The sequence below is a fragment of the Stappia sp. G46H5W genome (assembly GCF_058448995.1).
In genome coordinates, this window is record NZ_JBZFLL010000004.1 from 113890 (window position 1) to 169128 (window position 55239).

A 55239-nucleotide genomic window follows, 5' to 3' on the forward strand; every position below is an offset into this window, starting at 1 on the left:
TTCGCGCGCCAGACCCGCTCCTGCCGCTATCTGGAGATCGCCGGCGCGCGCCACGAGCTGCTGATGGAAGACGACTTCCACCGCGACCAGTTCCTGGCGGCCTTCGACGCCTTCATCGCCGATGGCGAGCCGGCGCTCGCGCCCGGCTGGGGCGGCTGAGCCGACCCCGGCACAAGACGTCTCACACGGCGGCGCGGGCGAGGATTTCCAGCGCTTTTGCGTGAAGGGACGGATCGCCGGCAGCGACGATCTGCCCGCCATTGGCTGGCGAACCCCCGCTCCAGTTGGTCACGACACCGCCGGCGCCCTCGATGATCGGGGCCAGCGCGACGATGTCGTAGGGCTGCAGGCCGGTCTCGATGACGAGGTCGACCTGGCCGCTGGCGATCATCGCATAGCCGTAGCAATCGGTGCCGTAGCGGGCGGTGCGCACGGTGCCCTCGATCTGCCGGTAGACCTCTCCTTCGGCGCCCTGGAAGAGGCCGGGATGGGTGGTGCACATGATGGCCTGTGACAGGTCCGCGCAGGGGCGGGTCGACAGCGGCCGGGTGCCCGAACGGCTGACCAGCCAGGCCTTGTCGCAGTCGCCGACGAACCGCTCCTCGACATAGGGCTGGTCCATGATGCCGAAGACCGGCTTGCCGCCGCGTGTCAGGCCGATCAGCGTGCCCCAGGTCGGCAGGCCGCAGATGAAGGCGCGGGTGCCGTCGATGGGATCGAGCACCCAGACATGCTCGGCATCGAGACGGACATTGCCGTGCTCCTCGCCGAGGATACCGTGCTCGGGATAGCGCGCCTCGATGAGCGCCCGCAGGGCCTCCTCGCCGGCCCGGTCCGCGACCGTCACCGGGTCGAAGCCCTCGGCCAGCTTGTTCTCCACCGACAGGGCTGCCCGGAAATGCGGAAGGATCGCGGCGGAGGAGGCCTGGCACAGCTCGGCCGAGAAGGCGGCGAGATCGTCGGAGGTGGGCATGAACGGTTCCTTCCGGAGCAAGAAGCGGGAGAGGCGGGCGGCGTGAAAAAATCCCTGCCCGCAATAGCGCGGGAACGGCCTGCGGGCAATCTTCGCGGGACGCGGCCGTCCGGTGCCGGCGTGACGTGTCGCGGCTGGTGCGGCGCAAAAGACGCGGAACGCGGTATCTGATCAAAATATAGGCAATTTCGTTCCTGGCGCTATTTTAAGCGACCTGGAGCGGCGGATCCGGGGCTTTCGGCGAATTATTCAAGAAGATTTATCAAACATTATATCATTGAAATAATTGATAAATATGGATTTTAGCGGCGCTTTTTGAGAGAAAAATCGCGATGCCGTATTGACTTTTGTGCGCCGCGATGGAAACTTGTTGCAGTGCGATATGGCTTGCCATGTCGCGCCGCCCTCCTTGGGCGTTTCCTCCCTAGACTCGGGCCGCCTCGCAAGAGAGCGGCCCTTTTTTCTGGCCGCATCGCGCAGCTCTGCGTTCACGGATTTGCCGGCGACGGGACAGGGAAAAGGGAAGGCGAGGGGGAGCCTACTCGGCCGCCAGCGCGTCCGGGGCGAGATCGGCATGGGCGCCGGCCACCAGTTCCTCGCAGAAGCGGCGCATGTCGCGGGACAGCTCGGCGAAGCCGGAGCTGCGGTCCGTGCGCGCCTCGTCCATGTAGAGGCTGCGGTTGATTTCCACCTGCAGGGCATGAAGGCCCTTGGCCGGACGGCCGTAATGCTCGGTGATGAAGCCGCCGGCATAGGGCTTGTTGCGCGCGACCGTGTAGCCCATGCCGCGCAGGATCTCCGTCGCCTGGTCGATCACCGAGCGGGCGCAGCTGGTGCCGTAGCGGTCGCCCAGGATGAAATCCGGCCGCGCGCCGTTGTCGCTGCTGCGGATCGTCGAGGGCATGGAATGGCAGTCGACCAACACCGCATGGCCGAAGGCGACATGGGTGTGGGCGAGCAGGCGGCGCAGGGTCTGGTGATAGGGCTTGTAGATGGTCTCGATGCGATCGAGCGCCTCGCGCACGGTGAGACGGCCGCGATAGATCTCCTGCGCCTCGCCGACGACGCGGGCGATGGTGCCAAGCCCGCCGGCAACGCGGATCGAGCGGCTGTTGGCGTAAGGCGGCAGCCGGTCCTCGTACATCTTCGGATCGAGCTCGTAGGGCTCGCGGTTGACGTCGAGATAGGCGCGCGGGAAGCGGGCGCACAGGAGCGGGGCGCCGAGTTCGACGACGCCGGCAAAGAGCTCGTCGACAAACGCGTCCTCCGAGCGGCGGATCGCCAGGGCATCGAGCCGCGAGGACTGCAAGAAGGCAAGCGGGTAGTGCCGCCCGGAATGGGGCGAGTTGAACACGAAGGGCGTGGTTTGCTCGACCGGATGCAGGACGTCGAAAGGTTTCGTGTCCTCGAACCCGCTCACGACCTGCATATGCACGCTCTCCGCCTGTCGGCCACCCCGTTGAATTTCCCTATTAGCCCCCGAATCGGCGTTAATGTCCACACGGGCGGTGGGTAACCGAGCCGGCCGGATGGCGGAACACCGCTTTCACTGGATGTTTACCGCCATTCGGCCTTATAACGATCCGAAAGATGTGCCAAAACGGGACCTTCGGGCGCATGATGCAGCGGCCGGCGCCCGGAATGCGAAACGGCCAGCGGATTCGCCGAGCGAAGCGGGACGAAGCAACGAATGACACGGATCCTACTTGCGGAAGACGACAACGACATGCGGCGCTTCCTTGCCAAGGCGCTGCAAAAGGCCGGTTACGATGTCGTCTCCTTCGACAATGGCAAGAGCGCCTATGAGCGGCTGCGGGAAGAACCCTTTTCCCTGCTGCTGACCGACATCGTCATGCCGGAAATGGACGGCATCGAGCTGGCTCGCCGCGCGACGCAGCTCGACCCGGACCTGAAGGTGATGTTCATCACCGGCTTTGCCGCGGTGGCGCTGAACCCGGACTCCCAGGCCCCCAAGGATGCCAAGGTGCTGTCCAAGCCCTTCCACCTGAAGGATCTGGTGCTGGAAGTGGAGCGCATGCTGGCCGCCTGAGCGGTTCGCCCCGCCGGCCCCTCAACAGGTTTTCCACCGCGCACCGAGCGGGCGCGGGAAAGGGCGATTTAGTTTGCGAGAAGGGCTTGCACCGAAAATCGAAGCCCGCTATATCGCATCCCACCGCGCCGTCCCGTCGGCGTCGGCTTTCCGGCAACTTGCCGGATCGAAGAGTTTCGGGCGTGTAGCTCAGCGGGAGAGCACTACGTTGACATCGTAGGGGTCACAGGTTCAATCCCTGTCACGCCCACCATCTTCGCCAGACTGCCAAGACGACGAGGCAGTTGGCAAAGCCCGGCAAACGGCCGCCAAGGTCAGCTGCTTCCCAGCATCTGCCTCAAGCGGATCGGGCACCGCCCCCGGCGCGCGGTTCTTATCGGACCAGCGCGAGGAGGTGGAGCCGGCGGGCAGGACGACACGGGTCCTCACCGGTCTCGATCGTCCGAAAGCAGACAGCCGGCCCGCAAAGGCGCGGCGCAACATGAGGATGCCGCCGCCAACGTGGCACCGTTGACGGAGACGAGACGATGAAGATCAAGAATTCGCTCAAGGCGCTGATGGGCCGTCATCGCGACAACCGCATGGTTCGCCGCAAGGGACGCGTCTACATCATCAACAAGAAGGCTCCGCGCTTCAAGGCCCGCCAGGGCTGAGGCACGGCGGCAGGCCCCGCGCGCCTGCCCGACGCTTTCAAATTTTGCCTATGGCATTGACGATTGCATCCGGGGCGACATACTCCCCGGATGCGATCGTTTTTGGCGTTTCCCCTCCTGATGTGCCTTTCCGTCTCCGCGCTGGCGCAGGAGGGAAGGCCCGACGTGCTTCCTCCCGAAGCGCTGCCCCCCTCGCTCGACGATTTCGATGCGCCGACCACCGAGGTCGAGCCACCGTCCGGTCCTGCTCCCGCGGTGACCGAAAACGAGACCCCCAAGAGCGAACTCGACGGGCTGTTTGCCGAGCTCGCCAAGGTGGCGAGCGACGAGGAGGCGCGCCCGCTCGTCAGCCGAATCCAGCGCATCTGGTCGCGCTCGGGCAGCGCCACGGTCGATCTCCTGATGATGCGGGCGGCCGCTGCCATGCAGGCCAAGGACTATCCGCTGGCGCTCGACCTGCTCGACGTGACGGTGCGGCTGGCTCCTGAGTTTCCCGAGGCCTGGAACCGGCGCGCGACGGTGAATTACCTGCGCGAGGATTTCGGTCGCTCGATGGTCGATATCGAGCGCGTGCTGGCGCTGGAGCCGCGCCACTGGGGCGCGATGTCCGGTCTCGGCATCATCCTGCGGCGGATCGGGCGCGACGACGAGGCGCTGGAAACCTTCCGCCAGGTGCTGAAGATACATCCGGTCAGCGAAAACGCGCGTAAGGCGGTAGAGGACATGGAAAAGGCGGCGGCCGGCTCGCCGATCTGAGGCCCCTCCCGAGATCCGCCGAGGCCGCAGGGGCGATCCGCTGCAGACGGCGCAAGACGCCCTTCGCGGCCCCGCCTTTCGTCCCGCCGCCCGTTCCTCGTAAAGCTGGACCCGCCCGCCCATGCCCACCCTTGCCATCTATCTGCTGTCCGCGCTGGCGCTGCTGCTCTCCGGCCTTGCCGTGCTGGCGGAGCTGCGCGGCCGCGGCGCCGAGGCGCGCTATCCGCCGATCGGGGCCTTTGCCGAGATCGACGGCGTGCGGCTGCACTATGTCGACATGCGGCCCGAGGGCTGGCGCGAGGGCGATCCGGCGCTGGTCTTCGTGCACGGGGCGAGCGCCAACCTGCGCGACCCGCATATGGCGCTGGCAGGGCCTCTGGCGGCGCGGGCGGAGAGGGGGAGGCCCGCGCGGCTCGTCTTCGTCGACCGGCCCGGCCACGGGTATTCGGAGCGCGGCGACGACGGCATGTACCGTCCGGCGGCGCAGGCGGCGCTGATCGCCGGACTGATCGACAGTCTCGGCATCACGCGGGCCGTTGCGGTCGGGCATTCCTGGGGCGGGGCGGTGGCGGCGCAGCTGGCGCTTGAGCGGGCGGACCTTTTCGGCGGGCTGGTGTTCCTGGCGCCGGCAACCCATCCCTGGCCGGGCGGGGTCAACTGGTATTACGACGCGGCGGCCCTTCCGGTGGTCGGCACCGTGTTCTCCCACACGCTGGCCCCGTTCGGGGCGGCGCTGCTCGCCCCCAGGGCCATCGGCGGCATCTTCCTCCCGGCGATGGCGCCGGACGACTATGCCGAGCGGCTGGGCCTGTCGCTGCTGTTCCGCCCGCAGACCTTCCGGGCGAATGCGCGGGACGTTTCCTACCTGAAGGAAGAGGTGGAGGCGGCATCTCTGCGATACGGCGAGATCACGCAGCCGGCGGCGGTGATCACCGGCGAGACGGACGGCGTCGTCTACCCGCATATCCATTCGCACGGCCTGGCGCGGGACCTGCCCAATGCCTGGCTGGTGACGCTGGAGGGGGCCGGCCACATGCCGCAGCACACGCGCACGGACGCGGTGCTGGAGGAAATCGCCAAGGTGGTGGCGATGGTCTTCCCGGAGGCGGGATGGGGCATGCAGGGCCGGAAACGAAACGAGACGGCCGAAGCCGTCTCGTCGAAAGTGTCCGCGAGCGAGTGAGGCTCAGAGACCGCCGCGACCGTCGCTGCCGATGAAGGCGATGCGCAGCATGTTGGTCGAGCCGGGGGTGCCGAAGGGCACGCCGGCCGTGGTGATGATGCGCTGGCCGGGCTTTGCCAGTTCCTCCTGGAAGGAGATCTGGCAGGCGCGGTCGACCATGTCGTTCTCGTCGCGGGCGTCGTCCGAGACCACGCAGTGGAGGCCCCAGGCCAGCGACAGGCGGCGGGCGGTCGACAGGACCGGCGAGATGACGATGACCGGCACGGAGGGACGCTCGCGCGAGGCGCGCAGGCCGGTGGCGCCGGAGGTCGTGTAGCAGACCACGGCGGCAAGGTTCAGCGTCTCGGCGATCTGGCGCGCGGCAGCGGCGATGGCATCGGCGCCGGTCGGCTCCGGCTCCTGCCGCTGGGCGTGGATGATGCCGCGATAGTTGGGGTCGCGCTCCACCTGGCGGGCGATGCGGTCCATGGTGGCGACCGCCTCGACCGGGAACTGGCCGGCGGCCGATTCGGCGGAGAGCATCACCGCGTCGGCGCCCTCGAACACGGCGGTGGCGACGTCGGACACCTCGGCGCGGGTCGGCACCGGGGCTGTGATCATCGATTCCAGCATCTGGGTGGCGACGACCACCGGCTTGCCGGCGCGGCGGCAGGCGCGGACGATCTGCTTCTGCAGGCCCGGGACCTGTTCCAGCGGCATCTCGACGCCGAGATCGCCGCGGGCGACCATCAGCGCGTCGGAGAGGTCGATGATCTCGCTCAGCCGTTCGATGGCCTGGGGCTTTTCGATCTTGGCGAGGATGCCGGCGCGGCCGCGCGTCACCTTGCGCACGTCGGCAAGGTCGTCGGGGCGCTGGATGAAGGACAGCGCGATCCAGTCGACGCCGGCTTCCAGCGCGGCATCGAGGTCCTTGCGGTCCTTGTCGGTGAGCGCGCCGACCGGGATCTCCGTGTCGGGAACGCTGACGCCCTTGCGGTTGGACAACTTGCCGCCGACCTCGACCACCGTGTCGGCGCTGGTCTTGGTGCAGGAGGTCACGCGCAGGCGGATCTTGCCGTCGTCGAGCAGCAGGCGGTGGCCCGGCTCGAGCGCCTGGAGGATCTCGCGATGGGGGAGGTGGACGCGCGAGGCGCTGCCCGGCGTCTTGTCGCTGTCGAGGGTGAAGCTGGCGCCGTTCTCAAGCATCACCGCGTCGCCCTCGAAGGTGCCCACACGCAGCTTGGGACCCTGGAGGTCGGCAAGGATGCCGATCGGCCGGCCGATCTTCGTCTCGATCTCGCGAATCATCGCCACCAGCGCATGCAGGCGCGGGTGGTCGGTGTGACTCATGTTGATGCGGAAGACGTCGGCACCGGCGGTGTAGAGCTTCTCGATCGTTTGCGGATCCGAGGAGGAGGGTCCGAGTGTCGCTAGAATCTTGACCCGCCTGTCACGCTTCATTGTCCGCCTGTCCCCCCTTGCACGGGCTCTGTCAGCTGGACCGTCCAGCTGGCTTGCTCGCCCGTATCGATTTCGAAGAATCCGGTCCGTTCGAAGCCGCGGGCGACGCAGTCCTCGATACCCCGGATGGTGAATTCCTTCTCGCGGGTACACATGAAGGCGCGGCCGCCCCATTCCCCGAACTGATCGTAATCCACCGCATAGATATAATAGAAACGTGACACGAGCGAGCCCGCGACCAACGTTTCACAGGAATTTGCCGGCAGGTTCCACCAACCCTCGGTGACCCAGTCGGCCTGCTCGCGATAGCCGATGGCAACGCCGACCTGACTTTCGGTCTTGTTGCACAGGCGCAGCTCGGCCTTGGCCGGTGTCGCTCCGAGAACGCTGAAAGCCGTCAGGGCGAGCGCCATCGCGCCGCAGGATGCGAGGCCCAGCCGGATCGTTCTGACTGCCGTGGTTTGCCGCTGCCTCTCGGCCTTTTTCATCATTCGATTACTCGTGCCACGACCATGCGCGTCATCTTATGACCGACGGGCTTCCGCCTTGTCAATGAGGACGGCCCGGAAGTCGTTGACGTTGGTATAGGTTGGTCCGGGTCTCAGCAGATCCCCGAGATGATCGAAGAAACCGGTGCTGTCGTTTCTCTCCAGAAATGCGGCGGCATCATGACCTGAGCTTGCGGCGCGCGCGAGAGTCGTTTCGTCGACCAAGGCGCCCGCCGGATCATCTGCCGATCCTGCGCCGCCATCCGTGCCGTCCGTATCACCTGCAACTGCGGCAATTCCGCGAGCACCGTCCAGCTCCAGGGCAAGGGCGAGTGCGTATTCCTGGTTGGGGCCGCCGCGCCCGTCGCCTCGGATCGTCACGGTCAGCTCGCCGCCCGACAGCAGCACGGCCCGCCGACCCGCCTCGGCGATCCCACGTGCCATGCGGGCATGCTCGGCTGCGACTTCACGCGCCTCGCCCTCCAGACTGTCGCCGAGCAGGACCGGCTCGTAGCCCTTTTCCCGGGCGATCGCCGCGGCGCGCTCCAGCGACAGGGCAGGGCGGGCGACGATCTCGAACCGGGTTCCGGAAAACAGCGGATCGCCGGGCTTGGGCGTCTCGTTGGCGGGGTCGGCCAGCGCGCGGTGGACGCTTTCAGGCGCGTCCGGGGCATAGCGGGCGACGAGCGCGCGGGCATCGGCGAGCGTCGTGGGATCGGCGACGGTGGGGCCGGAGGCGATGGCGATGGGTTCGTCGCGCGGCACGTCGGAGACGGCGAGCGTCGTCATTGGCACGCCGTGCGGCCGGGCGGCGGCAAGGCGCCCGCCCTTGATGCGCGACAGGTGGCGGCGGACGGTGTTGATCTGCTCTATGGTGGCGCCTGAGCGCAGCAGGGCGCGGGTCAGCGCCTGCTTGTCGGCCAGCGACAGGCCCTCGACCGGGGCGATCCAGTTGGCCGAGCCGCCGCCGGACAGGAGCACGACAATGTGATCGCCGGGGCGGGCGGCGGCCGCCATCGCCAAGGTACGGCGGGTGGCGTCGATGCCGGCCTGGTCGGGGACGGGATGGCCGGCCTCGACCATTTCGATCAGCTGCGTTTCCTGGCCGTAGCCATGGCGGGTGACGCCGAGGCCGACGAGACGGTCGGGGCCAAGGCCGTGCGTCTCGCGATAGTGGTTTTCCGCCACCTTCATCATTGCGCCGGCGGCCTTGCCGGCACCGAGCAGCACGATGCGGCCGGTTTCGGCGGGGGCGGGAAGGTGCGGCGGCAGGCAGGTCTCGGCGCGGGCAGCATCGACGGCGGCGGCGAACAGGTCCTGCAGCAGGGCGCGCATGGCGGTCGTGTCGGTCATTCGGCCTCGCGGGTCGGGAGGGGAGCGGTGGCGGGGGCAACGGCCACGGGCGCGGCCCGCGGGCGGGCGATGTAGATGCCGGCAAGGATGACGGCGCCGCCGAGCGCCTGGGCCGGGCCGATGCTCTCGCCGAGGAAGAGATAGCCGACGGCGGCGGCGGCAACCGCCTCCAGGAAGATGACGAGCGCGGAAAAGCCGGCCGACAGGGAGCCGAGGGCGAAGGCGAGCAGGCCCTGACCGAGCGCGTGGGCGACGACGCCGAGCGCAATCAGCATGGCAACGCCGGTCAGCGTGCTGGGCAGGATCGTCTCCTCCAGCATCAGGGCAACGACGAGAAGCACGGCGGCGGTGACGAGCGAGCTGCGATAGACCAGCAGGCCCGGCGTCATGCCGGTGCTGCCGCGCCGGGCAAAGCGCATGGCGATGAAATAGGCGCCGAAGAAGACCGAGGTGACGACGCCGTAGAGATCGCCGGTCAGGCGCTCCGGCGCAAAGGCGAAGCTGCTGCCGATGAGCAGGGCCGCGCCGAGAAGGCAGGCGGCAAGGCCGAGGGCCATGGCGCGGGTGACCGGCTCCTTGAGCAGGGCGCCGGAGGCCAGCATCACCCAGAGCGGGGCAAGGGTCGCCAGCAGCGTCGCGTTGGCCGCCGTGGTGTTCATGATCGCCAGGTGCCAGAAGAACAGGTCGCCGGCGAACAGCACGCCGGCGGCGAGTGTCGCCGGGGTCCAGCGCGGGGCGGCGGCACCTTTCGGGCGCTCGAGCCGCGCCCACACGGCAAGCAGCGGCAGGGCGAGGGCCGCGCGCCAGAAGGCGCTGGCGAAGGGACCGACATCGGCATGGCGCACGAAGGCCGGCGAGACGCCCATTGCGATGGCCCCGGCGAGCAGCGCCACGAAGGCGACCAGAAGACGCTGGTCGGGAGCGGCGCTGAGCGGGGCGGGGGTGGTGGTCATGCCGTACGGTCTTTCGGGAAAGCGTTCGGAGGGGCCGGGCAAACGGATCGAGCGGAGATTAGGCATCCGGTGCCGGCCTGTCTCGCCAGAAATCGCTGATAGCTCTTATCGGCCGGCAAGGGCGAAAATGCGGTTGAAAGAGGACGCCGGATATGGTGCACAGCGGGACCTGAATCCTGCAAGCCCCCTGCGCCCCTTGCCGGTCCCGCCGCCCGGCGGCGAGCTGCACGAGGGCGGCGATGCCAAACGGAGCCGAGATGGCCGAGAGCCGGTTTCCTGCCCCGAAATCCCCCGACGAGGCGCCGTTCGAGAAGGTCGAGGGCGACCGCTCGCGCGGGCTCCTGCTGCTGTGCGACCATGCCAGCAACGGACTGCCGGCGCGTTACGGCTCGCTCGGCCTGCCGCCGTCCGAGTTTTCGCGTCACATCGCCTATGACATCGGCGTGCGCGAGCTGACGCTGGGACTGGCGCAGGCCTTCGGCGTGCCGGCCCTGATGACCACCTATTCGCGGCTGCTGATCGACCCGAACCGCGGCGAGGACGACCCGACGCTGGTGATGCGCCTGTCGGACGGTTCGGTGGTTCCGGGCAATGCGCAACACGACGCGGCCGAGCGCGAACACCGGCTCGTGACCTATCACCGCCCCTATCACGAGGCGGTTGCGGCCGAGATCGACGCGGCGATCGCGGAAGGCCATCCCCCGGCGATCCTGTCGATCCACAGCTATACGCCGGTGTGGCGCGGCGTGCCGCGGCCCTGGCATGCGGGCATCCTGTGGGACAGCGACCCGCGTTTCGCGCTGCCGCTGCTTGACGCATTGCGATCCGATCCCGATCTGGTGGTGGGCGACAACGAGCCCTATGACGGGGCCTTGAAGAACGACTGCATGTACCGGCATGGTACGGCGCGAGGGCTGGCGCATGTGCTGCTTGAGGTCCGCCAGGACCTGATTGGCGATGCGGCCGGCATCGAGGCCTGGACGCAGCGGCTGGTGCCGCTGGTCGCGAAGGTCCTGCAGCAAGCGCCGGACCTCGACACGATCCGCCACTACGGATCGCGCTGCGACTGAGCGGCCAGATCCTGCGAGAGACCGGGCGGCTGCGAGAGATGGAGAAGGACATGGCCGAAATCGACGAGGCAACGCGCACCGAACTGGAGGCGGCCGCATTCCGCCGTCTGGTCTCGCATCTGCGCAACCGCACCGACGTGCAGAACATCGACATGATGAATCTTGCCGGCTTCTGCCGGAACTGCCTGTCCAACTGGTATCTGGACGCGGCGAACGAGAAGGGCGTCGCGCTCGACAAGGACGGCGCGCGCGAGATCGTCTACGGCATGCCGTATTCGCAGTGGAAGGATCTCTACCAGAACGAGGCGAGCGCCGAGCAGCAGGCTGCCTTCGAAAAGGCCCGCCCGCACGAGTAAGACGCTGCGCCACGCCCATGTGAATATCGTTCCGTTTTCGTTCCCCGGTCTTGCATCCGCCCGATTTTCCGCGCATGCAGATCGGCATCACGGGAGGCATTTTGCCTCCCGGCCCCGTTTGATCACCCCGATCCGCAGGCCTTACGGCCCGCACCCATGAAGGAGACGAGTACCCATGTCCGATCCAGGCGGCGTCGCCGGCGACCAGCTGCGTGCATTTGTCGAGCGCATCGAGCGTCTCGAGGAAGAGAAGAAGGTGATCTCGGACGACATCAAGGATGTCTACGCGGAAGCCAAGGGCACCGGCTTCGACGTCAAGATCCTGCGCAAGGTGATCTCCCTGCGCAAGAAGCAGCCGCATGAGCGCGAGGAGGAGGATGCGATCCTCGACCTCTACATGCATGCGCTGGGCATGAACGGACCGGCGAACGACGCCTGATCCGAAAGTCATGCGGCCTTGCGGCCGCAGCACCAGACCCGATGAAACCCGGCATGCGAGCCCCGCGTGCCGGGTTTTTTCGTGGCGGCGACGTGCCTGCCGTGCCGCTACTTGTTGCAGCCGATCTCCCGCAGGATCGCCTCGACCTGGCGCCGCGAGGAGCACACATTCTCACAAGGGATGCCGTCGCCGTCGCCATCGGCGCGGCCATAGCCGGAGCACCACAGGATCACCGCCGAGCGGCAATCGGGCATCTGCTTGCAGGTGAGCCCGCGTCGCGCCTGGACGAGCGTGGCGGCGGGCGGATCGACGGGCGTATAGGGCCCGGCCGGCCCGAGCGCGCCCATCAGGCAAAGTGCTTTGAGTATCATCGTGGGAGCCCCCCGCGCCCATCAAAGCGCGCGGTGCAAAGGGAAGCCACCAACCGGCCGCAACCGGAAATTGACCGCAAGCCGGGCGATGGAAAAGAGCAGAGAGAAAGCGGCGCGCCCCCCGGAGGCGCGCCGCTCGCCCTGCATTGAGGGCGAATCGCATTTGCCGCATTCCGGGCACCGCGATGCGACCCCGGCCTTCCCGCTCTGCTGCGCGTTGAATCCTGCGAAAAGTGCGGAGAGGTTAAGCTTGCCTTCACGGCGGCGGGCTATGGTCCGCCATAGGCAGATAAAGGCGTCGTGCAAGATGGATTAGGTCTTCCTGGACGACTGCCGGATGGAGGACCGCATGCCCCTGGCACGGATGTTCGCAGCTCTTCTGGGTGTCGCTGTTTTTCTCGCAGGACCGTTGACGGCGCAGGCGGCGGGTCTGTCGCCTTCCGATCGGGTGACGGCGGCCGGGACCATCCTGTTGAGGCATGGCGGCGTGACGAGGGACCTGTCCCTCGACGAGATCGAGCGCCTGCCGATGGTCGAGATCCGTGGCCGCGCCAGCCCCGACGAGTCGCTGATCGACTTTCGTGGGGTTCTCCTGTCCGAACTCGTCCGCATGATCGGCGCCAGCGAGGCCGAGGGCCTGGTGGTGCGCGCCTCCGATGGCTATTCGGCCGACATCCCGCGCCAGGACTGGGAACGGTGGCCCATCGTCATCGCGACCCGCGCCGGCCAGGAGCGGCTGACCCCGCGCCAACGCGGCCCGGCACGGATCATCTATCCGGTCGGCCAGTATCCGGAACTGGATACACGCACCTATGCCGACCGCAGCGTCTGGCTGATCGTCGAGATCGAGTGGTGAACGGCCTCAGACGGATCCTTGCGCAATCTGCGCTGCTCCGTCCGGTGCAGCCGTGGCTGGTCGGCGGCGCGGTGGCTTGCGCCTGCCTGGTGGCGACGCTGGTGGCGCTGCGCGGTGTCGCCACGCTGAACCAGCCGGAGCCCGATGCCGGGCAGCACATGGTGCGCCACATGCGCTACACCTTCGCCGAGGTGGCGCGGGTGGACGGCATGCTGCAGGCGCTGAGCCTCGATGCCGCCTCGCCGGAAGCGCGGGGGCTGGTCTCCAATGCTGCCGACCACTTCCACATCCGTTTGGAGGTCCTGGGCGGTCTGACCCGGGGCCCGCTGGTCGAGCCCGATTCCGGTGTGGCACCCATCGCCTGGGCGCTGCTCGACGGCCTCGACCGGCTTGCCTCGGGAGAAACCCCCATCAATCAGACGACGCTCACCGACCTGCGCCGCACCAGTTTCGAACTGACGCGCGAGATCGGCGACTACATGCGCGGTGTCGAGGCGGATATCGACGAGGCGCTGAAGCAGCGGGCCGAGAATTCTGCCGGTGCCTGGTTCGAGGTCATCGCCAGTGTGACCATGCTGCTGGTGCTGTCCTTCATCTCGCTGGCCCTGCGCTGGCGCAACAGGCGGATGGTCACCGAGCTGAAGCTGGTCAGCGGCATCGACAGCCTGACCGGTCTCGCCAACCGTCGCGGCTTCACCGAATGGGCCACGGCGACGACGGCGGCCGGGCCGGCGCCAAGGCAGGCCCTGCTCATCTTCGATCTCGACCGGTTCAAGGCGGTCAACGACCGGCACGGCCACCTGGCGGGCGACGAGCTGCTGAAGACGGCGGCCGACTGGCTGGTGGAGCGGTTCGGCGATCGCGGCATCGTTGCGCGCTGGGGCGGCGACGAGTTCGTCGCAACGCTGTCCTTGCCGCAGGACGAGGCCGGCGATCTCGCCGCGCTGATCGCCGAGCGCATGTCCTCGCCGCCGGAGCTGGTCTTCAAGGGCGAGACGATCCCGCTGCATTTCAGTTGCGGCATTGCGGTCTGGCCGGACGACGGCCCGACGATCGACGCGACGATCGTGGCGGCGGACGCCGCCCTTTATGAGGCCAAGGCCCGCGGACGCGGGCGCCAGGTGTTCTTCGAGGCGGGCATCTCGGATCGCCGCGACCGCGCCGAGGCGCTGCGCACGTCGCTGCCGCAGGCGCTGGCGGCCGGGCAGCTGTTTCTCGAATTCCAGCCGCAGGTTCATATCGGCTGCGGCACGGTGACCGGTGTCGAGGCGCTGGTGCGCTGGCGCGACACCGCCACCGGCGAGATCATCCCGCCGGCGCTGTTCATCCCGATCCTCGAGGAAGGCGACCAGATCGCCGAGCTGGACCGGTTCGTGATCGACGAGGCCTGCCGCACCGCGGCCTCCTGGGCCGAGGCGGGACGGCGGCTGCGGGTGTCGGTCAACCTGTCGCCGCGCACCTTCCAGACCCCGGGTCTTGCGGAGCTGGTGGCGGCAGCGCTCGGTCGCCACGGCCTGACGGCGCGCCAGCTCGAGATCGAGATCACCGAAGGGGTGCTGCTGATCGACGATGTCCAGGTGGAAGCCAACCTGGCCGCCCTTGCCGAGCTCGGCGTCCGGCTGGCGCTCGACGATTTCGGCTCCGGCTATTCCAACATCGCCTACCTGATGCGGCTGAAGCCGGACGTGCTGAAGATCGACCGCTCCTTCGTGCTGGAGGGCGACGAGCACATCCGCGCCAGCATCGTGCAGGGCATCCTGCAGCTGGCCGAGACGCTCGGCGCCGAAACGCTGATCGAGGGCATCGAGACGGCGGACCAACTGCGCTTCGTCCACGAAACCGGCTGCCAGATCGTGCAGGGCTTCCTGTTCGCCCGGCCGATGGCCGCAAGCGCCATCCCGGCCTTCTGCGTGGGCTTCGAGGCGCAGCACCAGCTGGCCCAGGGAACGCTCCTGCTGCAGCACCGCGCCTGAGCCCGCCCGGCCTGAGCCTGCTTGACAGGTATCCGGTTCGCCTCCTGCAAGAACGCAAACGGCGCGCCCCCCGGGGGAGGCGCGCCGCGACTTGCGTGCGTTGTAAGGACGAGCGCGGGGCTCAGAGCGCCTTGACGATGCCCTCGGTCATCTTCTTGGCGTCGCCGAACAGCATCATCGTCTTGTCCAGGAAGAACAGCTCGTTCTGGATGCCGGCATAGCCGGAGCCCATGCCGCGCTTGACGAAGAGCACCGTACCGGCCTTGTCGACGTCGAGGATCGGCATGCCGTAGATCGGCGAGGACGGATCGTCGCGCGCTGCCGGGTTGGTGACGTCGTTGGCGCCGATGACGTAGACGACGTCGGCCTGGGCGAACTCGGAGTTGATGTCCTCCAGCTCGAAGACCTCGTCATACGGCACGTTGGCCTCTGCCAGCAGCACGTTCATGTGACCGGGCATGCGGCCCGCCACCGGGTGGATGGCGTACTTGACCTCGACGCCCTCCTCCTTGAGCGTGTCGGCGAGCTCGCGCAGGGCGTGCTGCGCCTGGGCAACCGCCATGCCGTAGCCCGGCACGATGATGACCTTGGCGGCATTCTTCATGATGAAGGCCGCGTCCTCGGCAGAGCCCTGCTTGACCGGACGGTCGTCCGCCCCGCCACCGCCGGCCGCAGCGGTCTCGCCGCCGAAGCCGCCGAGAATGACGGAGATGAAGGAGCGGTTCATGCCCTTGCACATGATGTAGGACAGGATGGCGCCCGACGAGCCGACCAGCGCGCCGACGACGATCAGCGCCATGTTGCCCAGCGTGAAGCCGATGCCGGCGGCCGCCCAGCCCGAATAGGAGTTGAGCATGGACACAACGACCGGCATGTCCGCGCCGCCGATCGGGATGATGATCAGGCCGCCGAAGATCAGCGACAGGACGACGATCATCCAGAAGACGGTGTGGCTCTCGGTCGCGACGAAGACGATGACCATGAGGACGATCAGCGCCGCCAGGCCGCCATTGATGAGGTGGCGTGCGGGCAGCATGATCGGCGCGCCGGACATGCGCCCGTCGAGCTTGGCGAAGGCGATGACCGAACCGGTGAAGGTGATCGCGCCGATGGCGACGCCGAGCGACATCTCCACGAGGCTCGCCCCGTGGATGGTGCCGACCGTGCCGATGCCGAAGGCCTGGGGCGCATAGAGCGCACCGGCGGCCACCAGCACCGCGGCCATGCCGACCAGCGAGTGGAAGGCGGCGACCAGCTGCGGCATGGCGGTCATCGGCACGCGCTTGGCGATCACCGCACCGACGCCGCCGCCGATGGCGAGGCCGCCAACGATGAGCGCCAGGCCGCTGAAGCCGGGTGCGGCGGTCAGCAGGGTCGTGACGATGGCGATGGCCATGCCGACCATGCCGAACATGTTGCCCTGGCGCGATGTCTCGGGGCTGGACAGCCCGCGCAGCGCCAGGATGAAGAGAACAGCCGAAATCACATAGAGGACGGCCGTGACATTGGCGGAAAGCATCGTGTCCGGCCCCCTATCTCTGCTTCTTCTTGTACATGGCGAGCATGCGCTGCGTGACCAGGAAGCCGCCGAAGATGTTGACGCTGGCCATGATCAGCGCAAGGAAGCCGAAGCCCCGCGCGTAAGCTGCGCCATCGGCGGCAAGGTCGACGCCCACGGCCAGCAGCGCGCCGACCACGATCACGCTCGAAATGGCGTTCGTGACCGACATCAGCGGCGTGTGCAGGGCCGGCGTCACCGACCAGACCACGTAGTAGCCGACGAAGATCGCAAGCACGAAGATGGTGAACTGGAAGACGAAGGGATCGATCGCGCCGCCCGTGAGGGCGGAGGCGGCATGAGCGATCGAGTCGCTCGCCCCGCCGGCGATCTGGTCCGCATAGCCGCGGGCCGCATCGGCCGCCGCCTGGGCGGTTTCAGCCGCCTCGCGTGCGGCTTCCGCAGCGGCGCGGGCGCGCTCCAGCGTTTCGTTGGCGTTGAGTTCCGACATGCGTCCCCCCTTTATCCGGCTGCCGGCGCGAAGGCCGGGTGAACCACCTTGCCGTCGCGGGTGAGGACGGTCGCCTTGACCAACTCGTCCTCCCAGTTCACGGCAATGGCCTTGGCCTCCTTGTCGACGAGAGTCTCGGCGAAGGCGACCAGGTTCTTGGCGTAGAGCGCCGAGGCGGAAGCGGCGAGACGGCCGGGCACGTTGAGATGGCCGACGATCTTCACCTCGCCCACCTGGGCGACCTTACCGGGCACAGCGCCCTCGACATTGCCGCCGCGCTCGACGGCGAGGTCGACGATCACCGAGCCGGGCTTCATCGAGGCGACCATCTCCTTGGTGATCAGGCGCGGCGCGGGCCGGCCGGGGATCAGGGCGGTGGTGACGACGATGTCCTGCTTGGCGATGTGCGAAGCGACCAGCTCGGCCTGCTTCTTCTTGTATTCGTCCGACATTTCCTTGGCGTAGCCGCCGGCCGTCTCCGCCTGGCGGAACTCGTCGTCCTCCACGGCGATGAACTTGGCACCGAGCGACTCGACCTGCTCCTTGGCGGCCGGACGCACGTCGGTGGCGCTGACCACCGCGCCGAGGCGGCGGGCGGTGGCGATCGCCTGGAGACCGGCGACGCCGGCACCCATGACGAACACGCGCGCGGCCGGGACCGTGCCGGCCGCAGTCATCATCATCGGCATGGCGCGGTCGTATTCCGCGGCGCCGTCGATGACAGCCTGGTAGCCGGCCAGGTTGGCCTGGGAAGACAGGACGTCCATGACCTGTGCGCGGGTGATGCGCGGCATGAACTCCATGGCGAAGGCGGAGATGCCGGCCTCGGCCATCGCCTTGACGGCGTCCTCATGGCCGTAAGGGTCCATCGTCGCGATGACGATGGCGCCCTTTTTCATCAGGCCGAGTTCGGCCGCGCTGGGGCGGCGAACCTTGAGAACCAGGTCGGCGCCCTCGAGCGTCGCCTTGGCGTCCTTGGCGATGGTGGCACCGGCGGCCTGATAGTCGGCATCGACCACACGCGACAACGTGCCTGCGCCTGTTTCGACACTGACTTCGAAGCCGAGCGAGACGAACCGCTTCACGGTATCGGGCGTCGCGGCGACACGCGTTTCTCCTGCCTCGCTCTCGCGGGGCACAGCGAGTTTCATCGGTTGTCTCCTCCCAGTGTACGAAAATCGGCCAGTATGCGAAAAATCTGCGATCGGCGAAAAGCCGCTCAGGCGGCGGTCACGATCGCGATCAGGCCGGTGACCAGAAACACGATGGCCGACGGGATCCAGCCCTTGGCGCCGGTGGCAAGACCGACGGCCGCAGCGACGAGCGTCGCGATCAGCGCGATCCAGCCGAAGAACGTGCCGGCGCCGCCGCCGAACGTGAAGAGGATGAGGCACAGCATCACGTTCAGGGAGGCGATGGTGCCGACCTTGGAGAAGTTGATGAAGCCGTTGTAGGTGCGCTCGTGCTCTGCGTAGTCCATCGACGGAGCGTTGTGGTCTGCCATGGATCCCTCTCGTAGCTAGGGTGGATGTTTGGCGTACTTATAGCAGACAGCTTCCCTTGGGCAACGCGCAGTTTGCGCTGCGAGACAGGCAGTCGCGCAGCGACCTGAAGGCCGGTCGCGGCCATATCAGAGCAGGTTCCGGACGTGCCGGATCAGCCGGCGACCGACGGCGTGAGGCCCACCCCCTCCAGCAGCGCCGACTGGCGGGCGGCGACGGTGTCCTGCTCGAAGTCCTCGATCTGTTCGTTGAACAGGCGGAAGAAGTTTAGCTCGGCCTTCAGATGCAGGAACACGCCGCCGAGGCCGATGGCCGCCCGGTCCATGAAGACGAACTCGCGCGGCACCGTCACCGGGCCCTTCTCCTTCAGCGCCTGATGGACGCGGAAGGCCTCCTTGCGCCCGTACTCGGCCGGCTTGATGCCGTCGGCGATGGAGCGGACCCGGTCGGTGAGCAGCGGGCCGTAGATGAAGCGGGCCCAGATATTGAGAATGTCGATCAGCTCGCGGGTGAGGCCGCGGAAGCCCCAGCGCTCGTAGGCGGAGACGACGAGATCGTCGTCGCCATGCAGCAATCCGCGATAGAGATCGACGACGCCGCGCACGAAGCCGGGCGGGAAGATGCGGATGCAGCCGTAGTCGAGCAGGTTGATGCCGGCGGGCGCTTCGCCCTCGGTAAAGACCGTGTAGTTGCCCAGATGCGGGTCGCCATGGATCAGCCCGTGATGGCTGAATGGATGCCACCAGGCGCGGAACATGACCTCGGCGAGGCGGTTGCGGTCCTCCAGCGGACGATCCTTGAAGCTCAGCAGCGGCCGGCCGTCGAGCCAGGACATGGTGAGCAGGCGACCCGTCGACAGCTCCTGCCGCACCTGCGGCACGCGGATGCGCGGCTCGGCCTCGAAGATCTGGGCATAGGCGGCCATGTGGCGGGCCTCGCGCCGGTAATCCAGCTCCTCGCGCACCCGGTCGCCGATCTCGCGGGCGATCTCGCTGGTGTCGATGGCCGGACCCATGCGGCGATGGAGGGAAAACAGCAGCGACAGCTGGCGCAGGTCCGCCTCCACCGTGGAGGCCATGTCCGGATATTGCAGCTTGCAGGCAAGGTCCGCGCCGTCCTGCGCCCGCGCCCGGTGCACCTGGCCGAGCGAGGCGGCAGCCGACGGCTCGCGGTCGAAGCTGGCGAAACGCGACTGCCAGTCGCGGCCGAGCTCGGCCGACATGCGCCGCTTGACGAAGGCCCAGCCCATCGGCGGGGCATCGGACTGCAGCTGCGCCAGTTCGGCCGCATATTCGGGCGGCACCGCGTCGGGAATGGTGGAGATCAGCTGGGCGACCTTCATCAACGGGCCCTTCAGCCCGCCGAGGGCGGCGGCCAGCTCCGCCGCCTGCTTCTCGTTGTCGATGGTGTAGCCGAAGACGCGCGCACCGGCGATCTTCGCGGCAAGGCCGCTCATGTTGGCGCCGACGCGGGCATAGCGGCCGACACGGGCGCTCAGGCGGTTCTGCTCGCGGTCGCGGGGTGGTAGGGTGCTCATTCTTGCCTCGGCCGGTTGCGGGACGGTAGGTCCGGAACTGCTGCTACGTCCCGACAGATATAGTGGATCGATCCGGCCGGGGCAGTGGCGGCCTTATTCGGGTGCGAGCGAAGCGGCGAGCCGGGCAAGGGCTTCCGCGATGGCGTCGCGGTCGGCGGCCAGCCCCTTGTAGGCGGTCTGCTCCGTGTCGAGCTCCTGCAATTGCCGGCGCAGGCCGAGCGCCAGCCGGCCCCCGAGGGGATGGCGCGCGAAGGCGGCGACCGGGTCGTGGTGGATGCGGATGGTGAAGAGGATGTCGCCGCTTTTGGGCAGGCGGCGCAGGGTCTGGCGCTCGACCCGCACATGCAGGCCGCCGGCCTCGTCCCGCGCCAGCCGGTGCGGATCGGTGCCGTCCGCGGCGATCCGCTTGGGGAAGGGGCGGTGCAGCGCGGGGCCGGTATAGAGCGACCAGTTGAGCCGCCAGCTGGGTCGGTCGACGGTAAGATTGTCGAAGATGCGTGCGACCATCGGCCCCATGCGCCCGTCGTTGAAGCCGGGCACCGTCTCGTGGATCGCGGTCATCGGCTGGGCGAACTTGTCGGCGAGCGACCAGGACGAGGGAAAGCAGAGTGCGCCGGCGGCAAGGCGATACCCCTGCGGCGAGGCGCGCATGAGGATCAGGTCTTCCTGCACCAGCCGGGCGGCGCGGCCGAGCGGGATGTCGTCGCTGCCCGAAAGCGCGACCGTGCGCCCCGCGGGCAGGATGCGGATCGCCTCGCCCTCGCGGCGATAGAGATCGGGGAAACGGTGCGGCAGGTGCGCAGCCAGGAGGTCGAGCACTTCCTGCTGGGCGTCTTGCGTGTCGTCCTCGGCGAGCAGGACGGGGGCTTCGCCGCCGCCGGCGAGGAGCCGCTCCTTCTCGTCCAGCTGTTCGGCGAGCCGCGCGTCGGGCTCGATCCAGTCGGCAAGGTCGAGCGGCTGCAGGCCGACGCTGAAGGGCCGGGTCGAGCCGTCATAGGGCGTGTGGGAAAAGGGCGGGCCGGCGGGGGCGGGGCGATCCCGCCCCCCGCCGTCGATGCCGCTCATGCGTCGAGCCGTTCCAGTTCGTCGATGAAGCCGGCGATGACCGACAGGCCCTTGCGCCAGAAGGCGGGGTCGGTGGCATCCAGGCCGAACGGGGCGAGCAGCTCCGAATGGTGCTTGGTGCCGCCGGCCGACAGCATGGCGAAATACTTGTCCTGGAAGCCGGCTTCCGCGTCCTCGTAGACCGCGTAGAGCGAGTTCACCAGGCAATCGCCGAAGGCATAGGCGTAGACGTAGAAGGGCGAGTGGATGAAGTGCGGGATGTAGGTCCAGTAGGTCTCGTATCCCTCGCTGAGGCGGATTGCCGGGCCAAGGCTCTCCGTCTGCACCGACATCCACAACTCGCACAGGTCGGCCGAAGTCAGCTCGCCCTCGCGGCGGGCCGCATGGACCTTGCGCTCGAACGTGTAGAAGGCGATCTGCCGGACCACGGTGTTGATCATGTCCTCGACCTTGCCGGCCAGCAGGATCTTGCGCTTTTCCGGCGTCTCTGCCTGGGCGAGCAGCGCCTTGAAGGTCAGCATCTCGCCGAAGACGCTCGCCGTCTCGGCCAGCGTCAGGGGCGTCGGCGCCATCAGGGCGCCGTTCGGGGCGGCCAGCACCTGGTGGACGCCGTGGCCGAGCTCATGGGCCAGGGTCATGACGTCGCGAGTGCGGCCCTGATAGTTGAGCAGCACGTAAGGATGGGCGCTGGGCACGGTCGGATGGGCGAAGGCGCCCGGTGCCTTGCCGGTGCGCGCCGGCGCGTCGATCCAGCCCTTGTCGAAGAAGTCGCGGGCGATGTCCGCCATCTTCGGCGAGAAGCGGCCATAGGCGCCGAGCACGGTCTCGCGCGCCTCGTCCCAGGGGATGCGACGGTTGTCGGCGGAGGGGAGCGGCGCGTTGCGGTCCCAGAAATCGAGCACGTCGCGGCCGAGCCAGCCGGCCTTCATCGCGTAGTAGCGGTGGGAGAGGGCCGGATAGGCCTCGCGCACGGCCTCGACCAGGGCGTCGACCACCTCGCGCTCGACCCGGTTGGCCAGGTGCCGGCTGTCGGCGATGTCCGTGAAGCCGCGCCAGCGGTCGGAGATCTCCTTGTCCTTGGCCAGCGTGTTGGTGATCAGCGTGAAGACCGGCAGGTTCTGGCGGAAGGTCTTGCTGAGCGCCTTGGCGGCGGTCTCGCGCCGGCTGCCGTCCGCATCCTGCAGCAGGTTGAGGGTCGGCTCCAGCGACAGCTCGGTGCCGTCGACATCGAAGCGCAGGCCCGCCATCGTCTCGTCGAACAGGCGGTTCCAGGCGCTGGCGCCGGTCACCGACTTCTCGTGGAAGAGCTGCTCGATGCGGTCTTCCAGCTGGTGCGGGCGGGCCTTGCGGATATCGTCGAGCCACGGGCGGTAATGCCCGAGCTCGGGATCGCGGGCGGCCTCGTCGAGCACGGCGTCGTCGATGCGGTTCAGCTCCAGCGTGAAGAAGATCAGCGCGGTGCTGGCCGCGGTCAGCTTCTCCTGCACATCGCCGTAGAACTTCTGCCGCACAGGATCGGTGGTGTTGCCCGAATAGAAGAGGCCGGCATAGGAGGCGAGGCGGCCCATCAGGTCGTCGAGGGCCTCCATCTCGCGGATGGCGCCGGCGAGCTCGGCACCGGAGCGGCGGGCCATCTCGTTGAGCCTGCCCTTGTAGCGCTCTTCGAAGGCGCTCGCGTCGCGGGCAGCTTGGGCGAGATCGGTCGCGACCTGCGGGGAATCATGGGCGGGATAGAGATCGGCAAGGTTCCACTCCGGCAGGGTGCCGAGCTCGCTTGCCGCGCTGCCGCCTTCCGCCGCCGAGCGGGCGCCCTGTGCGAGTGCGCCCCGTGCCTGTGTCCAGCCTGTCGCGTGCGTCATGAGGTCTCCGCTCTCGTGTCCTGGCGCGAGGGGACGCGCCGTATCGTTCTGTCCCTTGGATATTGTGGATTGTCGGTTGAGGGCAACGGCTAAAGGCGGCGCGAAGAGGGCACCCGCCGGCAAATGTGGACATTTTGTTTACCGGTGCGCGGCTAGCCTGACCCGAATTGAGACAGTTCCGAAAAGGCAGGCGAACGCATGATCCCCACAGGCGGACGCATCCTCATCGCCGACGACGATCCCGTGCAGCGGCGCCTGCTGGAAGAGGCGGTCAAGCGCTTCGGCTACCGGGCGCGCAGTGTCGAGAACGGCGCCGAGGCCGTGGCGATGATGGCTTCGGCGGAGGGCGGCGATGTCGACCTCGTCATCCTCGACCTGGTGATGCCCGAGCTCGACGGCATGGGCGTGATCGCGCGCTTGCGCGAGATGAAGAAGACCGTGCCGATCATCGTGCAGACGGCGCATGCCGGCATCGATGCGGCGGTCAACGCGATCCGCGCCGGGGCGCAGGACTTCGTGGTCAAGCCCGTGTCGCCCGAGCGGCTGGAGGTGGCGATCCGCACCTTCATGCGCATGTCGGCGCTGGAAGGCGAGATCACCCGCATCCACAAGCAGGCAAGCGGCACCTTCTCCTTCGACGACATCGTCACGCGGTCGGACGCGATGGAGCGGGTGATCCGCGTCGGGCGGCGGGCCGCCACCTCGCATATCCCGGTGCTGATCGAGGGCGAATCGGGCGTCGGCAAGGAGCTGATCGCCCGCGCGATCCAGGGCTCCAGCGAGCGGCGGGCCAAGCCCTTCATCACCGTGAATTGCGGCGCGATCCCCGAGCACCTGGTGGAATCGATCCTGTTCGGCCACGAGAAGGGCGCCTTCACCGGGGCGGTCGACAAGCATGTCGGCAAGTTCCAGGAAGCCCATGGCGGCACGCTGTTCCTCGACGAGGTCGGCGAATTGTCGCTCGACATCCAGGTGAAGCTGCTGCGCGCGCTGCAGGAAGGCGAGATCGATCCGATCGGCTCGCGGCGGCCGGTGAAGGTCGATTTCCGGCTGATCTCGGCGACCAACCGGCGGCTGATCGACCTGGTGAAGGACGGCCAGTTCCGCGAGGACCTCTACTACCGGCTCAACGTCTTTCCGCTGTGGCTGCCGCCGCTGCGGGACCGGCCGGAGGACATTCCCGACCTGGTGCGGCACTTCCTGGCGCGTTTCGCCGCCGAGGAGGGGCGCCCGCATATCTCCACCGCTGCGCCGAATGCGGTCGCCATGCTTCAGGCCTACGACTGGCCGGGCAACATCCGCCAGCTGGAGAACGCGGTGTTCCGCGCCGTGGTGCTGTGCGAGGGCGACCATCTGGTCGCGGACGACTTCCCGCAGGTGCAGGCAAGCGTCGGCAGCCTGCCGGCCGCATCGCGGAGCGCCATCGCCCGGCCCCCCGTTTCTCACGAGGCAGCTCCGGCATCGCAGGGCGAGGGCGAGCCGGGAGGCGAGACGATGGCCAGCCAGGCACCGCAGACCGCCGGTGTCGCCCTCGGCGATGGCGGGGGCGGGCCGGCGACGCCCTTCGGCTATGTGCGCTCGCTCGACGATCACGGCCATGTCCGCAAGCTGGAAGACGTGGAGGCGGAGATGATCCGCACCGCCATCGACCACTATGGCGGGCGCATGACCGAAGTCGCGCGCAGGTTGTCGATAGGGCGCTCTACCCTCTACCGCAAGTTGAAGGACTATGGCCTCGATGCAACACCCGATGCGGAGGCGGCCGAGTAGGACCGCCCGTGACGCAACGTGACTTGCATTGACGGAACCCTGGCGGCTTGTTGGGACTTCACAAAAGAGAATCACCTCGGCACGGGCGCGGTTCGCCCGTGCGGGACAACCGGAAGAGCTTCATGGCCCGCAGCATCCGTTTTCGCCCGGCCGGCATCGCCGCAGCCACCCTTGCCGGCCTGATGCTGACGAGCGCGTTGCCGGCGCTGGCAACGACGGGGGCAATCACCGGTGCGGCCACGGACGCCGAGACGCCGGCCGTTATTGCCGCGCCGCTGCCCGAACCGGCGCTCGCCGTCCTGCTAGAGACGGGGGCCGGCTTTTCCGAAACCGACAATGCGCTGCCCTTCATGAGCGCGGAGCGGCGCAAGCAGCTGGAAGAGTTCTACGCCGCGCGCGGCTACGAGCCGCTGTGGATCGCCGATGGCGTGCCGACGGTCGAGGCGCGGCGGCTGGTCGCGCGTCTGGGGCAGGCGGACCGCGACGGGCTGAAGGTCTCCGACTACGCCTTGCCGGGCGAACTGGCCCGCTCCGCCGGACGCATGGACGAGGCGCGGGCCGCGCGGTTCGAGGCGCTGCTGTCGGCCGCGGCCCTTGCCTATGCCGATCATGCGCAGGCCGGCCGCGTGCAGCCGGTGTCCCTGTCGAAGAACGTGACGCTGGACCCGGTGCATCCCGAGCCGCAGGAGGTGCTGGCCGCGCTTGCCGCCTCCGCCGATCCGGCGGCGACGCTCGAGGGCTACAATCCGCCGCAGCCGGGCTTTGCCGCGCTGCGCGAGAAGCTGGCCGAGATCCGTGCGCGCGGCAGGGACGAGACGCCGCCGATGGTGCCGGAAGGTGCGACGCTGAAGGAAGGCATGCGCGATGCGCGCGTTGCGGTGCTACGGGCCCGGCTCGGGCTGGCGGTGCAAACCGCCGCCGAGGCGCCGGCAGAGGCCGAGGCGGCTGCCGATGCTGTTGCGGACGCGGTGTCTGCTGAGGATGCTGTTGCAGATGCGGTGTCCGCCGAGGACGCTGTTGCGGACGCGTCCGTGGCAGATGCAGCCGTGGCAGATGCGACCGTTGCCGGAGAGAGCGCGGCGAGCGAGGCCGCCGGGAGCGAAGTCCTGGCGGAAGAGCTGTTCGATGCGCGGGTGAAGGAGGCGGTGCTCGCCTTCCAGCGCAAGAACGGGCTGCATGCCGACGGCGTCGTCGGCCCGCGCACGCTGCTGGCCTTGAACGCTGTCTCCGACGACGGCATGGCCGAGAGCGACATCCTCGCCAACATGGAGCGCTGGCGCTGGATGCCGCGCGACCTCGGCGCCTTCCATATCTTCGTGAACATCCCGGAGTTCAAGGCGCGGCTGTTCCGCGACGGGGCGCAGGTCTACGAGACCCGCGTCGTCGTCGGCAAGCCGTCGAACCAGACGCCTGTCTTCTCCGACGTGATGGACCACGTCATCGTCAATCCCTACTGGAACGTGCCCTATTCCATCGCCTCGGAAGAGCTGCTGCCGTCGATCATGTCGAATGCCAGCTATCTGTCGCAGCGCAATTACGAGGTGCTGGCCGGCGGGCGCGTGGTCGATCCGTCCTCGATCGACTGGGCGGGCGTGAACCTCAACAAGGTGCGCATCCGCCAGCGGCCGGGCGGCGGCAACGCGCTGGGCCAGATCAAGTTCATGTTCCCCAACCGGCATGCGGTCTACCTGCATGACACGCCGTCCAAGAGCCTGTTCTCCCGCTCTGCCCGCGCCTTCTCGCATGGCTGCGTGCGCGTGCAGGATCCGTTCGATTTCGCCGATGCGCTGCTGCAGCTGGACGGCCAGTGGACCGCGGCGCGGCTGAAGTCGATGATCGGCGGACAGGAGAAGCGGGCGGACCTGACTCGGCCGGTGCCGGTGCATCTGGCCTATTTCACCGCCTTCGTCGACGAGAACGGCAATCTGCAGCGCCGTCCGGACATCTATGGCCACAACGCCACGCTGACCAAGGCGCTGGAGATCGACGGCTGGGAGGGCTGGCAGCGCTATGCGGTGGCCGCTCCGGTGAAGCGGGCACGCCCCCCGGTGGCGCAGACCGAGCCGGCGAAGAAGCAGAAGGTGGTCGACCTTGCCGCCGAGCGCCAGCGCATGTTCATGCGCCGCCAGCGGGCAAGCTCCGACTACTGAGATCTGAAAAAATCGTGCAGGCGAGTCGTTCCGGCGGCACCGGAATCGTCCGATGATCGTCCCTTGCGTGCCGGTCGAGCGGGCGCGCAGGGGCTTGCCGCCCTTGACGGCGGGGCCACACATGAGAGAAAAGGCCGCTTATCGGCATTTTTTTCGGTAATGATGCGCAATTGCCACGATTTGCGCTCATTTCGGAATACGGTAAAGGCTTCTTAACCTCGGTCCCTTACATCAGTCCGACGGGGGGCGATGTTCGGCGGAACCGCCGGCAAACAAGCGAGACTGACATTGCTCGAGGCATGGTTTTCCCGGCTGCGATATCGCGCGTTGCCAGCACTGGCGCTTGCCGCTTTCGCCCTGGCGCTGCTGTCGCCCATGTCGCTGTCTCCGGCGTCTGCGGAGACGCGCACGCTGAAGCTCTACAACACCCATACGCATGAGCGCGTGTCGATCACGTTCAAGCGCAACGGCCGCTATGTGTCCGAGGGGCTTCGCGAGCTGAACCGGTTCCTGCGGGACTGGCGGCGCAACGAAAGCACCAAGATGGATCCGAAGCTCTTCGATCTCATCTGGGAAGTGTATCAGCAGGCCGGCACGAACGAGGCGATCCACGTCGTTTCCTCCTATCGCTCGCCCGCGACGAACAACATGCTGCGCGGCCGCTCGCGCGGCGTCGCCAAGAACAGCCAGCACACGCGCGGCAAGGCGATGGACTTCTTCATTCCCGGCGTCAACATTTCCAAACTGCGCGCCATCGGCCTGCGCAAGGAAATCGGCGGCGTCGGCTTCTATCCGACCTCGCGCACGCCCTTCGTGCACATGGACACCGGTTCGGTGCGCCACTGGCCGCGCATGACCCGCTCGCAGCTGGCCAAGGTGTTCCCGCGCGGCGATACCATCCACGTGCCCACCGACGGCAAGAAGATGCCCGGCTATGCCGAGGCGCTGGCGCGCCACAAGCGCGGCGTGTCGAGCCGTCCGACGGCCGTTGCCAGCGCATCGTCCGGAACGCCCCGCCGCTCCGGCGATATCGAGGATGGCGGCATCACGCGGCGTCCGGCCGGCGGCGCGAGCTCCGGTGGTCCGAGCCTGTTCGCCCGCATCTTCGGCGGCGACGAGGACGAGGGCGAGGATGTCGCGACGCAGCCGACCCCGCCGGCTCCGGTGACCCGTACGCAGGTTGCCAGCGCTGCTCCGGCCAGCCCGGCTCCCGTTCCGTCCGAGGCGCCTCCGGGCGTGCGCTCGGCGGCAGCGCCGGCCCCGGTGCCCGCCGCCGCCAGCGAATCGGTGACCATCGTCCAGGTGATGCCGCGCCTCAAGCCGCAGGACTTCCAGGCGATCGTCGCCGCAGCAGCCGGCGCCGGCAATGGCGGCACGCTCGACGGCCAGGCCCGCAGGCTGGCAGGCGGCCTCCCGGCCGTGGAGGCGACCACCGTCGCCGCCGCAGAGCAGACGCCCACGCAGGCTCCGATCACGGTCGCTGCCATCGCGCCGCCCGCCAAGCCGGCAGAACTGCGCCAGGGCCCGATCGATGCCGCGACGACCGGCTCGCCGCTCGCCGCCCGTCCGCGTCCGGCTCCGGCCGACGGCGTGTCGGCCATCGCCGCCGCGACCGGCGCGCAGCCCAGCCGCAAGCCGCAGGTGGATATCGCCGGCGCGACGCTGGCCTATGCGCCGGCCACCGCTTCGGCCACCGCGCTCGGCACGTCCACCGCATCGCAGACGCGGGCACCCGCCGCCTCCGCGGCTCCGGCCGCGCGCCAGGCCGCATCGGTGTCCGGCCGCCTGCCCGAGCCGGTGATCCGCGATCCGCTGGCCCGCTTCGCGGCGCTGCCGGACCGCACGGCAATTCCCGACATCATCTCGGGCCTGACCAACACCCGCACGCAGACCTTTGCCCAGCTGCAGCACCCGAACCAGCGTCGTCTAGAACTGCTGATGGCCCCGGGCGGCCGGGTCTATGCCAACCGCTTCGGCGTGTCCGCGCGTGATGGCGAGATGCCGCGCCCGGACCGGTTCGAGGGTCCGGCCGTGGTGCTGCTTCCGGTGGTCTCGCTCCACTGAGGCCGTAAGGGCGCCAACCGAAACACATGAAACGGCCGGCAGCGATCACCCGCTGCCGGCCGTTTCGCGTTTGCGGGAACAGGCACGCGTAACGCGGATGCGCCAGGGCGCCATGCGTCAACGGAAAAGGCGCGCAAAGGCCATTCGCAGGGCGCGCAGCCCCGCGTGGGCGGGGCCTGCCGAGTACGTCAGATGGAGGGGTGGGTAATGCTAAGTGCGGGGATGGCGCGGGGGCGTGCCGCCCCCGGCAAAGCCGCGCCGCGTCGTCAGCTGCGGGTGACGTTGGGCGAGCCGCGATCGAGCCGGCCGATGCCCTCGCGGGCGATCTCGTTGGAGGCGTCGATGCCGAGCGCTCGGTTGTAGGACCGGCGCGCGTCGCTGGTCTGGCCGAGCGTTTCCAGCGCGATACCGCGATTGGCCCAGGCAATGGCCGAGCGCTGGTCGCGGTTCACCGCGTCGGACAGGTCCGACAGCGCAGCCTTGGGATCGTTGAGAGCGAGATAGGAGATGCCGCGCGCGATATAGGGTTCGGCCGCGTTGGGATCGAGGCCGATGGCGGTGGCGAAATCCTCGACGGCGCGCTGGTGATTGCTGCGCGCCTGGTGGATCAGACCGCGATTGTGGAAGGCGCGGGCGTTGCTCGAGTCGAGCCGGATGGCGGCGTCGAAATCGACCAGCGCCTGATCGACGCGGCCGAGCTCGCGATAGGCATTGCCGCGCCCGACCAGGGCAAGGTCGTAATCCGGCTTGATGCGCAGGGCCGCGCTGTAGTCGTTGACGGCGGCGTTGATGTTGCCCATGCGGCGATGGACCAGCGCGCGGTTGGCATAGGCCTGATAGGAGTTCGGCGACAGCTGCAGGGCCGTGTCGAAATCCGCCATCGCTTCCTTGAAGCGTCCGGCCTGGCCGTAGGCGATGCCGCGGGTGTTGTAGGCGGCCGCGTCGCGCGGGTTGGCCTCGATCACCGCATTGAGCGAATCGATATTGGCGGCAGAGCCGGCCGAGCGGTCAATCGGCACGCCGGAAGACAATCCGGCAGCCTGACAGCCCGCCGCGAGCAGCGCTGCGGAAAGGACGATGCCCTTCCAGGGAGCGGGTCGAAACTTCGCCTTATGCTGCAATGCCGCCACCTCGATTGGTCCTGTCCTCGTCACGGGGTTCGTGCCGGAACAATGGCATGATCGCCCGCCGCGATCCACCCGCGCGAGGGTGTCAGCCGAATCGGGCGGAAACCCGGCGAGCCTGCCGCCCGCCGAGGCAAGGTCGATCCGTATTGCCGGCAGCCGCCCGCGAGCGGACGCCGTCGGCTCAAACGGCTTCGCCTCCATGCCGGGCTCGTCGGCCCGGAGCAGGAGGCGAAAGACCTGAAGGGATCGGCTTGAAGAGGCGCGATGAAAATCGCGCCGGGCCGTTTAGCGGCGGGGAGCCTTGCTCGGCAGCAGGCCTTCGCGCTGGGCGCGCTTGCGCGCCAGCTTGCGGGCGCGGCGAACGGCTTCAGCCTTCTCGCGGGCCTTCTTCTCGGACGGCTTTTCGTAGTGGCCGCGAAGCTTCATCTCGCGAAAGATGCCTTCGCGCTGCATTTTCTTCTTAAGCGCCTTGAGCGCCTGATCGACATTGTTGTCGCGGACCAGAACCTGCACGCGTCTTTTCCCATCGTGTTTGCACGGGATGCGGACCTGCATCCTGTGCCGGAGCAATCTCAATGTGATGCGGAAGCGAAGTCGAACCGCAACCGGAACCGGTCGCCATCCGGGAAGGGGCTGCAACCTGCATAAAGACAAGGCTGCGCCGCCCTCGCGTCGCCAGTCAGGGCGTTGTGTTAGCAGAGGCGATTGCGCTTGTCCACCTGCATTCGCCCGCGAAATGCACTGTTTCGCGGCTTTGAAGCGGTCACTCCGGGCCCTTATCGTCACACGATTTCAGCATCGGTGCGTCATGCTGTGCCGGCCGGTTTTTGTGGACACGGTTGTAGTGAGCGACTAGGAAGGTTTCCCGGTTGTTGGCTCAGGTTTCGTCCATTTGCGGCGCAGTGCCACCCGGCGTCCAAGTCCTTCGCCCGTGCGGGACCTGGTTGCGTTGTCCCGAGGCTCTGCCCGGTATCGACGCGCCGGTGTGAGCTCCGGGCGCTCCCGGAGTGCATGGGATGAACGATACGTCTCCGACCCGCGCGGCCGGCCGGTTTTCCGTCCTTTGGCGCGGTGACATCCTGCCGACACTGGCGCTCGGCGCCCCGATCGCCGGGGCGCAGGTGGCGCAGATGGCGGTCAACACCGCCGACGTGCTGATGATCGGCTGGCTCGGCGCGACCGAGCTGGCCGCCGCCGTGCTGGCCTTCAATCTCTATATCGTGCTCTGGCTTTTCGGCATGGGCGTGCTGCAGGCGGTGATCCCGCTCGCGGCGCGTGCGCGCGGCGAGGGCAAGGCGCGCGACCTGCGCCGGGCCGTACGCATGGGCTTCTGGTTCGTCGCCTTCTATTCTATCCCGGCCTGGGCCGTGATGTGGCACACCGAGGAGCTGCTGATCGCGCTCGGCCAGAAGCCGGAAGTGGCGGCGCTCGCCGGCGGCTATGCCCGCATCATGATGATCTCGCTGCTGCCTTCGCTGCTGACCATGGCGCTGCGCAGCTTCATCACCGTGATGGAGCGGGCGCAGGCGGTGCTGTGGGCGACGATCGCCGGCGCCGTGATGAATGCGGCGGTCAATTATGTGCTGATCTTCGGCCATTTCGGCTTTCCGCGGCTGGAGCTGGTGGGCGCTGCCATCGGCTCCGTGATCACCGCGACGGTGACGCTGCTGCTGCTGGTCGGTTATGTCCTGCGCGACCGGCAGCTGCGGCGCTATGCCGTGTTCGGCCGGATCTGGCGGTCCGACTGGCCCAAGCTCGCCGAGATCGTCTGGCTGGGATGGCCCATCGCGGTGACGCTGCTGGTCGAGGTGGCGCTGTTTTCCGGCACCTCGGTGATGATGGGCTGGATCGGCACCATCGACCTTGCGGCCCATGGCATCGCCACGCAGCTCGCCTCGATCACCTTCATGGTGCCGATCGGCATCGGCCAGGCGGCGATGATCCGCATCGGCCTGGCGGCCGGGCGCGGCGACCGGCCCGGCGTCGGGCGCGCGGGCTGGACGGGCTTCGGCATCGGCATGGCCTTCATGGGCGCCTGCGCCATCGCCTTCTGGGTGATTCCCGGCACGCTGGTCGGCCTGTTCCTCGACTTCGACAATCCGGACGCGGCGAATGTCTTCGCCATCGGCGTCAGCTTCCTGGCGGTCGCCGCGCTGTTCCAGGTCTTCGACGGGGCGCAGGTGATCGGCGGCAGCCTGTTGCGCGGCCTGTCGGACACCAAGGTGCCGATGATCATGGCGATCGTCGGCTATTGGGGTGTGGGAATGACCGGCGCCTATATCCTCGGCTTCCCTCTCGGCCTCGGCGGCATCGGGATCTGGCTCGGACTGGCGGCGGGGCTTGCCTTCGTCTCGGTCCTCGTCATGTGGCGCTTCTCGCTGCGCGAGAGGATCGGCCTGCTCTGACGGCGGAGGGATCCTGAGGGCCTGAGGGCCCTCAGGCCCTCAGCGGACGGATGCGGTTGACGTGGCCCATCTTGCGGCCCTGGCGGCTTTCCGTCTTGCCATAGAGATGCAGCGAGGCGCCCGGTTCGGCTAGGATCGCGTCCCAGCGGTCGGCCTCGTCGCCGATCAGGTTCTCCATCACCACGTCGGAATGGCGCTCGGCGCTGCCCAGCGGCCAGCCGGCGACGGCGCGCACATGCTGCTCGAACTGCGACACCTGGCAGGCGTCCTGGGTCCAGTGGCCGGAATTGTGCACGCGCGGGGCGATCTCGTTGACGACGAGGCGCGGTCCGCCCGCTCCCTCCGGCAGAACGAACATCTCGACGCCGATCACGCCGACATAGTCGAGCCGCTCGCACACCGTCTCCGCCATCTGCCGGGCCTGCGCGGCAAGCTCGGGCTCAAGGGTCGCCGGGACGGTCGAGGTCTTGAGAATGTGGTCGCGGTGGACGTTCTCGGCGACGTCGTAGGCGCGCAGGGTGCCGTCGACGCCGCGAGCGGCGATGACCGAAACTTCCCGCTCGAAGGGAACGAAGGCTTCCATGATCGCGGCCTGGCGGCCGAGCCGGGTGAAGGCGTCGCGCGCCTCCGCGCCCGAGCGCAGCAGGATCTGCCCCTTGCCGTCATAGCCGAGGCGCCGGGTCTTGAGGATGCCCTTGCCGCCGGCTTCCTCGAGGGCGGCAACCGCCGCCTCGTCGCTGTCGACGCGCCAGAAACCGGCGACCGGAATGCCGGCCGTCTGCAGGAAGGTCTTTTCCTCCAGCCGATCCTGCGAGACCGCAAGGGCACGCGGCCCCGGGCGCACCGGCACGCGGGCGGCCAGATGGCTGGCGGTCGGGCCGGGGACGTTCTCGAACTCGTAGGTCACCACGTCGACGGACGCGGCGAACATGTCCAGCGCGGAGATGTCGTCATAGCCGGCGATGGTGTGGGTATGGGCAACGTCGAAGGCGGGGCTCGCGGGATCTGGGCAGAAGATGTGGGTCTTCAGGCCGAGGTGCGCCGCCGCCAGCGCAATCATGCGGCCGAGCTGGCCGCCGCCGAGAATGCCGATCGTGTCGCCGGGCCGCAGGGGCCGGTCACCGGTCTTGATCATCTGCCGTCGTTCCTGCTGGTCATGCGTCGTCGGAAGGGTGCTCGGCGACCGCGTCGGACTGGCGCTGGCGCCATGCGTCGAGCCGCTCGGCAAGGGCGCTGTCGGTCAGGGCCAGCACGGCGGCCGCAAGCAGCGCCGCGTTGACCGCACCGGCCCGGCCGATGGCGAGCGTGCCGACGGGAATGCCGGCCGGCATCTGGACGATGGACAGAAGGCTGTCCTCGCCCTTCAGCGTGCGGGACTCGATCGGAACGCCGAAAACGGGGAGCGGGGTCATGGACGCGGTCATGCCGGGCAGGTGCGCTGCACCGCCGGCGCCGGCGATCACCACCTTGAAGCCGGCATCGCGCGCGCCGGTCGCGAAATCGTAAAGCCGCTGCGGTGTCCTGTGGGCCGAGACGATGCGCGCCTCGTGGGAGACGCCGAGCGCCTCCAGCGTGTCGGCGGCGTGTTTCATGGTCGGCCAGTCGGACTGACTGCCCATGATGATCGCCACTTGCGGATTTGCCTCGCCCATGCGCGCCCCTGACTGAGGTTGCTGTTGCCGGTCGTGCCGGAAGGCTCCGCACTATAGGCAGAGCCGGGCAGGGCGCAAGGGGCTTGCGGGGGCTGGTTGCAGCGAGCGTCCGTCAGGCGATGATGTCGGGCAGCAGGCGATCCTCAAGGGTGGAGATGCGGTCCTTCAGCGCGAGCTTCTTTTTCTTCAGCCGCTGCAGCTGCAGCGCGTCGGCACGCCCGGTCTCCACCATGGCGCCGATGGCCATGTCGAGGTCCCGGTGCTCCTGACGCAGGCGCGCAAGCTCGATGCGCACCGTCTTGTCGTCGAACTCGCTGTCCATGCCCGCATCCATGCCTCTACTCCAGACTTCCGGCGCAAACGCCCGCAAGATCAGCGGAAGAGCCACCGCGTGTCGCAGGGCCTTTCCGAAAAGCCGATCCTCTCTCCTGCCGCGGAAACACTCCCCTCCGCAGGCAAAACCGCTTCTCGTCCTGAGGATACCGCGATGGCGGGCCGGGCGGTAGACCCGTTGAACGCGATGGTGAAGGGAGGGGCATGACGAGCGGCCGGGACAGGGTGTCGCAGGCGGAGATTACCGGAAAGATATCGTCAAAATGACGTAGCGAAATACGACGTAAACCCGGCGCTAACGGCGATTCCGCAACCGCCGTCCAGGGGTCCCGGAAGGGTTCGACAGGCCGCACAGGCTGTGTCACACTCATGTTGTCAAACGCGAATAGGCAAGGAGGTTTGTCCATGTCCCTTCAGTCGCATCTGGTCGAGTTGAAGAAGCGTCACTCGGATCTTGAGCGAAAACTGGAAGAGGCGATGCGTCATCCAAGCGCAGACTCGCTGGAGATCGCCACCCTCAAGCGCCAGAAACTTCAGCTCAAGGACGAGATCGAGCGGATTCGCGCCGGTTCCACCCTGCACTGAAGATATTGCATTGACACGGGCAGGGCTCAAAGCCCTTCCGCAAACAGCAGAAGCCGCGGCAGTGCCGCGGCTTTTGCCGTTTCATGGGGGGAAATAGCGGGGCGCCGTCAGACCTTTCGGGCCATCTCGCGCAGCACGAATTTCTGCACCTTGCCGGTCGAGGTCTTCGGCAGTTCGGTGAAGACCACGTGCCGGGGCACCTTGTAGCGGGCAAGCCGCTCGCGGCAGAACTCGATGATCTCCTCGGCTCCGACCGACGCGCCGGGGCGCAGCTCGACGAAGGCGCAAGGGGTCTCGCCCCACTTGTCGTCCGGGCGGGCGACCACGGCGGCAGCCATGACGTCGCGATGCTTGAACAGCACGTCCTCCACCTCGATGGAGGAGATGTTCTCGCCGCCGGAGATGATGATGTCCTTGGAGCGGTCCTTGAGCTGGATGTAGCCGTCCTCGTGCATGACGCCGAGATCTCCGGAATGGAACCAGCCGCCGGACAGGGCCTCGGCCGTGGCCTCCGGGTTCTTGAGATAGCCCTTCATCACGACATTGCCGCGGAACATCACCTCGCCCAGGGTCTCGCCGTCGGCCGGGACCGGCTGCATCGTCTGGGGATCGAGCACGGCAAGATCCTCCAGCGCCACGTAGCGCACGCCCTGGCGGGCCTTCAGTGCGGCCTGCTCGGTGGCGGGGAGCGCATCCCATTCGCGCTTCCAGTCGTTGACGACGGCAGGGCCGTAGACCTCGGTCAGGCCGTAGAGGTGGGTGACGTTGAAGCCGGCCTCCTTCATCGCCGCGAGCACGGCCTCGGGCGGGGGAGCCGCGGCGGTGAAGAACTCGACGATGCGCCCGTCAAGGTCGCGTTTTTCCTCGTCCGGCGCGTTGAGCACGGTCGACATGACGATCGGAGCGCCGCACAGATGGGTGACGCCCTCCTCGGCGAGCGCCTCCCAGATCTGCTGCGCGCGGACCCAGCGCAGGCATACATGGGTGCCGGCGACCAGCGACAGCGACCAGGGAAAGCACCAGCCATTGCAATGGAACATCGGCAGGGTCCACAGATAGACCGGGTGCCGGGCCATGGAGGCGGTCAGGACGTTGGCCTGGGCCAGCAGATAGGCGCCGCGATGGTGGTAGACGACGCCCTTCGGATTGCCGGTCGTGCCGGAGGTATAGTTCAGCGAGATCGCGTCCCACTCGTCCGCCGGCAGTTGCCAGGCGAAGTCGGGATCGCCGGACGCGACGAATTCCTCGTAGCCGATCTCGCCCAGCAGCTCTCCCGTTTGCGGAAACTGCAGATCGTCATAATCGATGACGAGCGGGGAGACCTTTGCCAGCGCCAGCGCCTCCTTCATCACCGGGGCGAATTCCCGGTCGGTGATGACGACCTTGCTTTCCGCGTGGTCGAGCTGGAAGGCGAGGACGGCGGCGTCGAGCCGGGTGTTGAGCGAGTGCAGCACGGCGCCGGTCATCGGCACGCCGTAATGAGCCTCGAGCATCGGCGGGGTGTTGGAGAGCATCACCGTGACCGTGTCGTTCTTGCCGATGCCTCTTGCGGCCAGCGCCGAGGCGAGCCTGCGGCTGCGGGCATAGAACTCGGCATAGGAGACGCGCTGGCGCCCGTGCACGATGGCGGTGTGTTCGGGGAAGACGGCGGCGGCCCTGGCCAGGAAGCTCAAGGGCGAAAGCGGTGTGTAGTTCGCCTGGACCTTGTCGAGATCGCGCGTGAAAGGGTTGCCGTTATCGGCCATTCGTTCCTCCGCAGGTGCCCTGTCGCCGGCGCTATTCGCTTCCGCCGTTTCTCCGGCATCAAAGCCGCAAAGGCCTTTTCGATCAACTGCGCATAAAAGGCAGGGCGTTCAGGCGAGCAGGGCGCTCAGACCGTCCCACAAGAGCTTCAGGCCGATCACGCCGACGGCGAGGTAGGTGATGCGGTAGAACAGCGCCGGCTGCACCCGCCGCACCAGCCAGACGCCGGCAAGGGTCGCCAGCGGCGCGAGGGGCAGCAGCATCGCGGACGTGGCAAGGTTCGTCGCGTCGAACTGGCCGAGCGCGGCATAGGGCACCAGCTTGACCGCGTTCATCGTGGTGAAGAACAGCACCGTGGTGCCGGCGAAGCGGATCGGGTCGAGCCGCAGCGGCAGCATGTAGATCTGGTAGGGCGGGCCGCCGGTATGGCTGACGAAGCTGGTGAAGCCGGAAATGGCGCCCCAGAAGCGGCCGGCCCATGGACGCTGCGGCTTCGGCTCGCCCCGTTTTGCGCCGCCGCGCAGATAGTCGAGCGTGAAGAGGATGGCGACGCTGCCGACCAGCAGGCGCACATGCGCGTCGCTGACATGGGCGGCCGCGAGATAGCCGATGCCGATGCCCAGGATCGCCGGCGGCAGCAGGATGCGCAGGCTCTCCCCGTCATATTTGCCGCGATAGGCGATGAGGCCGGACATGTCCATGACCACGAGGATCGGCAGCATGATGCCGGCGGCCTGCACCGGCGGGATCACCAGGCTCATCATCGGTACGCCGAGCAGCGCCAGCGGCCCGCCGAAGCCGCCCTTGGCCAGGCCGACCAGGATCACCGCCGGGATGGCGAAGGCGTAGAACAAGGGGTCGGTGACGGGATGCACGGGGGGCTTCCTGAAGGAGGGTGCGGGGCATACTAAGGTCCCTTCCGGGAAAAGCAAACGCTATACGCCAAAGCGTATAATTTCAGTATATATCTCTTAGCGTATAAAAATAGATTATACGCTGTGTTATATATTTGCGAGATATCGGGTTTGGCGTATAGAGCTGTGAGGAGGCCAGCATGAGCGACCTTGCACGCAGTCCGAAGCAGATCGGCAGCATTATCCGGCGCGTCCGCAAAAAGCGGGGGCTGAGCCAGATGGAACTCAGCGAACGGACCGGTCTTCGGCAGGGTACGATCTCGCTCATCGAGACCGGCAATCCGGCCGCACGTATCGAGACGCTGCTGGCCATCCTGGCTGCGCTCGATCTGGATTTCAGGATCAGTACGCGTGAGCCCGGCCCGTCACGTACCGACGATCTTGAAGATCTGTTCGGATAATGGGGCGCCGGCCGACATACCCGCCTCTGCGGGTCTACCAGAACGGACGCCTCGTCGGCCTTCTGCTGAAGGAGCCGGGTGGAGGCGTTGCATTCCGCTATGACACCGGGTGGCTGGAGCGGGCCAATGCGGTTCCGGTGTCCTTGTCGCTGCCTCTGCGGGAGGATGCCTATCGCGGGGAGCCGGTCCTTGCGGTGTTCGAGAACCTGCTGCCGGATTCCGACGCCCTGCGCCGACGGGTGGCCGAGACGGTGGGCGCGCGGGGGATCGATGCCTTCGCCATGCTGTCGCGGATCGGCCGCGATTGCGTCGGAGCCCTGCAGTTCGTTGCCGGCGACGAAGAGCGCAAGGAGGACAGCTCCTCGAATGGCGAAGTCCTGGACGAGGCTGCCGTCGAAAGGGTCCTGCAGAACCTTGCAAGGGCACCGCTGGGTATCGAGCGGGACGAAGATTTTCGGATCTCTCTTGCCGGCGTCCAGGAAAAGACCGCTCTTCTGCGCCGTGACGGACGCTGGCTGAAACCGCATGGCACGACGCCGACGACACATATCTTCAAGACGCAGATCGGGGTGCTACCCGGCGGGATCAACCTCGCCGACAGCGTGGAGAACGAGTTCTACTGCCTGAAGCTGGCCGAGGCCTTCGGCCTTGCCGTCAATGCGGCGGAGATATGCGTCTTCGGAGAGACGAAAGCGCTGGTGATCGAGCGCTTCGACCGTTTGCGGACGCGGGACGGCCGCCTGCTGCGGCTGCCCCAGGAAGACTGCTGCCAGGCGCTGTCGGTTCCCCCGACGCTCAAATACCAGAGCGACGGCGGGCCGGGCATGGTCGAGATTCTCGACCTGCTCAAGGGAAGCGATACGCCGCTCGAGGATCAGGAACTGTTCCTGGCCGCCCAGATTTTCTTCTGGGCGATCGGAGCAACGGACGGGCATGCGAAAAACTTCAGCCTCTTCCTGAGGCCGGGCGGTGCGTTTCGCCTGACACCGTTCTACGACATCCTCACTGTCCAGCCGCTGCTGGATGCTCGTCAGATCACGAAACGGCAGATGAAGCTCGCCATGTCTGCCGGCCGCAACCGGCATTATCGTGTGGACGAGATACAGCCGCGCCACTTTCCGCAGACGGCCGGATTGGCCAATGTTGCCGAAAGAACGGCGTTGCGTGCGCTGGAGCACGTGGCCGGCAGGGCGGAGCGCGCTTTCGAAGAGGTGGAACAGGCCTTGCCACCGGGGTTTCCCGAGCGGATCCATGCCTCGGTCAGGGACGCGGCCATGCCGCGCATTGCGGCGATCTCCCGCCTGTTGCGGGAACGTTGAGTTGCTTGGGAGGCGACGCCGCGCGCCTAAGCAAACTTCCCATTCGCCGAATGTATAGGGCCGCAAGGCTTGCCTTACCCCTTTCGGTGACGGCAGATACGCAGTCGAAGACGTCCGGCAGCCGGGCGGGGGCGAGGAGGTCCCCGCGCATGTGACGGGCGGGAAAAGGTCCGGCCTGCGCAGCCCCGCGCGGCGGTGCGACCGGGAACGACAGGGAGGTGAGGGCAATGGCCAGCCGTTATCACGAGGTCTACGAGGCGTGGCAGCGCGATCCGGAGGGCTTCTGGGCGAAGGCCGCGACCGAGATCGACTGGGTGAAGCCCTGGGACAAGGTCTTCGACCCGTCGATGGGCGGCTATGGCCAGTGGTTCGCGGGTGCGGAGTGCAACACCTGCTACAACTGCCTCGACCGGCATGTGGAGCGCGGACGCCCCGGCCAGCCGGCGATCATCTACGACAGCCCGATCACTGGCGCCAAGGCCGTCTTCACCTATGAGGAGACGCTGGCGCGGGTGAACGCGATGGCCGCGGTGCTGGCCGACCACGGCATCGGCAAGGGCGACCGCGTCATCATCTACATGCCGATGATCCCCGAGGCGGTGATGGCGATGCTGGCCTGCGCCAGGCTCGGCGCGGTGCATTCGGTCGTCTTCGGCGGTTTTGCCGCGCGCGAGCTTGCCACCCGCATCGACGACGCGACGCCGAAGGCGATCATCGCCGCGTCCTGCGGCATCGAGCCGGGCCGGGTGGTGGCCTACAAGCCGCTGCTGGATGCGGCCATCGACATGTCCCGGCACAAGCCCGAGGCCTGTTTCGTGCTGCAGCGGCCGCAGGCCGAGGCGGCGCTGGACGGAGCGCGCGACCATGATCTCGGCGCGCTGGCCGGCGATGCGCTGGCGCAGGGGCGCGAGGTGCCTTGCGTCCCGGTGAAGGCGACCGATCCGCTCTACATCCTCTACACATCCGGCACGACGGGCCAGCCGAAGGGCGTGGTGCGCGACAATGGCGGCCATATGGTCGCGCTGAAGTGGACCATGGAGAACCATTACGGCATCGCGCCGGGCGAGGTGTTCTGGGCGGCCTCCGATGTCGGCTGGGTCGTCGGGCATTCCTACATCGTCTATGCGCCGCTGCTGCAAGGGGCGACCACGGTGGTGTTCGAGGGCAAGCCCATCGGCACGCCCGATGCCGGCGTGTTCTGGCGGGTGATTTCCGAGCATGGCGTCGTCAGCCTGTTCACCGCACCGACGGCCTTCCGCGCGATCAAGAAGGAAGATCCCGAAGGCAAGCTGATCGGCGACTACGACCTTGCCGCCTTCCGCACCCTGTTCCTTGCCGGCGAGCGGGCCGACCCGGACACGATCGCCTGGGCGGAGGACAAGCTCGGCGTGCCGGTGATCGACCACTGGTGGCAGACGGAGACGGGCTGGCCCATTGTCGGCAATCCGGTCGGGCTCGGCATGCTGCCGGTGAAGCACGGCTCGCCGACCGTGCCCATGCCCGGCTACGACGTGCAGGTGGTGGACGATGCCGGGCACCCGGTCGCCAGGGACGCGCTTGGCAATGTGGTGATCAAGCTGCCGCTGCCGCCGGGCTGCCTGCCGACGCTGTGGAATGCGCCGGAGCGGTTCCATGCGAGCTACCTGGAGGAGTTCCCCGGCTACTACAAGACGGCGGACGCCGGCCTGATGGACGAGGACGGCTATCTCTTCATCATGGCGCGCACCGACGACATCATCAACGTGGCCGGCCACCGCCTGTCGACGGGCGCGATGGAAGAGGTGCTGGCGAGCCACAAGGACGTGGCCGAATGCGCGGTGATCGGCGTTGCCGACCAGCTCAAGGGTCAGGCGCCCTGCGGCTTCGTCGTGCTGAAGGCCGGCGTCAACCGGCCGCATGCGGAGATCGAGAAGGAGCTCGTCGCCCTGGTGCGCGAGAAGATCGGCCCCGTCGCCGCGTTCAAGCTGGCGATCACCGTCGAGCGTCTGCCCAAGACCCGCTCGGGCAAGATCTTGCGCGCGACCATGCGTCAGGTCGCGGACGGTGCGGATTACCGGATGCCGGCGACGATCGACGATCCGGCGATCATCGACGAGATCGCCGCTGCGCTGAAGGAGCGGGGCCTGCCGGTCGCCGGCTGAGGACTGCCGGGAGATCGGGACCGCCGGCACCGCCGTGCGCCCCCGGTTCTCCAGACGCTTTTGCCGCTCGTGCATCGACAGGGGCGGCGGCGCGGCCTATGTTCGCCCGCTGAGATGGCTGCCCGGTACGGGTGGCCCGTCCCGAAATTGCGTGAACAGACAATAGCGAGGAACCCCGTGTCCCTGGAAAAGAAGGTTGCCATCGTCACCGGCGCGGCCGGCGGTATCGGCTACGCCATTGCGCGCCGGTTTCTCTCCGACGGCGCCAAGGTGGTCATCGCCGATGTGGACGATGCGCGCGGCGAGGCGGCCGAGGAGGAACTGAAGGCCCTCGGCGAGGTGCGCTACGTCCACTGCAACGTCGCGGAGAAGCTCGACGTGCGCAATCTGGTGGCGGCGACGCTGGATGCCTTCGGCGACATCGACATCCTGGTGAACAATGCCGGCATCGTCATCGGCGGCGACTTCCTCGATCTCGACGAGGCGGATTTCGACCGCGTGCTGTCGGTGAACCTGAAGGGCGCGTTCCTGTGCACCCAGGCGGTCGCTCGTCACATGGTCGACAAGGTGGAGGCAGGCGGCGAGCCCGGCGTCATCATCAACATGTCGTCGGTGAACGCGGTCTTCGCCATCGCCAACCAGGTGCCCTATTCGATCTCCAAGGGCGGCATGAACCAGCTGACCAAGGTCGCGGCGCTGTCGCTGGCGCCGTACGGCATCCGCGTCAACGGCATCGGCCCCGGTTCGATCATGACCGACATGCTGGCCTCGGTGAACTCGGACAAGGCGGCGCGCATGCGGGTGCTCTCGCGCACCCCGCTCGGCCGCGTCGGCGAGCCGTCGGAGATCGCCGGCGTTGCCGCGTTCCTCGCCTCGGACGATTCCAGCTACATGACTGGCCAGACGCTCTATGCCGACGGCGGGCGCCTGCCGCTCAACTACACGGTGCCGGTCGCCGAAGAGGACTGAGCCGGGCCATCCCGCTCGACACGACGAAAAAAGGCCGGGCGCCCGAGGCGTCCGGCCTTTTCGTATGTGGGTGAGAGTGAGCGCGCTCTACTCGGCGGCGGAACTGCGGTCCTCGCGCGGGCTGTCGAAGGCCTGCGCCCCGCTCTCGAACTGCAGCTTGGCGAGCTTGGCGTACAGGCCGCCGCGCGCGACGAGATCGGCATGGGTACCGCTCTCGACGATGCGCCCGCCCTCCATGACGATGATCCGGTCGGACTTGAGCACGGTGGCAAGGCGATGGGCGATCACGAGCGTGGTGCGCCCCTGCATCAAACCTTCCAGCGCCGTCTGCACCAGGGTCTCGCTCTCGGCATCGAGCGCGCTGGTCGCCTCGTCGAGCAGCAGGATCGGCGCGTCCTTCAGGATGGCACGGGCAATGGCGATGCGCTGGCGCTGGCCGCCCGACAGGGTGATGCCGCGCTCGCCCACAGCCGTGTCGTAGCCCTCGGGAAGCGCGCGGATGAACTCGTCGGCAAAGGCGGAGCGGGCAGCTGCCTCGATCTCCGCGCGTGTCGCCTCGGGCCGGCCGAAGGCGATGTTGTCGGCGATGCTGGCGGCAAACACCGTGGTGTCCTGCGGCACGAGCGCGATCTGGCGGCGCAGGTCGAGCGGATCGCAGTCGCGCAAGGAAGTGCCGTCGACGCGCACCGTGCCGCTGGTGGGATCGTAGAAGCGCATCAACAGGTGGAACAGCGTCGACTTGCCGGCGCCGGACGGGCCGACGATAGCGACGGTCTCGCCGGGCGCGACATCGAGGCTGACATCGGTGAGCACGGGCAGCCCGCCGCCCGCGCCGTAGGCGAAGGAGACGCCGTCGAGCCCGACCGCGCCCGACAGGCGCGGCGGCAGCTTCACCGGGTTTTCCGGGGCGGCGATTTCCGGCTCGATCTTCAGCAGCTCGGACAGGCGCTCGGCGGCGCCGGCGGCCAGCGAGATTTCGCCCCAGACCTGGCTGAGCTCTCCGAGCGCGCCAGCGGCGAAGATCGAGTAGAGCAGGAACTGGCCGAGCTCGCCGGCGGTGATGCGGCCGACGAACACGTCGCTGGCACCGACCCACAGCACCGTGACGACGCTGCCGGCGATGATGAACATCGCAAAGGCGGTGAGCAGGGCGCGGGCGAAGATCGCCGTGCGTGCGGCGCGGAAGGCCTCCTCGACGCTGCCGCCGAAACGCAGGCTGGCCATCGCCTCGTTGTTGAAGGCCTGGAGGGTGCGGACCGCACCGAGCGTCTCGGAGGCATAGGCGGAGGCGTCGGCCAGCGTGTCCTGCGCATGGCGCGAGCGACGACGCACGCTGCGGCCGAAGGCGATGAGCGGCAGGACGATGACCGGGATCGCGCCGAGCACGAACATGGACAGGCGCGGGCTGGTGACGACCATCATCGCCGAGGCGCCGAGGAACATCATCAGGTTGCGCATGGCGATCGACGCGCTGGCGCCGACGGCGGACTTGACCTGGGTGGCATCGGCCGTCAGGCGCGAGACCATCTCGCCAGAACGGGCGCTGTCGAAATAGCCGGGGGAAAGGCGGATGATGTGGCTGTAGACGTCGGCCCGCAGGTCCGCGACGATCCGCTCGCCGAGCGAGGTCACCATGTAGTAGCGCAGGGCCGAGAAGGTCGCGAGCGCGGCGGCGACGAGAATGAGCACCGAGAAATAATTGTCGACGAGGGACGGGTCGTCCGCGCCGAAGCCGAAATCGATCATCCGTCGGATCGCGATCGGCAGGACGAGCGTCGTCCCGGCCGCACCCATCAGCGCCAGAAGCGCGAGGAGAGCCCGGCCCCGATACTTGATCAGGTAGGGAAGAAGGGTGGCCAGTGGCCTGAGATCGCGTTTGCCGCCGCGGTCGGGCGTTGAGGGGGAGCCGTATCGGGACACGCTTGTTCTTGCTCTCTGTTCCTGCCGGATGCCTGGCGGACCATACCGGTTCGAGGCGGGAAGGCCAACCTGCGCGAGCGGTCGCATTTGTCGCGGGGGCCCTGACGGGCGGCGGCGGAAACTCGGCTTTGCGGCCTTGTTTTCGGCCGATGGATGGGCTATAGGCTCGCGCTCAAGGTTTCAGGTGCTGCGCGCTTGCCTGCGTGGCCCGCCAACGAATCCGTGACTTCGTCAAGAAGCTGTGACACGACGCCACCGGGTGCGCTTGTCCTGCCCGACGGACGGGGACACGCCGACAACTCCAACATGAATGCGCCGCGCCTCCCCAGGGCCGGTGTAAGCCGCAGGCACGGGGACGAGAAGATGAAGAAGGACATTCATCCCGACTACCACTCCATCAAGGTGGTCATGACGGACGGCACCGAGTTCCACACGCGCTCGACCTATGGCGAGGACGGCGACTCGCTGCAGCTCGACATCGATCCGCGCACCCATCCGGCATGGACCGGCGGCGACCGCCAGCTCATGGACCGTGGCGGCCGCGTCTCGCGCTTCAAGAACAAGTACGCCGGTTTCCTGGGCAACTGATTGCCCGGAAATCCGCTCCGCCCTGCCGGGTGGATGCAAGACACGAAAAACCCCGGATGCCTCAGGCTCCGGGGTTTTTTCGTTTCGCGTCGTGTTTTCGGGAATTTGCGGCGCTGGAAAGGCCGGTACCGCGGTGGCGGGCAGTCCGCACGGGATCTGCTGTCGTTCCCGCGGGCGGGTTTGCGTTTCGAAAGGATGGCCCTTGGGGGCCGATCCTGTCCGAAGGGCCTGCCTTAGCCGAGCGAGCTGCCGCGCCCGCCGAAAGCGGCGCTGAGCACGTCGAGCTGGATCGCGACCGGATTGTCGACCGGCACCGGCTCCGCGTGGCGGCTTTCGTAGATCATCCTGTCGAGATGCTGAATCCGCTCCTGTAGGCGCACCGAGCGCTCGATCAGGTCGCGCAGCTCCTCGGGGAGCTCCTGCCAGCCGGGTCCGCCGCGCGTGGAGGAGAGCGTGTCGAGGCGCACCTTGTTCTTCTCGCTGCCGGCCTGCTCGGCCGACATCTCGCCTTCGTTGACGGCGCGCTGGAGCAGCAGCCAGGAAGCCATCTGCATCAGCCGGGTGGTCAGGCGCATGGATTCCGTCGCATAGGCGAGCGAGCCCGCACGCGGCAGCGACTTCGACTGCACCCGTCCTTCGCCGTCGAGATAAGCGGCGGTCTCTTCGACCAGGGCCATGCCATCCCGGAAAAGTGCGGAGAACATTTCCGAATTGGCGAGCCGGTCGGCGAAGTCGATGGTGCTTCTCCGTGTGGATGAGAACCAGTCCGTCATGCGCCAGTGCCTCCTGTCCAGCTTTGTCTCAATACCTTGCAACCGCGGTGTCTGCCGGCGCTTCTGCGAGGCCTTGGCAGGGCAAATGTCCCAAATCGGGGCGTTGCGGTCGGGTCAAAGTGTATCGTGCAATCGGCGTGCCACACCGTCTGGCGCAGGCGGGTAGGCACGCAACAGGGGATACACCGAAGGAGCCGGCAAAAAAAGAGCCGCGGTGTCCGCGGCTCGAAGTCATTAACAGGGAGGCGTCAAACAGAGTGGACAGGAGCCACTCGAAATCCAGATGACTGGATACCCACAGTTATGAATTAGAAAGCTTAATAAATAGTAAATGACTAAATTTTTAGTGAATCTGCTTGCTTGACGCAAAGGCTCCCAAAGTCAAATTTGAAGTAAATAGCGTGAGTTAACTGTGGTGCCGCCGATCGTGCGATCACTTGCGGAACAGGGCATCGGCAGCGGCGCGCACGCCGCCGCGGGCGTCCCGCTCTCGCTCGGTACGGGAAATCTCCTCTGTCAACCGCTCAATGCGCCTTGTCAGTTCATCCACAGATAGTCGCGACAGATCCTCGCCCACGACGACCGGAGAGGCGCGGGAACTGGTCTTCGATTCGAACTCGTCCTGCATTTTCGCGTTCTCCTCCTGAGTATCCGCAAGGCCCCGACCGGCGTCAGGATGTCCGTCCGATCATGCTCTCGTCAATTGTCAGGCCTTGCGGGACGTCTTAAACCGGGACGCTATAACGGCCCGAAGGAGGACTGGCACGATGAGCGACACACCTCGCATGATGACGGCAATCGGTTTCGAGACACCCGGCGGGCCCGATGTGCTGGCGCCGATGCAGCGCCCCGTCCCGGCGGCGGCGGCCGGCGAGGTGCTGATCCGCGTCGAGGCCGCGGGCGTCAACCGGCCGGACGTCATCCAGCGCATGGGCCACTATCCGCCGCCGCCGGGCGTCACCGATATCCCGGGCCTCGAGGTTGCCGGCACCGTCGTCTCGCTCGGCCCCGACGTGTCGGGCATTGCCAAGGGCGACAAGGTCTGCGCCCTGGTACCGGGCGGCGGCTATGCCGAATATGTGGCCGCTCCCGCCGGCAGCGTGCTGCCCGTGCCTGCCGGCCTCACCATGGCCGAGGCGGCCGCGCTGCCCGAGACCTTCTTCACCGTGTGGACGAATGTCTTCGACCGGGTAGGGCTGAAGGCGGGCGAACGGTTCCTGGTGCATGGAGGAACGTCGGGCATCGGCACGACGGCGATCCAGCTGGCGAAGGCCTTCGGCGCGGAAGTCTTCACCACGGTTGGCTCGGAAGACAAGGCGGAGGCTGTGCGCAAGCTCGGCGCCGACCATGCGATCAACTACAACAAGGCCGACTTCGTCGAGGTAGTGCTGGAGGCGACCGGCGGCCACGGTGTCGAGGTGATCCTCGACATGGTCGGCGGCGACTATGTGGAGCGGAACTGGAAGGTGGCGGCCGTGGAAGGACGCATCTGCCAGATCGCGACGCTGAACGGCATCGCGGAGAACGTCAATTTCTCGCGGCTGATGGTCAAGCGGCTGGTCCATACCGGCTCGACACTGCGCCCGCGCGAGGCCGCGTTCAAGGCGGCGATCGCCGCACAGCTGCGCGAAAAGGTGTGGCCGCTGATCGAGTCCGGCACGGTGCGGCCGGTGATGGATTCCACCTTCCCGCTCGCGGACGCCGCTGCGGCACATGCGCGAATGGAGAGCTCCGGACACATCGGCAAGATCGTCCTTTTGACCGAAGCCGCGACGTGATCCATGTTTGATTTCATGAAGGGGAACGCGTATAAGCCTGAAAGTTCCCCTTCCATGCGACAGATGATTTTGGCTTTGCCGGCTCCTGCGCTTACAAGTGCGGTTCCCGGCGGAGCGAACAGGAGGCATTACACATGGCGACCACTCCCTTGATGCCCAAGGCGACGGCCGTGTGGCTTGTGGACAACACGTCTCTCAGCTTCGACCAGATTGCCGATTTCTGCAAACTCCACCCGCTTGAGGTGAAGGCCATTGCCGACGGAGAGGCCGCCCAGGGCATCAAAGGTCTCGATCCGGTAATGACCGGCCAGCTCACCCGCGAGGAGATCGAGAAGGCGCAGGGCAACACCGGTTACCGGCTGAAGCTGCAGGAGCCGAAGACCCGCGTGCCGGAGAGCAAGCGGAAGGGACCGCGCTACACGCCGGTGTCGCGCCGCCAGGACCGCCCGAACGCGATCCTGTGGCTGGTGCGCAACCACCCGGAGCTGAAGGATTCGCAGATCATGCGCATGGTCGGCACGACCAAGCCGACGATCCTGGCGATCCGCGAGCGCACCCACTGGAACTCCAACAACCTGACCCCGATGGATCCGGTGACCCTCGGCCTGTGCAGCCAGATCGAGCTGGACATGGAAGTCGAGAAGGCCTCGAAGAACCTGCCGCCGCGGCCCGAGGGCGAGCACTACGAAGAGACGCTGCTGCCGGTTGACGAGACCACCTCGGAGGACGCGATGGCAGCCGCCTTCGCCCGTCCTGCTCCTTCGCAGCCGAAGGACGAGGAAATCGACGCCGACGCGGTGTTCGCGAAGCTCAACTCGCTCAAGGGCAAGCCCCGCGACGAGGACGACGACGACTATTAAGTCGCTCATCGCGTGTCAGTCAGATGCCACGCGACATTGTTTCGAGCTGATTTCAGCGATTTTCGATGAAAAAAGGCCGTTTCCGGATCGGAAACGGCCTTTTTGCTTTTTCGGGGTGCGGAACGAGCGGTGTCTGGCCTCGGGCGCCGGTGATCAGCGCTCGGTCAGTTTCAGCTCGATGCGGCGGTTACGGGCGAGCGCCTCGTCGCTGTCGCCTTCCTCCAGCGGCTGGAACTCGCCGAAGCCGGCGGCGACCAGGCGCTTGGGATCGACGCCCTGATCGATCAGGTAGCGCACGACCGAGATGGCGCGCGCTGCGGAGAGCTCCCAGTTGTTGCGGAAGCGCCCCGTTCCCGACAGGGGGCGGGCATCGGTATGACCATCGACGCGCAGGACCCAGTTGATCTCGGCCGGGATCTGGACGGCGAGTTCCTTGATCGCGTCGGCAAGCTTCTGCAGTTCCTGCTCGCCCGCCGGATTGATCGTCTCGGCGCCGGAGGAGAACAGCACCTCCGACTGGAAGACGAAGCGGTCGCCGACGACGCGGATATCCGAGCGCTGGGACAGGATCTCGCGCAGGCGGCCGAAGAAGTCGGACCGGTAGCGCGACAGCTCCTGCACGCGCTGGGCCAGCGCCACGTTCAGCCGGCGGCCGAGATCGGCGATCTTGGCCTGGCTTTCGCGGTCGCGCCCTTCCGAGGCATCGAGCGCATCTTCCAGCGCGGCGATCTGGCGGCGCAGGGCGGAAATCTGCTGGTTCAGCAGTTCGACCTGGGACAGGGCGCGCTGCGACAGCCGGCGCTCTTCCTCAAGCGCACTTTCCATGCCGGCAAGGGCGCCGCCGGTCTGGCTGGCACGGTCGGAGGAGGCATCGAGCAAGCCCTGCAGGCGCTGCTGCTCGGCCTCGGCATCCGTCAGATTGGCGGTGAGGGTGGCGATGGTGTCCTGGAGATCGCGGCTTCCGGCTCGCTCCAGCGCCAGCAACTCGGTCAGTTCGGTGATCTGGGCGTTGAGGCGATTGAGAACGGTGTCGCGGCCCGACAGCTGCTGCCCGAGGAAGAACTGGGCGAGCACGAAGATGGACAGCAGGAAGATGATGACCAGAAGCAGCGATGCCATGGCATCGACGAAGCCGGGCCAGTAGTCCGTCCGTCCGTCCCGACGCCTCATTCGCGTGCCGGCCATGGTCTAGAGCCCTTTCGGCGTCAGGTGCCCGCCGGTCGGAAGCCCGGCGGATCGGGCGATCTTGCGCCAATTCCCCGCGAGGCGGCTCATTTGGCCTCGTCCTTGATCCGTTCGAAGGCGGTGGACATGGTCTTCAGCAGATGCTCGATGCGCTTCTGCTGCTCGGATTGCTCGTCGGCCCAGTCGCGCATCATCTGCTGTTCGCTGCGCACATGCTGGACAAGGCCCTGGATACCTTCCGCGAGATTGGCCATGGCAACGGCGGCATTGCGCCCCGCGCCGCCTCCGCCCTCGGAAACGGCCTTGCGCAAGTTGTCGATGGCAAAGCGCAGCTCGACGAGACCGGAGCTACCGCCGGCGCTGTCTTCCGGCTCGATGTCGGTCAGCGTGGTCAGCCAGTCTTCGAGCTCGTTGTAGAAGCGGTTCTGCGCCTGGCCGGCCTGCAGGTCGAGGAAGCCGAGGATCAGCGATCCGGTGAGGCCGAACAGCGAGGACGAGAAGGCGGTGCCCATGCCTGCAAGCGGGGCTTCGAGGCCCGCCTTGAGATCCTCGAAGATGACATTGGCATCGCCCGAGCCGACATCGAGGCTCTGGATCGTGATGTTGACCGAGCCGACGGTCTGCAGCAGGCCCCAGAACGTGCCGAGCAGGCCGAGGAAGACGAGGAGACCGGTGAGGTAGCGCGCCATCTCGCGCGCTTCGTCGAGGCGCATGCCGATGGAATCGAGGATCGAGCGGGTCGTCGCCGGCGACAGGATGGTATCGCCGGCACGGTTGCCGAGCAGCGTCGCCATCGGCGCCAGCAGCACCGGCGGACGCCGAACCTCGATGCCCGGGTCGCCGAGCCGGAAGCCGTTGACCCAGTTCACCTCCGGCATCAGGCGGATCACCTGGCGGATGGCGAGCAGGATGCCGACGAGTCCGGTGCCGATGATCAGCCCGTTGAGACCGGGGTTGCTCATGAAGGCTGTGGCGATCTGGCGGTACAGGATCAGCGCGATGAACGCGACCACCGCCAGGAAGATGATCATCCGGATCAGATAGACCCAGGGACTGGACAGGCTGTACGGATCATAGGCACGCGCCATGACGGCTTGTCTTCTCCCTGTTGAGGACAAGCCCTTGATAGCGTGATTTTCACCGGCCTGAAAAGCCGTAATGTCGGCGGGCGGTCCTGCCGCAGGGGCAGCCGTCAGCTGCGAGCGTTCTTCAAAAGCTCGCGCAGCTGGGCCTGGACCTGCTCGTTGCCGGCGACGATCGAGCGGGTTTCGAACATCTTCTCGCCGCCGTTGATGTCGGTGACGTAGCCGCCGGCCTCGCGGACCAGTAGCAGGCCGGCCGCCATGTCCCAGGGCGACAGGCCGTGCTCCCAGAAGCCATCGAAGCGGCCGGCAGCCGTCCAGGCGAGGTCGAGGGCGGCGGCGCCGCAGCGGCGGATGCCGGCGACTTCACCCATGACGTGGCGCAGTTCCTTGAGCGTGCGAGCATGGTCGCCGACGCCGAGGAAGGGGATGCCGGTGGCGATGACGCAGTCCGGCATCGACTTGCGGGCGGCAACGCGCAGGCGGCGGTCGTTGAGGAAGGCGCCGCGGCCGCGCTCGGCGGTGAACAGCTCGTCCATCGCCGGATTGTAGATGACGCCGGCGACGATCACGCCTTCGCGCTCGAGCGCGATGGAGACGTTGAACATCGGGATGCCATGCAGGAAGTTCGTCGTGCCGTCGAGCGGATCGACGATCCAGCGATGCTGCGGGTCCTCGCCCTCGATGACACCGGACTCTTCCATCAGGAAGCCGTAGCTCGGGCGCGCCTTCTGCAACTCGGCGCGCACAATCTTCTCGGCGGCGATGTCGGCGGCCGACACGAAGTCGCTCGGGCCCTTGCGCGAGACCTGCAGGTTCTCGACCTCGCCGAAATCGCGAGCGAGGCTGCGACCGGCCTTCAGCGCGGCCTGGACCATGACATTCAGGATGGCGGAGCGGGACATGGCGGTTCCTGGAAAATTCCTGGCGGGGGACGACCGGAGGGCGTGCCCTTCGGGGGGAAGTCGGGAGGCCGGCGGCGCAGTCGGGGCCGCCGGCCGATAGGCAAATCAGTCGGCGCGGCGGACGTACTCGACCAACTCGGTGTCGACGATGATCTTCTCGCCGGCGGTGATGAACGGCGGCACCATGACGCGCACGCCGTTTTCCAGCATGGCCGGCTTGTAGGACGAGGACTGGGTCTGGCCCTTCACCACGGCATCCGCCTCGGTGATCTCCAGCGTCACGTATTGCGGCAGGGTGATGCCGATCGGACGCTCCTCGTGCATCTCGAGCGTGACCATCATGCCGTCCTGCAGGAAGGCGGCGCGCTCGCCGACGAAGTCGGCCTGCAGCTCGATCTGCTCGTAGGTCTCGGTGTTCATGAACACCAGCATGTCTTCCTGCGGATAGAGATACTGGAAGTCCTTCTGCTCGAGGCGCACGCGCTCGACCTTGTCGGCGGAGCGGAACCGCTCGTTGAGCTTGCGGCCGTCGAGAAGGTTCTTCATCTCGACCTGGGCGAAGGCGCCGCCCTTGCCCGGCTTCACGTGCTCGACCTTGACCACAGCCCAGAGCGTCTCCTGGTGCTGCAGCACGTTGCCGGGCTTGATCTCGTTTCCGTTGATCTTCATGTGTCTCGTTCCGTCTCCAAAGGTCCTGCGGCGGTTCGCTCCGCGGGGGCCATCCGCTGGCCCCAGCCGCAGGCGTGTCCGGCGCCGCCAAGGCCGCCGAGCCCGGTCCGGACCTGGTCCTTGAAGAAGGCGCCGTCGCGTCGGCCGGGCACATTGTCTGGTGCGCGGCCTGTCCACCACACTTCCGGTTGCCAATCAAGCAAAAAGGCGGTTTCGCCGGCTCAGGGCGTGTTGTCGGGGTTCTCCACCACCGTCGGGTCGGCGGCGGCCGCATAGCGCTCGGCAAAGGCCGTCGCCTTGGCCAGGGTTTCCGCGTCGATCGAGCCGAGCAGCCCGTCCATCTCCAGATCGGAAATGCCGAGAGCGCGGGCGGCCATGTGCCAGCCGGCGGCCTTTTCCAGATCGACCTCCCGGCCGCGGCCGAAGGCATAGGTCCGCGCAAGCCGGTTCATCGCCACCGGGTTGCCGGCGCTGGCGGCGCGCTCGAACCAGTCGGCGGCTTCGGCCTCGTCGGGGGCAACGCCCCGGCCGTTGAAGCGTAGAATGGCGTAACGGACCTGGGCACCGACATGGCCCTGGCGGGCGGCGCGGCCCATCCAGAATGCGGCGCGCGCCTCGCTGCGGATGTCGGCAGGGCCGTCGAGATAGAACTGTGCGAGCTGGAAACGGGCATCGACATCGCCGAGATCGGCGGCCTTTTCCAGAAGCTCCAGCGCCCGGTCGGGATCGAGAGGACGTCCCTCGCCGGTGCGATACAGACCGGCAAGGTTGTAGATCGCCTCGGGGATCTCGTCATTGGCCGCGAGCTCGAACATGTCGCCGGCCTTCACCTTGTCTTCCGGAACGCCGAGACCGTTGAGGAGCATGAGGCCGTAGCGCAGGGCCGCGCGCGTGTTTCCGCTTGAGGAGGCGAGCTGATACCAGCTGGCAGCGCGCTCGGCATCCTGCGGCAGGCCGCGGCCGGTCTCATAGAGCACACCGAGCAGGGTCTGGGCGGCAGGGTCGCCGGCCTCGGCGCGCGGGGTCGCGAGCGACAGGGCCGTCAGATACCAGCCGCGCTGGAAGGCGCCATAAGCGTAGTCGCGGACCTCGCCCTCGATCTCGAGCGGCAGGGGCGGGGCAACGCTGGTCGGCGGCACGAGCAGGGGAATGTTCTCGTCGCCGCCCACGGGCTGCTGCGGCACCGCGGACAGGCGCTCGGAAATCTCGGCGGCAGAGGGCATCGAACCGGCGCCGGGAAGATCGGATGCAGGAGCTGCTCCGGTGGCGGCCGGCGCTTGCGGAGAAGAGGCTGCCTCGGGCGGTGCCTCGGCAGCAGGGGCGGGAGCGGGAGCCGGCTCAGGTGTTGCCGCCGGCTGTTCGTCCGCCTTCGGTTCGGCAGGTGCGGTGCCGGTGCCGTCTTGCGCAAAGGCAGGATGTGCCGCAGCTCCAAGGAGCAGCAGCATGGCCAGCGCGCCCGCCTGCAACCGTCCGCCGCCTGCGGTCATCCGCCTTCCGCCTCCGTCAGCTCGTAGCGCGACAGGACCTCGTTGGCGGCACGAACCGCCGCTTCGGGCCCCTCGGGATGGTTCCAGACGGCGCCGCGCAGGGCGACGAAATCCGCCCCGGTCGCAGCACAGGTCTCGACGCCGGCGAGGTCGCTGCCGCACAGGGCGACGCAGGGCGTTTCGAACATCTGAGCCCACCAGGACGAGAACTGCAGCGTCTTGGCGTGCGGCTCCACGTCCTCCTCGCGTTCCAGCAGGCCGAACAGGACGTAGTCGACGCCGAGCTCGGCCACCGTCATGGCGTCGTGACGGGTGCGGATATCGCCCGCCCCGACGATGCCGCGGGGGTGGAAATTCTCCAGCGCGCGCTTCAGGTCCTCGCCTGACGTGTCGACATGGATGCCGTCGGCGCGGCTGCGCCCGGCAGCGCGCGAATCGTTCTGCACCAGAACAGCCGTACCCGCCGCCTGGGCGATCGGCACGATTGTCTCCGCGATCTTCTGGAAACCGGCCTCGCCCCAGCCGCCGTCGGTGATCAGCAGGCAGGCGACATCGCCACCGGAAAGGGCGGAGGCGAGGTCCTTGCAGAAGCCGTCGAGTTCAAAGGTCGCAGGCGTAATGAGATAGAGGCGCGGGTGCACGGCGCATCCTTCCGCTTCGTGGGCCGGGCAATCGGAACCCGTCCCGGAATGAGGGGCGATCACGGCAAAAGAGGGGCGAAACCGCCCCTCTCGTCAAGCTTGCCAGTCGGATCGGTGTCCGGTCAGGCGGTCTCGAGCGACTTTGCCCACTCGCCCTTGGCGGCGAGGCCGTTCATGCGGGCGCGGTGCAGGAACGCGGCCTGGCCGGCCGGAACGTTCTCGGTCTTGCCGCCCCACGCCTTCAGCGCGGCCTGCTGCAGGGCGCGGCCGTAGGAGAAGGTCAGCTTCCAGGGAAGCGGGCCGGCCGCGTTCATCAGGTGCAGGTGCTCGGTCGCCAACTCGTCGGACTGGCCGCCGGACAGGAAGGCGATGCCCGGAACGGCCGCCGGCACGGTGGCCTTCAGGCAGCGCAGAGTCAGTTCGGCGACTTCCTCGGCCGAGGCCTGGATCGGGGCGTTCTTGCCCGGAACGATCATGTTCGGCTTGAGGATGATGCCCTCGAGCATGATGTCCATCTGGAACAGCTCGGCGAACACCGTGTTCAGCGTCCACTCCGTGACCTCGTAGCAGGTCTCGATGTCGTGGGCGGCGGACGGGCCGTCCATCAGCACTTCCGGCTCGACGATCGGCACGATGCCGGCTTCCTGGCACAGGGCCGCATAGCGGGCCAGCGCATGGGCGTTGGCCTGGATGCAGGTGCTGGACGGCAGGCCGTCTTCCTCGTTGATGTCGATGACCGCACGCCACTTGGCGAAACGCGCGCCCAGCTCGTAATACTCGGCAAGGCGCTCGCGCAGGCCGTCGAGGCCTTCGGTGATGGTCTCGCCCGGGAAGCCGGCCAGCGGCTTGGCGCCCTTGTCGACCTTGATGCCCGGAACGGCGCCGGCCTTGC

53 protein-coding genes and 1 tRNA gene (2 of these 54 cut by a window edge) are annotated in these 55239 nt (G+C 67.5%); 23 read left to right on the forward strand and 31 right to left on the reverse strand.

Features of this window, described 5'->3' with window-relative positions:
* Positions 1–159 carry the final stretch of an alpha/beta hydrolase gene (locus ACVJ6E_RS13450; protein WP_120269638.1) on the forward strand. The gene continues 807 nt to the left of window position 1, outside the view, so 159 of the gene's 966 nt are visible here — the last part of the coding sequence; its start codon lies beyond the left edge, outside the window; the stop codon is at positions 157–159.
* Between the two features lie 22 nt (positions 160–181).
* On the opposite strand, the gene hisN is transcribed toward ACVJ6E_RS13450, so the two are convergent.
* Both hisN and ACVJ6E_RS13460 read right to left on the reverse strand, forming a co-directional pair.
* Positions 182–973 carry a histidinol-phosphatase gene (gene hisN / locus ACVJ6E_RS13455; protein ID WP_120269637.1) on the reverse strand — a complete coding sequence of 264 codons (792 nt, stop codon included), beginning with the start codon at positions 971–973 and terminating at the stop codon, positions 182–184.
* 538 nt (positions 974–1511) lie between these two features.
* Entirely contained in the window at positions 1512–2402 is an 891-nt protein-coding gene (locus ACVJ6E_RS13460) for an N-formylglutamate amidohydrolase (protein WP_120269636.1), read from the reverse strand.
* 261 nt (positions 2403–2663) lie between these two features.
* Between ACVJ6E_RS13460 and cpdR the strand changes: the two genes are divergently transcribed.
* The 5 genes from cpdR to ACVJ6E_RS13485 all read left to right on the forward strand — a co-directional run bounded on the left by cpdR (position 2664) and on the right by ACVJ6E_RS13485 (position 5615).
* Positions 2664–3023, forward strand: coding sequence for a cell cycle two-component system response regulator CpdR (gene cpdR, locus ACVJ6E_RS13465; RefSeq protein ID WP_067218617.1), 360 nt, complete (start codon positions 2664–2666; stop codon positions 3021–3023).
* A gap of 178 nt (positions 3024–3201) precedes the next feature.
* Positions 3202–3276 (forward strand) — tRNA-Val (locus ACVJ6E_RS13470).
* A 274-nt stretch (positions 3277–3550) separates the two neighbouring features.
* A complete protein-coding gene (gene ykgO / locus ACVJ6E_RS13475; RefSeq protein ID WP_029059454.1) occupies positions 3551–3676 on the forward strand; it encodes a type B 50S ribosomal protein L36 in 126 nt (41 codons plus the stop codon).
* Between the two features lie 165 nt (positions 3677–3841).
* Complete coding sequence (locus ACVJ6E_RS13480; protein ID WP_208996750.1) at positions 3842–4432, forward strand: tetratricopeptide repeat protein; 591 nt, start codon at positions 3842–3844, stop codon at positions 4430–4432.
* Positions 4433–4553: 121 nt separating this feature from the next.
* A complete protein-coding gene (locus tag ACVJ6E_RS13485) occupies positions 4554–5615 on the forward strand; it encodes an alpha/beta fold hydrolase (protein ID WP_120269634.1) in 1062 nt (353 codons plus the stop codon).
* 3 nt (positions 5616–5618) lie between these two features.
* On the opposite strand, the gene pyk is transcribed toward ACVJ6E_RS13485, so the two are convergent.
* From pyk to ACVJ6E_RS13505, 4 genes are all read right to left on the reverse strand, one after another.
* Positions 5619–7055: a pyruvate kinase gene (pyk, locus tag ACVJ6E_RS13490; protein ID WP_120269633.1), complete on the reverse strand. Its 1437-nt coding sequence runs from the start codon at positions 7053–7055 to the stop codon at positions 5619–5621.
* The gene (locus ACVJ6E_RS13495; RefSeq protein WP_120269760.1) at positions 7052–7468 is read right to left on the reverse strand and encodes a DUF1036 domain-containing protein; all 417 of its coding nucleotides are present in this window, start codon (positions 7466–7468) and stop codon (positions 7052–7054) included. The genes pyk and ACVJ6E_RS13495 overlap by 4 nt, the downstream gene beginning before the upstream one ends.
* A 111-nt stretch (positions 7469–7579) precedes the next feature.
* Complete coding sequence (locus tag ACVJ6E_RS13500) at positions 7580–8896, reverse strand: glycerate kinase type-2 family protein (protein WP_120269632.1); 1317 nt, start codon at positions 8894–8896, stop codon at positions 7580–7582.
* Positions 8893–9849, reverse strand: a complete 957-nt coding sequence (locus tag ACVJ6E_RS13505) for a DMT family transporter (RefSeq protein WP_120269631.1) — start codon at positions 9847–9849, stop codon at positions 8893–8895. The genes ACVJ6E_RS13500 and ACVJ6E_RS13505 overlap by 4 nt, the downstream gene beginning before the upstream one ends.
* Positions 9850–10106: 257 nt before the next feature.
* Here ACVJ6E_RS13505 and ACVJ6E_RS13510 point away from each other — a divergent pair, with 257 nt between their 5' ends.
* The 3 genes from ACVJ6E_RS13510 to ACVJ6E_RS13520 all read left to right on the forward strand — a co-directional run bounded on the left by ACVJ6E_RS13510 (position 10107) and on the right by ACVJ6E_RS13520 (position 11714).
* Positions 10107–10919 carry an N-formylglutamate amidohydrolase gene (locus ACVJ6E_RS13510; protein ID WP_199681342.1) on the forward strand — a complete coding sequence of 271 codons (813 nt, stop codon included), beginning with the start codon at positions 10107–10109 and terminating at the stop codon, positions 10917–10919.
* A gap of 50 nt (positions 10920–10969) precedes the next feature.
* Positions 10970–11275: a DUF1244 domain-containing protein gene (locus ACVJ6E_RS13515; RefSeq protein WP_120269759.1), complete on the forward strand. Its 306-nt coding sequence runs from the start codon at positions 10970–10972 to the stop codon at positions 11273–11275.
* 175 nt (positions 11276–11450) lie between these two features.
* On the forward strand, positions 11451–11714 hold the full coding sequence (locus ACVJ6E_RS13520; RefSeq protein WP_067218634.1) for a DUF2312 domain-containing protein: 264 nt from the start codon (positions 11451–11453) through the stop codon (positions 11712–11714).
* A gap of 107 nt (positions 11715–11821) precedes the next feature.
* On the opposite strand, the gene ACVJ6E_RS13525 is transcribed toward ACVJ6E_RS13520, so the two are convergent.
* Positions 11822–12085, reverse strand: a complete 264-nt coding sequence (locus ACVJ6E_RS13525; protein ID WP_147421886.1) for an excalibur calcium-binding domain-containing protein — start codon at positions 12083–12085, stop codon at positions 11822–11824.
* A 349-nt stretch (positions 12086–12434) separates the two neighbouring features.
* Between ACVJ6E_RS13525 and ACVJ6E_RS13530 the strand changes: the two genes are divergently transcribed.
* Complete coding sequence (locus tag ACVJ6E_RS13530) at positions 12435–12941, forward strand: molybdopterin-binding protein (protein ID WP_147421885.1); 507 nt, start codon at positions 12435–12437, stop codon at positions 12939–12941.
* Positions 12938–14914: a bifunctional diguanylate cyclase/phosphodiesterase gene (locus ACVJ6E_RS13535; protein WP_120269627.1), complete on the forward strand. Its 1977-nt coding sequence runs from the start codon at positions 12938–12940 to the stop codon at positions 14912–14914. Before ACVJ6E_RS13530 ends, ACVJ6E_RS13535 begins: the two co-directional genes overlap by 4 nt.
* A gap of 121 nt (positions 14915–15035) precedes the next feature.
* Here the strand turns inward: ACVJ6E_RS13535 and ACVJ6E_RS13540 are convergent, their stop codons facing one another.
* The 7 genes from ACVJ6E_RS13540 to ACVJ6E_RS13570 form a co-directional block, all read right to left on the reverse strand.
* Positions 15036–16433 (reverse strand): NAD(P)(+) transhydrogenase (Re/Si-specific) subunit beta, encoded by a 1398-nt coding sequence (locus ACVJ6E_RS13540; RefSeq protein ID WP_120269626.1) that lies wholly within the window; start codon positions 16431–16433, stop codon positions 15036–15038.
* Positions 16434–16446: 13 nt separating this feature from the next.
* A complete protein-coding gene (locus ACVJ6E_RS13545; protein ID WP_120269625.1) occupies positions 16447–16923 on the reverse strand; it encodes a proton-translocating transhydrogenase family protein in 477 nt (158 codons plus the stop codon).
* Positions 16924–16934: 11 nt separating this feature from the next.
* Positions 16935–18074, reverse strand: coding sequence for a Re/Si-specific NAD(P)(+) transhydrogenase subunit alpha (locus tag ACVJ6E_RS13550; protein ID WP_120269624.1), 1140 nt, complete (start codon positions 18072–18074; stop codon positions 16935–16937).
* 68 nt (positions 18075–18142) lie between these two features.
* A complete protein-coding gene (locus ACVJ6E_RS13555; RefSeq protein WP_120269623.1) occupies positions 18143–18427 on the reverse strand; it encodes an aa3-type cytochrome c oxidase subunit IV in 285 nt (94 codons plus the stop codon).
* 152 nt (positions 18428–18579) lie between these two features.
* Complete coding sequence (locus ACVJ6E_RS13560) at positions 18580–19962, reverse strand: ABC1 kinase family protein (RefSeq protein ID WP_120269622.1); 1383 nt, start codon at positions 19960–19962, stop codon at positions 18580–18582.
* 93 nt (positions 19963–20055) lie between these two features.
* Positions 20056–21027 (reverse strand): heme-dependent oxidative N-demethylase family protein, encoded by a 972-nt coding sequence (locus tag ACVJ6E_RS13565; protein ID WP_120269621.1) that lies wholly within the window; start codon positions 21025–21027, stop codon positions 20056–20058.
* A complete protein-coding gene (locus ACVJ6E_RS13570; RefSeq protein WP_120269620.1) occupies positions 21024–22886 on the reverse strand; it encodes a M3 family oligoendopeptidase in 1863 nt (620 codons plus the stop codon). Before ACVJ6E_RS13570 ends, ACVJ6E_RS13565 begins: the two co-directional genes overlap by 4 nt.
* A gap of 198 nt (positions 22887–23084) precedes the next feature.
* Between ACVJ6E_RS13570 and ACVJ6E_RS13575 the strand changes: the two genes are divergently transcribed.
* The 3 genes from ACVJ6E_RS13575 to mepK all read left to right on the forward strand — a co-directional run bounded on the left by ACVJ6E_RS13575 (position 23085) and on the right by mepK (position 28870).
* On the forward strand, positions 23085–24656 hold the full coding sequence (locus tag ACVJ6E_RS13575; protein WP_120269619.1) for a sigma-54-dependent transcriptional regulator: 1572 nt from the start codon (positions 23085–23087) through the stop codon (positions 24654–24656).
* Positions 24657–24778: 122 nt separating this feature from the next.
* Positions 24779–26806, forward strand: a complete 2028-nt coding sequence (locus ACVJ6E_RS13580) for a L,D-transpeptidase scaffold domain-containing protein (RefSeq protein ID WP_208996748.1) — start codon at positions 24779–24781, stop codon at positions 26804–26806.
* Positions 26807–27133: 327 nt separating this feature from the next.
* Positions 27134–28870 carry a peptidoglycan L,D-endopeptidase MepK gene (mepK, locus tag ACVJ6E_RS13585; RefSeq protein ID WP_491676473.1) on the forward strand — a complete coding sequence of 579 codons (1737 nt, stop codon included), beginning with the start codon at positions 27134–27136 and terminating at the stop codon, positions 28868–28870.
* Between the two features lie 266 nt (positions 28871–29136).
* Here the strand turns inward: mepK and ACVJ6E_RS13590 are convergent, their stop codons facing one another.
* Positions 29137–29889: a tetratricopeptide repeat protein gene (locus ACVJ6E_RS13590; RefSeq protein ID WP_491676474.1), complete on the reverse strand. Its 753-nt coding sequence runs from the start codon at positions 29887–29889 to the stop codon at positions 29137–29139.
* Between the two features lie 393 nt (positions 29890–30282).
* Positions 30283–30510, reverse strand: coding sequence for a 30S ribosomal protein S21 (gene rpsU / locus ACVJ6E_RS13595; protein WP_029059436.1), 228 nt, complete (start codon positions 30508–30510; stop codon positions 30283–30285).
* 503 nt (positions 30511–31013) lie between these two features.
* Between rpsU and ACVJ6E_RS13600 the strand changes: the two genes are divergently transcribed.
* Complete coding sequence (locus tag ACVJ6E_RS13600; protein ID WP_120269617.1) at positions 31014–32402, forward strand: MATE family efflux transporter; 1389 nt, start codon at positions 31014–31016, stop codon at positions 32400–32402.
* Positions 32403–32433: 31 nt separating this feature from the next.
* Here the strand turns inward: ACVJ6E_RS13600 and ACVJ6E_RS13605 are convergent, their stop codons facing one another.
* The 3 genes from ACVJ6E_RS13605 to ACVJ6E_RS13615 all read right to left on the reverse strand — a co-directional run bounded on the left by ACVJ6E_RS13605 (position 32434) and on the right by ACVJ6E_RS13615 (position 34388).
* On the reverse strand, positions 32434–33537 hold the full coding sequence (locus tag ACVJ6E_RS13605; RefSeq protein WP_120269616.1) for a 5-(carboxyamino)imidazole ribonucleotide synthase: 1104 nt from the start codon (positions 33535–33537) through the stop codon (positions 32434–32436).
* A gap of 19 nt (positions 33538–33556) precedes the next feature.
* Complete coding sequence (purE, locus tag ACVJ6E_RS13610) at positions 33557–34054, reverse strand: 5-(carboxyamino)imidazole ribonucleotide mutase (protein WP_120269615.1); 498 nt, start codon at positions 34052–34054, stop codon at positions 33557–33559.
* A gap of 112 nt (positions 34055–34166) precedes the next feature.
* Positions 34167–34388: a YdcH family protein gene (locus ACVJ6E_RS13615; protein WP_199681294.1), complete on the reverse strand. Its 222-nt coding sequence runs from the start codon at positions 34386–34388 to the stop codon at positions 34167–34169.
* A gap of 404 nt (positions 34389–34792) precedes the next feature.
* Between ACVJ6E_RS13615 and ACVJ6E_RS13620 the strand changes: the two genes are divergently transcribed.
* Entirely contained in the window at positions 34793–34972 is a 180-nt protein-coding gene (locus ACVJ6E_RS13620) for a YdcH family protein (protein WP_120269614.1), read from the forward strand.
* Between the two features lie 107 nt (positions 34973–35079).
* Here the strand turns inward: ACVJ6E_RS13620 and ACVJ6E_RS13625 are convergent, their stop codons facing one another.
* The gene (locus ACVJ6E_RS13625) at positions 35080–36717 is read right to left on the reverse strand and encodes an acyl-CoA synthetase (RefSeq protein WP_120269613.1); all 1638 of its coding nucleotides are present in this window, start codon (positions 36715–36717) and stop codon (positions 35080–35082) included.
* 108 nt (positions 36718–36825) lie between these two features.
* Positions 36826–37590, reverse strand: a complete 765-nt coding sequence (locus ACVJ6E_RS13630; RefSeq protein ID WP_120269612.1) for a sulfite exporter TauE/SafE family protein — start codon at positions 37588–37590, stop codon at positions 36826–36828.
* Positions 37591–37769: 179 nt separating this feature from the next.
* On the opposite strand from ACVJ6E_RS13630, the gene ACVJ6E_RS13635 reads away from it, so the two are divergent.
* The 4 genes from ACVJ6E_RS13635 to ACVJ6E_RS13650 all read left to right on the forward strand — a co-directional run bounded on the left by ACVJ6E_RS13635 (position 37770) and on the right by ACVJ6E_RS13650 (position 42459).
* Complete coding sequence (locus ACVJ6E_RS13635) at positions 37770–38030, forward strand: helix-turn-helix domain-containing protein (protein ID WP_120269611.1); 261 nt, start codon at positions 37770–37772, stop codon at positions 38028–38030.
* Positions 38030–39349: a type II toxin-antitoxin system HipA family toxin gene (locus tag ACVJ6E_RS13640; RefSeq protein WP_120269610.1), complete on the forward strand. Its 1320-nt coding sequence runs from the start codon at positions 38030–38032 to the stop codon at positions 39347–39349. Before ACVJ6E_RS13635 ends, ACVJ6E_RS13640 begins: the two co-directional genes overlap by 1 nt.
* 227 nt (positions 39350–39576) lie before the next feature.
* A complete protein-coding gene (locus tag ACVJ6E_RS13645; RefSeq protein WP_120269609.1) occupies positions 39577–41490 on the forward strand; it encodes a propionyl-CoA synthetase in 1914 nt (637 codons plus the stop codon).
* A gap of 177 nt (positions 41491–41667) precedes the next feature.
* Positions 41668–42459 (forward strand): SDR family NAD(P)-dependent oxidoreductase, encoded by a 792-nt coding sequence (locus tag ACVJ6E_RS13650; RefSeq protein WP_120269608.1) that lies wholly within the window; start codon positions 41668–41670, stop codon positions 42457–42459.
* An 87-nt stretch (positions 42460–42546) separates the two neighbouring features.
* Here the strand turns inward: ACVJ6E_RS13650 and ACVJ6E_RS13655 are convergent, their stop codons facing one another.
* Positions 42547–44466 carry an ABC transporter transmembrane domain-containing protein gene (locus ACVJ6E_RS13655; RefSeq protein WP_120269607.1) on the reverse strand — a complete coding sequence of 640 codons (1920 nt, stop codon included), beginning with the start codon at positions 44464–44466 and terminating at the stop codon, positions 42547–42549.
* A 276-nt stretch (positions 44467–44742) separates the two neighbouring features.
* Here ACVJ6E_RS13655 and rpmE point away from each other — a divergent pair, with 276 nt between their 5' ends.
* On the forward strand, positions 44743–44967 hold the full coding sequence (rpmE, locus tag ACVJ6E_RS13660; RefSeq protein ID WP_067218687.1) for a 50S ribosomal protein L31: 225 nt from the start codon (positions 44743–44745) through the stop codon (positions 44965–44967).
* Between the two features lie 233 nt (positions 44968–45200).
* On the opposite strand, the gene rcdA is transcribed toward rpmE, so the two are convergent.
* Both rcdA and ACVJ6E_RS13670 read right to left on the reverse strand, forming a co-directional pair.
* The gene (rcdA, locus tag ACVJ6E_RS13665; protein ID WP_120269606.1) at positions 45201–45740 is read right to left on the reverse strand and encodes a protease adaptor protein RcdA; all 540 of its coding nucleotides are present in this window, start codon (positions 45738–45740) and stop codon (positions 45201–45203) included.
* 433 nt (positions 45741–46173) lie between these two features.
* Positions 46174–46368 (reverse strand): DUF1192 domain-containing protein, encoded by a 195-nt coding sequence (locus ACVJ6E_RS13670; RefSeq protein ID WP_120269605.1) that lies wholly within the window; start codon positions 46366–46368, stop codon positions 46174–46176.
* Between the two features lie 139 nt (positions 46369–46507).
* Between ACVJ6E_RS13670 and ACVJ6E_RS13675 the strand changes: the two genes are divergently transcribed.
* Positions 46508–47518 (forward strand): NAD(P)H-quinone oxidoreductase, encoded by a 1011-nt coding sequence (locus ACVJ6E_RS13675; protein ID WP_120269604.1) that lies wholly within the window; start codon positions 46508–46510, stop codon positions 47516–47518.
* A 134-nt stretch (positions 47519–47652) separates the two neighbouring features.
* On the forward strand, positions 47653–48378 hold the full coding sequence (locus ACVJ6E_RS13680; RefSeq protein ID WP_120269603.1) for a DUF1013 domain-containing protein: 726 nt from the start codon (positions 47653–47655) through the stop codon (positions 48376–48378).
* A gap of 153 nt (positions 48379–48531) precedes the next feature.
* Here ACVJ6E_RS13680 and ACVJ6E_RS13685 read toward each other — a convergent pair whose 3' ends face one another.
* The 7 genes from ACVJ6E_RS13685 to ACVJ6E_RS13715 all read right to left on the reverse strand — a co-directional run.
* Positions 48532–49563 (reverse strand): peptidoglycan -binding protein, encoded by a 1032-nt coding sequence (locus ACVJ6E_RS13685; protein ID WP_120269602.1) that lies wholly within the window; start codon positions 49561–49563, stop codon positions 48532–48534.
* Positions 49564–49649: 86 nt separating this feature from the next.
* Positions 49650–50651: a flagellar motor protein MotA gene (locus ACVJ6E_RS13690; RefSeq protein ID WP_120269601.1), complete on the reverse strand. Its 1002-nt coding sequence runs from the start codon at positions 50649–50651 to the stop codon at positions 49650–49652.
* 104 nt (positions 50652–50755) lie between these two features.
* Complete coding sequence (locus tag ACVJ6E_RS13695; protein WP_067218705.1) at positions 50756–51550, reverse strand: inositol monophosphatase family protein; 795 nt, start codon at positions 51548–51550, stop codon at positions 50756–50758.
* Positions 51551–51655: 105 nt separating this feature from the next.
* Positions 51656–52219 carry an elongation factor P gene (gene efp, locus ACVJ6E_RS13700; protein ID WP_120269600.1) on the reverse strand — a complete coding sequence of 188 codons (564 nt, stop codon included), beginning with the start codon at positions 52217–52219 and terminating at the stop codon, positions 51656–51658.
* A gap of 221 nt (positions 52220–52440) precedes the next feature.
* Positions 52441–53706, reverse strand: coding sequence for a tetratricopeptide repeat protein (locus tag ACVJ6E_RS13705; RefSeq protein WP_199681290.1), 1266 nt, complete (start codon positions 53704–53706; stop codon positions 52441–52443).
* Entirely contained in the window at positions 53703–54347 is a 645-nt protein-coding gene (locus tag ACVJ6E_RS13710) for a thiamine phosphate synthase (RefSeq protein ID WP_120269599.1), read from the reverse strand. The genes ACVJ6E_RS13705 and ACVJ6E_RS13710 overlap by 4 nt, the downstream gene beginning before the upstream one ends.
* A gap of 122 nt (positions 54348–54469) precedes the next feature.
* Positions 54470–55239 carry the 3' portion of a class I fructose-bisphosphate aldolase gene (locus ACVJ6E_RS13715; protein WP_120269598.1) on the reverse strand. 262 nt of this gene lie beyond the right edge of the window, so 770 of the gene's 1032 nt are visible here — the last part of the coding sequence; the start codon falls outside the window, past its right edge; it ends in the stop codon at positions 54470–54472.

What these genes read in the sequence shown, in the direction of transcription:
- hisN (WP_120269637.1), bottom strand. Translation starts at nt 973, where the DNA reads ATGCCCACCTCCGACGATCTCGCCGCCTTCTCGGCCGAGCTGTGCCAG.
- ACVJ6E_RS13460 (WP_120269636.1), bottom strand. Translation starts at nt 2,402, where the DNA reads ATGCAGGTCGTGAGCGGGTTCGAGGACACGAAACCTTTCGACGTCCTG.
- cpdR (WP_067218617.1), top strand. Translation starts at nt 2,664, where the DNA reads ATGACACGGATCCTACTTGCGGAAGACGACAACGACATGCGGCGCTTC.
- ykgO (WP_029059454.1), top strand. Translation starts at nt 3,551, where the DNA reads ATGAAGATCAAGAATTCGCTCAAGGCGCTGATGGGCCGTCATCGCGAC.
- ACVJ6E_RS13485 (WP_120269634.1), top strand. Translation starts at nt 4,554, where the DNA reads ATGCCCACCCTTGCCATCTATCTGCTGTCCGCGCTGGCGCTGCTGCTC.
- pyk (WP_120269633.1), bottom strand. Translation starts at nt 7,055, where the DNA reads ATGAAGCGTGACAGGCGGGTCAAGATTCTAGCGACACTCGGACCCTCC.
- ACVJ6E_RS13495 (WP_120269760.1), bottom strand. Translation starts at nt 7,468, where the DNA reads ATGGCGCTCGCCCTGACGGCTTTCAGCGTTCTCGGAGCGACACCGGCC.
- ACVJ6E_RS13500 (WP_120269632.1), bottom strand. Translation starts at nt 8,896, where the DNA reads ATGACCGACACGACCGCCATGCGCGCCCTGCTGCAGGACCTGTTCGCC.
- ACVJ6E_RS13505 (WP_120269631.1), bottom strand. Translation starts at nt 9,849, where the DNA reads ATGACCACCACCCCCGCCCCGCTCAGCGCCGCTCCCGACCAGCGTCTT.
- ACVJ6E_RS13510 (WP_199681342.1), top strand. Translation starts at nt 10,107, where the DNA reads ATGGCCGAGAGCCGGTTTCCTGCCCCGAAATCCCCCGACGAGGCGCCG.
- ACVJ6E_RS13515 (WP_120269759.1), top strand. Translation starts at nt 10,970, where the DNA reads ATGGCCGAAATCGACGAGGCAACGCGCACCGAACTGGAGGCGGCCGCA.
- ACVJ6E_RS13520 (WP_067218634.1), top strand. Translation starts at nt 11,451, where the DNA reads ATGTCCGATCCAGGCGGCGTCGCCGGCGACCAGCTGCGTGCATTTGTC.
- ACVJ6E_RS13525 (WP_147421886.1), bottom strand. Translation starts at nt 12,085, where the DNA reads ATGATACTCAAAGCACTTTGCCTGATGGGCGCGCTCGGGCCGGCCGGG.
- ACVJ6E_RS13530 (WP_147421885.1), top strand. Translation starts at nt 12,435, where the DNA reads ATGCCCCTGGCACGGATGTTCGCAGCTCTTCTGGGTGTCGCTGTTTTT.
- ACVJ6E_RS13540 (WP_120269626.1), bottom strand. Translation starts at nt 16,433, where the DNA reads ATGCTTTCCGCCAATGTCACGGCCGTCCTCTATGTGATTTCGGCTGTT.
- ACVJ6E_RS13545 (WP_120269625.1), bottom strand. Translation starts at nt 16,923, where the DNA reads ATGTCGGAACTCAACGCCAACGAAACGCTGGAGCGCGCCCGCGCCGCT.
- ACVJ6E_RS13550 (WP_120269624.1), bottom strand. Translation starts at nt 18,074, where the DNA reads ATGAAACTCGCTGTGCCCCGCGAGAGCGAGGCAGGAGAAACGCGTGTC.
- ACVJ6E_RS13555 (WP_120269623.1), bottom strand. Translation starts at nt 18,427, where the DNA reads ATGGCAGACCACAACGCTCCGTCGATGGACTACGCAGAGCACGAGCGC.
- ACVJ6E_RS13560 (WP_120269622.1), bottom strand. Translation starts at nt 19,962, where the DNA reads ATGAGCACCCTACCACCCCGCGACCGCGAGCAGAACCGCCTGAGCGCC.
- ACVJ6E_RS13565 (WP_120269621.1), bottom strand. Translation starts at nt 21,027, where the DNA reads ATGAGCGGCATCGACGGCGGGGGGCGGGATCGCCCCGCCCCCGCCGGC.
- ACVJ6E_RS13570 (WP_120269620.1), bottom strand. Translation starts at nt 22,886, where the DNA reads ATGACGCACGCGACAGGCTGGACACAGGCACGGGGCGCACTCGCACAG.
- ACVJ6E_RS13575 (WP_120269619.1), top strand. Translation starts at nt 23,085, where the DNA reads ATGATCCCCACAGGCGGACGCATCCTCATCGCCGACGACGATCCCGTG.
- ACVJ6E_RS13580 (WP_208996748.1), top strand. Translation starts at nt 24,779, where the DNA reads ATGGCCCGCAGCATCCGTTTTCGCCCGGCCGGCATCGCCGCAGCCACC.
- ACVJ6E_RS13600 (WP_120269617.1), top strand. Translation starts at nt 31,014, where the DNA reads ATGAACGATACGTCTCCGACCCGCGCGGCCGGCCGGTTTTCCGTCCTT.
- ACVJ6E_RS13605 (WP_120269616.1), bottom strand. Translation starts at nt 33,537, where the DNA reads ATGATCAAGACCGGTGACCGGCCCCTGCGGCCCGGCGACACGATCGGC.
- purE (WP_120269615.1), bottom strand. Translation starts at nt 34,054, where the DNA reads ATGGGCGAGGCAAATCCGCAAGTGGCGATCATCATGGGCAGTCAGTCC.
- ACVJ6E_RS13615 (WP_199681294.1), bottom strand. Translation starts at nt 34,388, where the DNA reads ATGGATGCGGGCATGGACAGCGAGTTCGACGACAAGACGGTGCGCATC.
- ACVJ6E_RS13620 (WP_120269614.1), top strand. Translation starts at nt 34,793, where the DNA reads ATGTCCCTTCAGTCGCATCTGGTCGAGTTGAAGAAGCGTCACTCGGAT.
- ACVJ6E_RS13625 (WP_120269613.1), bottom strand. Translation starts at nt 36,717, where the DNA reads ATGGCCGATAACGGCAACCCTTTCACGCGCGATCTCGACAAGGTCCAG.
- ACVJ6E_RS13635 (WP_120269611.1), top strand. Translation starts at nt 37,770, where the DNA reads ATGAGCGACCTTGCACGCAGTCCGAAGCAGATCGGCAGCATTATCCGG.
- ACVJ6E_RS13640 (WP_120269610.1), top strand. Translation starts at nt 38,030, where the DNA reads ATGGGGCGCCGGCCGACATACCCGCCTCTGCGGGTCTACCAGAACGGA.
- ACVJ6E_RS13645 (WP_120269609.1), top strand. Translation starts at nt 39,577, where the DNA reads ATGGCCAGCCGTTATCACGAGGTCTACGAGGCGTGGCAGCGCGATCCG.
- ACVJ6E_RS13655 (WP_120269607.1), bottom strand. Translation starts at nt 44,466, where the DNA reads ATGCGACCGCTCGCGCAGGTTGGCCTTCCCGCCTCGAACCGGTATGGT.
- rpmE (WP_067218687.1), top strand. Translation starts at nt 44,743, where the DNA reads ATGAAGAAGGACATTCATCCCGACTACCACTCCATCAAGGTGGTCATG.
- rcdA (WP_120269606.1), bottom strand. Translation starts at nt 45,740, where the DNA reads ATGACGGACTGGTTCTCATCCACACGGAGAAGCACCATCGACTTCGCC.
- ACVJ6E_RS13670 (WP_120269605.1), bottom strand. Translation starts at nt 46,368, where the DNA reads ATGCAGGACGAGTTCGAATCGAAGACCAGTTCCCGCGCCTCTCCGGTC.
- ACVJ6E_RS13675 (WP_120269604.1), top strand. Translation starts at nt 46,508, where the DNA reads ATGAGCGACACACCTCGCATGATGACGGCAATCGGTTTCGAGACACCC.
- ACVJ6E_RS13680 (WP_120269603.1), top strand. Translation starts at nt 47,653, where the DNA reads ATGGCGACCACTCCCTTGATGCCCAAGGCGACGGCCGTGTGGCTTGTG.
- ACVJ6E_RS13685 (WP_120269602.1), bottom strand. Translation starts at nt 49,563, where the DNA reads ATGGCCGGCACGCGAATGAGGCGTCGGGACGGACGGACGGACTACTGG.
- ACVJ6E_RS13690 (WP_120269601.1), bottom strand. Translation starts at nt 50,651, where the DNA reads ATGGCGCGTGCCTATGATCCGTACAGCCTGTCCAGTCCCTGGGTCTAT.
- ACVJ6E_RS13695 (WP_067218705.1), bottom strand. Translation starts at nt 51,550, where the DNA reads ATGTCCCGCTCCGCCATCCTGAATGTCATGGTCCAGGCCGCGCTGAAG.
- efp (WP_120269600.1), bottom strand. Translation starts at nt 52,219, where the DNA reads ATGAAGATCAACGGAAACGAGATCAAGCCCGGCAACGTGCTGCAGCAC.
- ACVJ6E_RS13705 (WP_199681290.1), bottom strand. Translation starts at nt 53,706, where the DNA reads ATGACCGCAGGCGGCGGACGGTTGCAGGCGGGCGCGCTGGCCATGCTG.